Here is a 44728-nt window from a genome sequence, read left to right on the forward strand (position 1 = left end):
CATGGTACGTTGCAACAAATGTGGGCGCTGGCAAGGCGAGTCGTCGCACCGCAGCTACCACATTTGTTGCAACGCGCCATGGTCTGACAGATAGGCGTCGCCAGCCTTGGTGGCCCGGCGAACAATCTGGGTGTAGCCACGACGTGCCAGCTATCAAGCCCCCCGCGAAGCCTCCAGCGCCTGCGCCAGATCCGCCAGGATGTCATCGCTGTGCTCGATACCAATCGACAACCGCACCATGTCACGCGGCACACCCGCCTTTTCCAACTCGTCATCATTCAACTGACGATGCGTAGTAGACGCCGGATGACACGCCAGCGACTTGGCATCACCAATGTTCACCAAACGCACCACCAGCTTCAATGCATCGATGAACCGCGCTCCAGCCTCCTGGCCACCCTTGATCCCGAACGACAGGATCGACGCAGGCTTGCCTTCGGTGTAACGCACCGCCAAGGCATGCTCCGGATGATCCGGCAGGCCGGCATACTTCACCCACGCCACCTGCTCATGCGCCTTGAGGTAGTGGGCCACCTTCAACGCATTCTCGGTGTGCCGCTCCATGCGCAAGGCCAGGGTCTCCAGGCCCTGCAGGATCAGGAACGCATTGAACGGCGACAACGCCGCCCCGGTGTTGCGCAACGGCACCACGCGGCAACGCCCAATGAACGCCGCCGGGCCAAAGGCCTCGGTATAGGTCACGCCGTGGTAGGACGGGTCGGGGGTGTTGAGCAAGGCAAACCGCTGCTTGTGCTCGGCCCACGGGAACGTGCCCGAATCGATCACGATGCCACCAATGCTGGTGCCGTGCCCACCGATGTACTTGGTCAGCGAGTGCACCACCACGTCAGCACCATGCTCGAACGGCCGGCACAGGATCGGCGTGGCCACGGTGTTGTCGACAATCAGCGGCACGCCATGGCGGTGCGCCGCATCGGCCAACGCTCGCAGGTCGACGATGTTGCCGGCCGGGTTGCCGATCGACTCGCAGAACACTGCCTTGGTCTTGTCGTCGATCAGCGCTTCCAGCGCAGCAATGTCGTCATGCGCGGCAAAGCGGGTCTGGATGCCGTAGCGCGGCAAGGTGTGCGCCAGCAGGTTGTAGGTGCCGCCATACAGCTTGGCCACCGAGACGATGTTGTCGCCGGCCTCGGCCACGGTCTGGATCGCGTAGGTGATGGCCGCCATGCCCGATGCCACCGCCAGCGCACCGACACCGCCCTCCAGGGCCGCCATGCGCTGTTCCAGCACGTCGTTGGTGGGGTTCATGATGCGGCTGTAGATATTGCCCGCGACCTTCAGGTCGAACAGGTCGGCCCCATGCTGGGTGTCGTCGAAGGCAAACGAGGTGGTCTGGTAGATCGGCACCGCAACCGCTTTGGTGGTCGGATCGGGGCTGAAGCCCGCGTGGATCGCCAAGGTTTCCAGCTTCATGAGGCAGTCGTTCCTTGAAAGGTCATGGGGAGCCAGAGCATGCGCGGCCAGCGAAGCCAAGGTCAAGCCTTGCACCTTCGGGCGCTCGAACCGAAAATGCCGGTACTTTCGCGCAGCAGATCAGCCAGGCCGCACTGGCACGCGTGCCGCCACCGGACCGCAGCGCCGCCACGCCAGCCACCGGCGATTGAGGTAAGCTGGCCAACCTGTTCACCCTTGTGTTCCCCACGCCCCGGCCCTGCGCCACCGGGCGCCGCCTTGCCGATTGGAATCCCGATGCAACCTACACGCAAACTCCTCCGACTCGCGCCCCTGCGCGCCGATGTCCTGGCCGGCCTGACCACCGCCTTCGCCCTGGTGCCCGAGTGCATCGCCTTTGCCCTGGTCGCGCACCTCAACCCGCTGATGGGCCTGTACGGCGCCTTCATCATCTGCACCCTGACCGCGCTGTTCGGCGGGCGCCCGGGCATGGTCTCCGGCGCCGCCGGCTCGATGGCCGTGGTGATCGTTGCGCTGGTGGTGCAACACGGCGTGCAGTACCTGCTGGCCACGGTGTTGCTGGGCGGGTTGATCATGCTGCTGTTCGGCCTGCTACGCCTGGGCAAGCTGGTGCGCCTGGTGCCGTACCCGGTGATGCTCGGCTTCGTCAATGGCCTGGCGATCGTCATTGCGCTGGCCCAGCTCGAACACTTCAAGGACGGCCAGCTGTGGCTCGCTGGGACGGCGCTGTACCTGATGCTGGGCCTGGTGGCGCTGACCATGGCGATCGTCTACGTGCTGCCGCGCCTGACCCGCAGCGTACCCCCCGCGCTGGTGGCGATCCTGGGTGTGGGCCTGCTGGTGTACCTGTTCGACCTGCCCACCCGCACCCTCGGCGACATGGCGCACATCGCCGGCGGCTTGCCGATGCTGGCGCTGCCGCAACTGCCGTGGAGCCTGCAGACCCTGTATATCATCGCCCCCTACGCGGTGCTGATGGCCATGGTCGGCCTGCTGGAAACCCTGCTGACGCTCAACCTCACCGATGAGATCACCGAAAGCCGCGGCCATCCCGACCGTGAGTGCGTCGCCCTCGGGGCCGCCAACATGGTCTCGGGGCTGTGCGGTGGCATGGGCGGTTGCGCCATGATCGGACAGACCGTGATCAACCTCAGTTCTGGCGGGCGCGGGCGCCTGTCCGGCGTGGTGGCCGGGCTGATGGTGCTGATGTTCGTGCTGTTTCTGGCGCCGCTGATCGAGCGCATCCCGCTGGCGGCGCTGGTGGGGGTGATGTTCGTGGTGGCGCAGCAGACCTTCGCCTGGGCTTCGCTGCGGGTGCTGCACAAGGTCCCGGTCAACGATGTGCTGGCCATCGTGGCGGTCACGCTGGTGACGGTGTTCACCGACCTGGCCATGGCCGTGCTGTTCGGCATCGTCATCGCCGCGCTGAACTTCGCCTGGCAGCAGGCGCGCGAACTGTACGCCGACAGCAGCCTCCAGGCAGACGGCAGCAAGCTCTACCGTGCGCACGGCACCTTGTTCTTTGCCTCGGTCACGACGTTTCTGAACCAGTTCAGCCACGCCGACGACCCGGCCGAGGTCACCCTGGACTGTGCACACCTGCGGGTGGTGGACTATTCGGCGATTGCCGCCATCAAGACCCTGCGCGAGCGCTACGCCAAGGCCGGCAAGCACCTGCGCGTGGTGCACCTCACCGAGCGCTGCAAGCAACTGCTCAAGCGTGCGGGGGTGCCGCACGCTTGATCAGCCCTGCTTCTTGATGATCGCATCGGCAATACTCGCCGGCGCCTCGGCATACTTGGTGAACTCCATCGTGTAGCTGGCCCGGCCCTGGGTCATCGAGCGCATCTGCGTGGAGTAGCCGAACATCTCGCCCAGCGGCACCTCGGCGCGTACCACCTTGCCGGCCGGGGTGTCTTCACCTTCCTGGATCAGCCCGCGGCGCCGGCTCAGGTCGCCAAGGATGTCGCCCTGGTACTCCTCGGGCGTCACCACCTCGACCTTCATCACCGGTTCCAGCAGTACCGCAGCGCCTTTTTGCGCCAGCTGCTTGGTGGCCATCGACGCCGCCACCTTGAACGCCATCTCGTTGGAGTCGACGTCATGGTACGAGCCATCGAATACCGTGGCCTTCAGGCCGATCAATGGGTAGCCGGCCAGCACGCCGTTCTTCATCTGGTCCTCGATGCCTTTCTGGATCGCCGGGATGTACTCGCGGGGTATCACGCCGCCGACCACTTCGTTGACGAACTCCAGGCCTTCCTTGCCCTCGTCGCCGGGGGCGAAGCGGATCCAGCAATGCCCGTATTGCCCGCGCCCACCGGACTGGCGCACGAACTTGCCCTCGATCTCGCAGGTGTTGCGGATCTTCTCGCGGTAGGCCACCTGCGGCTTGCCGACGTTGGCCTCGACGTTGAACTCGCGTTTCATGCGGTCGACGATGATGTCCAGGTGCAGCTCGCCCATGCCGGAAATGATGGTCTGCGCGGTTTCCTCGTCGGTGCGTACCCGGAACGACGGGTCTTCCTGGGCCAGCTTGCTCAGGGCGATGCCCATTTTTTCCTGGTCGGCCTTGGTCTTGGGCTCTACCGCCACCGAGATCACCGGGTCGGGGAAGTCCATGCGTTCGAGGATGATCGGCTTGTTGATGTCGCACAGGGTGTCGCCGGTGGTCACGTCCTTCATGCCGATGAGTGCGGCGATGTCGCCGGCGCACACGGCCTTGATCTCGGCGCGCTGGTTGGCGTGCATCTGCACCATGCGCCCCACGCGCTCCTTCTTGCCCTTGACCGAGTTGAGCACCGCATCGCCCGAGTTCAACACCCCTGAATACACCCGGGCAAAGGTCAGCGTACCGACGAAGGGGTCGGTGGCGATCTTGAACGCCAGGGCCGAGAACGGTTCGTTGTCGTCGGCGTGGCGCTCCAGGTGCTTGTCTTGGTGGTCGGGGTCGGTGCCATTGATCGAGGCGATTTCGGACGGGGCAGGCAGGTAGTCGATCACCGCGTCGAGCATCAGCGGCACGCCTTTGTTCTTGAACGACGAGCCGCAGATGGCGGGCACGATTTCGTTGGCCAGGGTGCGCTTGCGCAGGCCGGCCTTGATTTGCGCGTTGCTCAGCTCCTCGCCGTTCAGGTACAGCTCCATGAACTCGTCGTTGGCTTCGGCGGCTGCCTCGACCATGTGCGCACGCCACTCGTTGGCCAGCTCCTGCAGGTCTGCCGGGATCTGTTCTTCGCGATAACTGGTGCCATTGTCGTCGTCATTCCAGTAGATGGCCTTCATCCGGAGCAGGTCGATCTGCCCGATGAAGTGTTCTTCGGCGCCGATCGCCAGCTGGATCGGTACCGGGTGGTGGCCCAGGCGCTTGTCGATCTGCTTGACCACGCGCAGGAAGTCGGCGCCCTGGCGGTCCATCTTGTTCACGTAGGCCAGGCGCGGCACATGGTATTTGTTGGCCTGGCGCCAGACGGTCTCGGACTGCGGTTCGACCCCGTCGGCGCCGCTGAACACCACCACCGCGCCGTCGAGCACGCGCAGCGAGCGCTCCACCTCGATGGTGAAGTCGACGTGGCCGGGGGTGTCGATGATGTTGAAGCGGTATTTGTCGGGGAACTGCTTGGTCGAGCCTTGCCAGAAGGCGGTGGTAGCGGCGGAGGTGATGGTGATGCCGCGTTCCTGTTCCTGGGCCATCCAGTCCATGGTGGCGGCACCGTCGTGCACTTCGCCCATCTTGTGGTTGACCCCGGTGTAGAACAGGATGCGTTCGGTGGTGGTGGTCTTGCCCGCGTCGACGTGGCGACGATACCGATATTGCGGTACAGCTCGATGGGGGTGGTGCGCGCCATGGTCGTTCACCTGTGCAAGCGGCGGGCAGCCTGTGGCCCGGGTTCTTCCAGTTAAGCAGAAGAATGCGCAGGTGCCGCTACCGGTCGGCGCGCGTGTTCAGACCTCTACGGTGTAGCTCAGGCCCAGCTCGTCGCCGGGTACGCCGCGGATGCCCCAGTTTTCGCGTGGGGTCTCGAACAGGGTGATTTCGATGTCCTGGGGGTGGATGCCGGTATGTTCGCCGATGCGCTGGAACAGCTGACGGATCAGGTCTTTTTTCGCGGCGGTGCTACGGCCTTCGAACAGGCTGATCTCGATGATCAGGTAGTGTTGCGAGCGGTCCTGCGGGTAGAGGAAATCGGCGGGGTCCAGGGCGATGTAGCGCTGGAAGCGTTTTTCCACCGGGTACTGCAGGGCGTTCATGACGGCGCCGTGGATGGCGTCGGCGAGGGCGCCGCGGTGTTGGTCGAGGGTGGTGCGCAATCCGTAGATCTTGATCTGGGCCATGGCAACGATCCGTGTAGGGCGGGGGGAGTGCATCGTGGCGGATGGCCCTTTCGCTGGCAAGCCAGCTCCCACAGGGCCCGTCGTGATCTCGCCATCACCGCTGTGGCTGTGGGAACTGGCTGGCTAGCTCCTTCATGGCCAATTGTGATCTCGCCATCACCGCTGTGGCTGTGGGAACTGGCTGGCTAGCTCCTTCATAGCCAATTGTGATCTCGCCATCACCGCTGTCACTGTGGGAGCTGGCTTGCCAGCGAAGAGGCCCCGGAGGTTACTCAGACCTCGGTCCAGCGCCCATCCCCCGCGTTCGACTGCACGCACGCTTCGATGAAGGCCATGCCGCGCACGCCGTCCTCGGCGGTGGGGCACAGCAGCGACTGGGCACTCGGTGCACGCTGCTCGCGACGCGCCATGATGCGCTCGGCCGCTTCGCTGTAGATGTTGGCGAACGCCTCCAGCAAGCCTTCCGGCTGCCCCGCCTTGATACGTGTCGACAACTTCGCCGACTCGCTCAGCCACGCCTCGCCACGGCGCAGGATCTGGTGCGGCTGGTCCTGATGGCGCAGTTCGAGGCGGTCCGGCTCTTCCTGGTGCCAGTAGATCGAGCCGGTCGAACCGAATACCCGCAGCTGCAGGCCATGGCGGTGGCCGGCGGCGACGAAGCTGGCCCAGAGCATGCCGCGTGCGCCGTTGGTCAAGCGCAGCTTCACGTGCGCGTTGTCGTCCGACTGGCGCCCTGGCACCAGTGTGCTCAGCTCGGCCGAGACCTGGCTGACCTCCTGCCCGCTGACAAAGCGCAGCAACTGGTGCGCATGCACCCCCACATCGGCCAGCACCGACGACGCCCCGGCCTGTGCCGGGTCGGTGCGCCAGGCCAGCGCCTTGACCCCCTGCTGTTCCAGCGGGTGGGTGCCGAATGCACTGGCGTGCTCCACCTGCACCAGGCGCACCTCGCCGATGGCGCCACGGGCGATCAGCTCACGGGCTTCACGCACCAGTGGGTAGCCACTGTAGTTGTGGGTCAGCAGGTGCAGCGCCGGGCCCCTGCGTGCGCGCTCCAGCAACTGGTGCGCCTCGGCCAGGCTGGAGGCCAGCGGCTTGTCGCAGATCACGTCGATGCCCTGGTCGAGAAATGCCAGGCTGGCCGGCACGTGCACGGTATTGGGCGCCATGATCGCAACCGCTTGCACACCGTCAGGGCGTGCCGCTTCGGCACGGCCATGCTCTGGTGGTCGGCATACACCCGATCAGGCGCCACGCCATAGGCCTGGGCGGCCGCGTGATTGCGCGCCGGGTCGCGGGCAAACACGCCGGCCACCAGCTCGAAGTGGCCGTCCAGTTGTGCGGCATAGCGGTGGGTGGCGCCGATCGAGGATTCCAGGCCACCGCCGACAAAGCCCAGGCGCAGACGTTGGCTGGGGTTGGCGACGGTCTTCATGGCAGGTCTCCTTGCGCGGTGCGCTGCAGGTGGGCGAAGTGGCGGATGGCAAGCGCGTAGCCATGGGTGCCGAAACCCGCCAGCACGGCCGTGGCCACCAGCGATACATAGGAGTGATGACGGAACGCTTCGCGGCGGTGCACGTTGGAAATGTGTACCTCGATCACCGGCACTTCGGCGGCGATCAGCGCGTCGTGGATCGCCACCGAGGTGTGGGTCCAGGCGCCGGGGTTGATCACGATGCCGGCCACCCGGCCACGGGCCTGGTGGATCCAGTCGATCATCTGGCCTTCGTGGTTGGTCTGCTGGAACTCGATGCTCAGTTCCAGCTCGGCGCCGGTGCCTCGGCACAGGGTTTCGACATCCGCCAGGGTTTCGCGGCCATAGACTTCGGGCTGGCGCAGGCCCAGCATGTTCAGGTTGGGGCCGTTGAGTACGAGCAGGGTGGGCATGGGCGGGTTTCCGTTCAAGTAAGGTGCGGGGGGGGCGTCGCTGTCAGAGCTGCTGGATGTTCACCGTGTGGCCAGTGCGCGCGGCTTCGCCGATGGCGTCGATGACCTGCAGGTTGCGCAGGCCGTCGCGCACGCTGACCAGTGGCTCGGCGTGGCCGCGTATCACCTGGCAGAAATGCGCCAGCTGGCGTGCCAGCGGGTCGGCCTCCTCGAGGCTGGCGGTGGTGCACTGGAACGGCCGCCACCACGAGCGTTGCTCGTCGCGGGCGTAGTATTTCAGGCGCATGGTCGGGATCGACAGCGAACCCTGGGTACCGGCCAGCACGTAGCAGTCTTCGTCGGCGTAGCTGGGGTAGTCGAGGTTTTCCCGTGCGGTCTGTTCCCAGCTGCGCGCGCAGGCCGCCGTGTCGGAAAGCATGAAGGTGCCCAGTGCACCACTGGCAAAGCGCAGGCTGATGGCAATGCTGTCCTCCACCGCAAAGCCGCGGGTGGCATTGGAGGCCTGGGCTTGCACGGCGACGATCTCGCCGCACAGCGAGCGCAGGTTGCCGATCTCGTGGATCAGGTTGATCAGCACCGGGCCACCCCCGGCCTCGCGGCGCCACGGGGCGGCGTCGAAGTAGTCGTCGGGCTTGTAGAACAGGGCACTGCCCATCACCGCCACCAGGTTGCCGAGCAGCCCCTCGGCGATCACTTCGCGGGCCTTGTGCAGGATCGCGCTGTGGGCGCGGTGGTGGCCGACCAGCAAACGAGCACCGCGCTGCTCGGCGATCGCGAGCAGGCGCTTGCCTTCTTCAAGGGTATGCGCCACCGGCTTTTCGATCAGCGCCGGTACGCCGCGCGCGACGCAGGCCAGCGCACCCTCGACATGCAACTGGTTGGGGGTGGCGAGAATCACGCCGTCAGGCGTTTGCGTGGCGAACAGGCTGGCGAGATCGGGGTACAGCGGCACGTCGCAGGCCTGCGCCAGTTCGGCAGCGGCGGGGCATGGGTCGACGATGGCGGCCAGGGTGCACGCGGCGCTGGCCTGGATCAGTTCGATATGGCGGCGGCCGATCAGGCCGGCACCGGCAACGGCAAGGCGGATTGCAGTCATGGTTCTCACTTTCTTGTTCTTGGACGAAGCAGGTTTGTGAGAGGCTAATAAAAAAGCGCCAGGAGATAATCAGGCCAAATGAAGAATCAGAATGCGCTGATAGCGAATAATGAGCCGCTGCTGCGCGACCTGCAGTTGTTCTGCGAAGTGGCGCGCCGCTCCAGTTTCATCGCGGCGGCGACCGAGACCGGGCTGTCACCGGCGCATGTGAGCAAGCGCATTGCGACCCTTGAGACGATGCTGGGGGTCAAGCTGTTCAACCGCACCACGCGCCGGGTCAACATCACCAGCGATGGCGAGGCGGCGTTCGCCTGGGCGCAGAAGATTCTCGAGGATGTCGGTGCCATGCTCGACGCGCTGTCGGGCGGGCAGAGCGAACCGCAGGGCACCCTGCGCGTGTGTACCAGCCTGCGCCTGGGGCGCGAGCATGTGGCGCCGATCCTGTCGTTGCTGCGTCGCCAGTACCCGGCGCTGGAGGTGTGGGTGGAGCTGCTGGACCGGCGTGTCGACCTGATCGCCGACAACTTCGACATCGACGTGCGGGTCGGCGAGGTACAGGAGAAGCACCTGATCGCGCACCGTATTGCCAGCAGCTCGCGAGTGCTGGCGGCGGCGCCCGACTACCTGGCCCGGCGCGGGCAGCCACGGGTGCCGGCAGACCTGGCGCAGCATGACTGCCTGTTGTTCCGCAGCCGTGACGATCGTTTCGGGGTGTGGCGCCTGGTGGGCCCGAATGGCGCCGAGACGGTCAAAGTCACAGGCCCCATGGCCTCCAACCACAGCGATATCGTGCGCCAGTGGGCGCATGACGGGCACGGCATCATCATGGCGTCGCGCTGGGATGTGGCGGCGAGCCTGAACAGCGGGGCGCTGGTGCAGGTGCTGCCGGGGTACTACCAGCCGGCAGACATCTGGGCGGTCACGGCAGTGCGCTCGTCAAGTTCGGCCAAGGTGCGCAGTTGTGTGGCGTTCTTGCGCGAGCAACTGGCGCAGGGGCCGTATGCATTGGGCGGCATGACGCAGGATTAGCCGGGGCTGGCGCCTGTAGGAGCCAGCCTTGCTGGCGAAGGCAGGCGCCTCAGAACCAGCGGTCGTTACGCTTGCGCCCGCGGCTCAGCGCCGGCAGGATCAGCCCTGCCAGCAGGCCCGCGCCGGCGATGCCGCCGCCGTACACCATATAGCGCATCAGCACCTGCTTGTTCTCGTCGCCCAGGCGCGCCTGGGTATCACGCAGTTGCGACTGCGCGTCGCCCAGCTCTGCGTTCAACGCCTTGCTGCGCGCCTCCAGTTCATCGATCAGCGCCTTGCGCGAGTCCAGCGTCTCCTGCATGCCCTGCACGCGGGCTTTCCAGGTGTCGTCGATGCCCTTGAGCTGCTCGCTCAACTGCGTCACCTGCTCGGTCAGTTGCGGCACGCGCTCGGCTTGCCCGGGCACCGTCTGCAGGTCGCTGTTGCTGATCCATACGGTATCTCCCGACTCGCCGCGTACCTGGCTGTAGTTGCCCTGGCTGGACAGCAGGGTGACCTTTTGCCCGGACTTGAGGTTGCCGACGATGCGATGGCCATCGGTGGGGCCGCTGCGCACGTAGGTGCTCAGGCTGTCGCTGACCCAGCGCTGATTGTCCTCTGCCTGGGCCTGGCCGCACACCAGGATAAGGCCGCCGAGCAGGCCAGGAATAAGAGAGCGCCGTGCGCGAAGCTGAAGAGATGGGGGCATGGTGGTCTTCTTGAAAACAGAAAAAATGAAACACACAGACCGTTTTTTTGGCGTTTGGGTTCACTACAACAGCCAGGCTGCTTTCGGGGTGTGTTAGCGGAAATTTCCGACTCTGAGTGAGGCGCGCTCCGATAGGGCGGCCTTGGGCGCTGGGAATAGTCTTACAGCGCTTGAACACCGGATGTTTCTTCCCACGTTTCTGGAGTCTTCCCATGGTTGCTATTCGCACCGCCAAACCCCTGGCCTCTGGCGCTCTGGTGGTCACCTTGATGGCCGCGCTGGCTGGCTGCGCCGGTGTACCGGTGCCCACCGATCAGGTCGAGCTGAGCCGCAACGCGGTCAGCCGCGCAGTGACTGCCGATGCCACGCAGTTCGCCCCCGCCGAGATGAAGTCTGCCCAGGACAAGTTGTATGGCGTCGAGCGCGCCCTGGGCGAGAAGAACTATACCGCGGCCCGCACCCTGGCCGAACAGGCCGAGGCCGATGCCAACCTGGCCGAACGCAAGGCTCGGGCAGTCAAGGCGCAGCAGCAGTTGCAGAGCGCCCACCAAGGTATCGAAGTGCTGAAGCAGGAAATGCTCCAGGCCCCCGACACCCTCATCAACACGATCACTCCATGAGAATCCCTGTCATGCGTATCAAACCCCTGTTGCCTGTTCTGTCCGTACTGGCTGTGTTTGTCGTCGGTTGCACCAGCACGGCTGAACACCCCGGCCTGGTCGAGGCCCGCGAAGATTTCAGCGTGCTGCAGAGCAAACCGGAATCCAGCCGGCTGGCCGCACTGGAAACCAAGGACGCCTTCAACGCGCTGGGCAAGGCCGAGCTGCTGTCGATCAAGGACCGCAAGGCACCGCAACTCGACCAGCTGAGCTACCTGGCCCGCCAGAAAATTGCCGTGGCCGAACAGACCATCGCCTTGCGCCAGGCCGAGGCCGGCCTGCAAGGCATCGAAGCGCAGCGTACCCAGGCCCGCCTGGATGTGCGTACTGCCCAGCTCAAGGCATTGCAGCAACTCAAGGCCAAGCAGACCGACCGCGGCACCGTGGTCACCTTTGGCGACGTGCTGTTCGATACCGGCCGTGCCGAGCTCAAGGGCGGCAGCCAGCGCAACATCGAGCAACTGGCCGAGTACCTGCGGGCCAACCCGGAGCGCAAGGTGCGGGTCGAAGGCTTCACCGATTCGACCGGCGCCGATGCCTTCAACCAGCAGTTGTCGGAGCAGCGTGCTGCGGCGGTGGCCAATGCCTTGCGCCGTCAAGGGATACAGGCCCAGCGTGTGATCAGTGCCGGCTATGGCAAGGCGTACCCGGTGGCATCCAATGCCAGCGCGCAGTCGCGCCAGCTCAACCGACGCGTTGAAGTGATCATCTCCCACGGCGACACTGCTGTCGGCGGCCGCTGAGCGCTACAGCAACCCACTGAGTAACCAGTACAGCCCGCCCGACAGCAGCATTGCTGCGGGCAGGGTCAGCACCCAGGCCATCGCCAGGTTGGCGATGGTCCGCATCTGCAGGCCCGATCCGTTGGCCACCATGCTCCCGGCCACCCCGGATGAGAGTACATGGGTGGTCGAGACGGGCAAGCCGTACATGTCTGCGGCACCGATGGTGCACATTGCCACCAACTCGGCCGAGGCACCCTGGGCGTAGGTGAGGTGGGTCTTGCCGATCTTTTCGCCGACGGTCACCACGATCCGCCGCCAGCCCACCATGGTGCCCAGGCCCAGGGCGATGGCCACGGCGATCTTGACCCACAGCGGGATGAAGCGCGTGGCATCGTCGATGCGCCCCTTGAACACCTGTACCTGGCTGGCCGTGGCTGCGTCGAACCCGCCATGCTGATGGCGTTGCATCAGGCGGATGGCTTCGCTGGTCAGGTACATGTCGTTGCGCACGTTGGCCATGGCCTCGGCCGGCACCCGTGTCAGCGAGCCGTAGCCTTGCACTTCGTCACCGATCAGGCCGGCCAGTGCACCCAGCGCCGGCACCAGCTCGGCGCTGGGTTGCTGTTCGCGCAGGTACAGGGTGAGGGTGGCGCGCGGGTCCAACGGGGCGGGGTGCGACGAGTGGCGCTGCAGTGCCTGCTGGGTGACCTGCGCCACCTCGGCGAATTGCAGCGATTGTTCGGCCGGCATGGTGCGGTTCAGTGCGTAGGCCATGGGCAGGGTGCCGACCAGGATCAGCATGATCAGGCCCATGCCTTTCTGGCCATCGTTGGAGCCGTGGGCGAACGACACGCCGGTGCAGGTCAGGATCAGCAGGCCGCGAATCCACCAGGGCGGTGGCGTCTCGCCGACTGGGGCCTGGTACAGGTCGCGCCGTTTGACCAGCATGCGCAGGGCCACCAGCAACAGCGCGGCGCAGGCAAACCCGACCAGTGGCGAGAGCAGCAGCGAGTAACCGACCTTGCTCGCCTGCGACCAGTCCACGCCACTGCTGCCGTCGCGTCCATGCATCAGCGCGTTGGCCACGCCCACGCCGATGATCGAGCCGATCAGGGTGTGCGAGGACGAAGCCGCAGCCCCAGCCACCAGGTGCCCAGGTTCCAGATGATGGCTGCCAGCAGCAGGGCGAAGACCATCGCGAAGCCGGCTGCTGAGCCCACCTGCAGGATCAGCTCCACCGGCAGCAGCGCAATGATGCCGAATGCCACCGCGCCGCTGGAAAGCAGCACCCCGAGGAAATTCCAGCACCCCGACCACACCACGGCGAACTGTGCCGGCAGCGAGTGGGTGTAGATCACCGTGGCCACGGCGTTGGCGGTGTCGTGAAAGCCGTTGACGAACTCGAAGCCCAGCGCAATCAGCAATGCCACGCCCAGCAGCACGAAGGGCGTCCAGGTGGTGACCACGGTGCCGGCCGCGTCGATGTCGCGAAACAGGCTCCAGGCGGTGTACACCAGGCCGCCGAGCAGCAGGCTGACAAACAGGGTGATCGTGGCGCGGCCCGAGCGGGCAGCCGGTTGGGATAGCGCGTCGCGCGCACCCGCTGGGGCGAGGGTGGCGCTGGTCGGGGTGGTCATGCTGACGGGTCCGGTAGGTTGAATTCGTGCCTGGCGCAGTCAGCATAAAAACCCTGGGTGATGGCATAGTGATTTCGGTCAACGAAAACGGCGGTTGGGCGACTAAGCTGATAAAAGACCGGGAAGGAGAAGACGCATGATTCGCTGCAAGCGTGCTTATGAGCCGGCGGCGCCGGAGGATGGCCAGCGCGTGCTGGTGGACCGGTTGTGGCCGCGCAACCGGCGCAAGGATCAGCTGGCGTTGCTGGCGTGGTTGCCGCAGGTGGCGCCGTCTGCGCAGCTGCGCCAGGCATTTCATGCGCACGCGATGGCGTTCGACGAGTTTGCCCAGCACTATCGCGCGCAGCTTGCGGCGCAGCCGCAGCACTGGTGGGGGTTGCTGGACAAGGCGCGCAGCGGCACGCTGACGCTGGTGTATGCGGCCAGGGATGAGCGGCACAATAACGCCCAGGTGCTGGCCGGGTGGCTGGAGGATGAGCTGGAGCGCCACGGGCCGGGGAGTTCGCCGGTTTGCTATGCGGACCTGCCCGGCCCTACAGTGTGAGGCAACACCGCCAACCTTGTCGCAGCGGGCTTGAGCCGCGATGGCCGGCGCAGCAGGCGCCTCTCACCGAATGCTTGAAATGAACCTTGACCTGATCCCCGCCACCGAGCAGCACCTGACCTTCGCCCGTGACCTCACGCGCCGCGCCATGCTGGGGTATTACCGCGAGTTCGACCTGCTGTGGATGGAAGAAGCCTTCAACCAGGCCTGGGGCTGGCGCGAGCAATGGCTGGTGGTCGATGGCGAACGAGTGCTGGGCTTCTGCAGCCTCAGCCAGGACAGCCGCGCACTGTACATCCGCGAACTGCACCTGATCGAAACTGCACGCGGCCACGGTGTCGGCAGCTGGGTCCTGGAGCAATTGCCGGCCTGGGCCCGCACGCGCCGGCTGGGGCTGCTGCGCCTGACCGTGTTCAAGAGCAACCCGGCCCAGGCCCTGTACCAGCGCCACGGCTTTGTGGCCCAGGGCGAGGACGAGTGCTTCGTGCGCATGCAGCGGGCTAGCGACCTGCACGCTGCAGGCACAGCTGGCCCGGCAGCGCAGCGCCCACTGCCACGCGCTTGACCTGCACTGCACAGCCCTGGCGCAACGTGGCATCGAGCAACACACCTTGCAGGGGCAGCAGATCACCGATCAGCAGGTTTTGCAGCAACGGCTTGCCCTCGAAGCGGTTACTGCCCAGTAACACCTGCTCCAGCCCCTCGACGCGTACCACCGCCTTGCCCGCCCGGCCCAGGGTATTGCCGCCCAGGATCAACGGGCCCGCCAGCGGCTGTGCGTTGCGCAGGCTGATGGCGTACTCCGGGGTATTGCCAATGCGGTTGTTGACCAGCACCACGCGGGACACTTCGCTGGCATCCACCGCGCTGCCCTGGCTGTTGCCGATCAGGTTGTCCTCGATCAGCAGTGCCTGCGCGCCCTTGAGGTTGCGCAGCAGTACGCCGTTGCCGCGGCTGTCGCCGATACGGTTGCCGGCCAGCAACAGCGCGCCTTGCTGGTCGCTGATTTCGATGGCGGCCTTCTGCGTGCCCAGGATCAGGTTGTGCTCCAGCAGTGCACGGGTGTGGCCGCGCAGGCGGATGCCACTGTTGTTGTCGACCCCGCGTAGCTGGTTGTGGGCGATGTGCACCTGGCTGTCACGTACGTCGATAGCGTATTGCTGCGAGCCCTCGAAGCGGCTGCGCTCGACCCGCCCCTGGCTGTGCTGCAGCTCCACCGCCGAAAGCTCGCTGATGTGGCTGTCGCGGATCAGCACGCTGGCCGGGCGCGTGGTTGCCGGCTGCTGGCTGCTCAGGGCGGTGCTCAGGCCGCGCGACAGGTTGGCGTTGTAGCCCAGGCGGTTGAGGCTCGAGCCGATCACCTGGGTGTGGCTGCCGGCCCAGGCCACCACGAACGGCCGCCAGGCACGCTCGGTATTGCCCGCCTGGGCGCCGGCCACGCTTTCCAGGCGCGACTGGTTCAGGCCCAGCCAACCCTGGTTGATCACGGCCGTGCCTGAATAGCTGTACAGGTAGAGGCTGGTGCCTTCGAGCACCAGGCCACCATCGCTGGCAATCATCAACGGGTAGCTGAGCAGGTAGCCGTCCTTGTAGCGCTTGAGCACCCGTGCATCGCCGAGAGTATCGGCCAATTGCGCCAGGGTAATGCTGCCGCCGCGGATCAGCACCGCCTGCGGGTGGTGCGCCTGGTAGCCGGCCACCGCACGGAACAGGCCATTGTTGACGAACGGCTCGAACGGCCAACTGCCCCCCTGGGCCGAGAACATTGGCTGCAGGCTGACGCTGGCCCGCCCGGCTGGGCGCGACCGCGGGGCCAGGCTCAGCGCCACTGCCGCACGGGTATCGGCCTGCAGTTGATGCAGTTGCGCCTGGTACTCGCTGTCGGCCACCGCCGTCAGGGCCTGTTGCAGTGGCAGGCTCTGGCTGGCGGCCTGCACCACGCCGGCGAGGCTTGCCAGGAGCAGGCCGGCAAGGCAGTTGAAGGGCGAAAGACAGGTTCGATGGGCCATGACGGGCATCCTTGGTTACGGCAATGGGGGATAGAAGGGCTTGAGCGGCCCGCCGATCTGGCTGTAGTTGTCGACCTCGCCGTGCTCGCTGTCGTACAGCTGGCGGGCCAGGCGATTGCCCGGCGCGCGCTGCAGGAACGGGATCAGCCAGGCCAGCTTGTAGGGCGCGACCTCGGCCTGCGCCTGGCCCTTGAGTTCGGGCAGTTGCGCGGGGGCCAGCAGGCTGCGCGCAGCAAAGTTGCCGAGCAGTTCCAGGGTGTGCTGATCGTCGCTGTTCCACCCCAGGCCATTGGCGCGCGCCGACTCCGCCAGCAGCACCAGTGGCACCAGCGCGTACTGGCTGTAGCTGGCGGCCAATTTGCCCCGCGCCACTTCCAGCGGCAGGTAGGCATAGCTGCCGTCTGCGCTGCGTACCGCCTGTTGCAGGCCACGGCGCAGGTTGCCGTCGGCCCAGCGGATGAAGTCGTCGCGTTGCACCAGCATGCCACTGGCGGCCACCGCCCAGGCGGCCCAGTAGTCGTGGTTGTTGAACCAGCTAAAGCCGGGCGCCTGGCGCGGCTGGTATTCGCGCATGATCAGTTCGCCCAGGCGTTCGAACCAGGCGTGTTGCGCCGCTGACAACTGCACCTGGCCATTGCTCGCAGCCTGGGTCAGCAGCAGGGTCGAGGCCATGGCCGCCACCGCCCATTTGCGCGCGGCCATGCCGGTGCTGCTGGCGTCGGGGTTGAGCAACGCGCCGGCGTGCGCCCACTGTTGCAGCCACTGGTCCTGGCAGGCCAGGGCCATGTTGGCCTCCTGCGGGGTCTTGGCGCGCTGGAAGCGCTTGCTGGCAAAGATCAGCCCGCCGATGAACTGCTTGACCTGCTTGCCGGCCGTCTCGCTGTCGGCATCGGGGCGGCTGCGCAGGGTCGACTTGCTGGCGTCGCGCTGGTCGTACTTGCTTTGCAGTTGCAGGCTGGCGGTGTAGGGCGCCGGTGCTTGCTGGGTGCACTTGAGCGTGCGGTAGTCGGCGATCATCGATGCCTGCGCGGTGGCGCGTGGCGGCCAGAGCGGCTGTACGGCCAGGGCACTGCCCAGTTGCAGGGCGGCGCATGCGCCAAGGGTGGCGACAAGCCAGGGCTTCAGAGGCATATGCGCGTGTCCACCTGGGTGGCGGCCTGGCTCGGCCTGGTTGGCTCAAGGAATACCGAGAGCAGGTTGGCCCCGGCAAATTCCCTGGCCTTGCTCAGCTCCAGGTAATACTGGCCGCCACTGACCGCTGCTTCACGGCGGAACCACACCTTGTCGCGGGCACCGTTGTCGTAATACACGATCACGTAGAAATCCTTGACGTTCTTGTCGCTGATGCGGATGTCGAGAAAACCCTGGCCGCTGCTGAGCGTCTTGCGTTGCTCGCCCGCGTTGCTGAGCAGTTCGATGCGGTCGTTGACCCGTAGTGCCGGGCGTTCCAGACGGTTGCCCAGGACGGTGGTGGCGGTGCTGCAGCCGCCGCGGATTGCCGGGATCAACTGGCGGTACATCGGTGCGGACTCCAGCTGATAGTTGGCCGGCAGTTCCCAGATGATCAGCTTGGGCGGCGCCTTGGGCTTGTAGTTCTCCGACAGCAGGTACTCCAGCAACGAGCCGTCCTGGCCGACGCCGGGCAGGGCGTAGTTGAGGATGTCGACCTCCAGGTACTGCTTGAGGTAACCATCGAAGTTGAACTGCTTGCTTTCGTCCTCGCGGGCCGCGGCATTGCTGTCGCCCACCAGGATCACCTCGGGGTCGGGGGCTTCGTCGAACAGTGCGCCGGCATCGTCGGCCACCGGGATGGTCTGGTAGCCACGCACGTACTGGAACCCGTAGTTGTTGCCGCACAGATAGGTCATGGCCAGGTTCAGGGTGCCGTCCTTGGGCACCATCACGCCTGGCTCGGTGCGGTAGTGCTTCTTGCTCAGGCCGGCATAGAACGGCTGGCGACGCACCTCGTCGGCCACCAGGCGGGCGGTGGCCTCGGCGCCAGTGGGCGTCCAGTGGTGGTCGCGGCGAAAGAAGTACTCGCCGGCCGGCGGCGTACGCACCAGTTGCATCAGGTCAGGTACCACCGCGCCGCCGTTGCGCAGTTGCTGCAGGTAGCCGGACAGGTTGCCGCTGGCGCGGCTGAAGTCGAAACCGTGCAACTGCTCGGCGTACAGCTTGTCGCGGTGCATCAGCCCGCGTGTCGGCTGGATGGCCATCGCCACATGAATGCCTTGCTGGCGAAACGCGTCCATCAGGCGGGCAAACTCCGGGCGCATGGGCGAGGGGATGCCGAATTCGTTGGTCAGGTCGACCGCCGAGCGGAACAGCCAGCGGTCCTTGCCGGGGACGATCTCGCGCATCAGCTTCATGCGCCCTTCGGCGTATTTGTGCGGGTCGCTCAAGGCCGGGCACACCATGCACTCAAGGCTGGTACAGCCGGGCCTGGCGGCCTCGCCCGCCTGGCCGGCAGGGCTGATGGCGGCGAGCAGGGCCACGAGGCCGAGGGAGATAAACGTCTTCATGCGCGGTTCCTGTGGTCAAGGCCAGCCCGGTTACTCGGTAGGGTCGATGCTGTTGGCCAGGCTCATGCTCTTGTAGCCACTGCCCTGGGGCAGCAGCACGTAGCTGTAGGAGCGGCCTTTTTTCAGAAACAGCTCGTCGAAGCGCGCCACGTTCTGCTGGTCGACGTAGGCGGCGAAGCCAATCTTGATTTCGTTGACCAGGCGGCTGCCGGTCTGGTCCTTGCCCAGGGGGTCGATCACCGAGGTCTTGCCGTCGACGGTCTTGAGCGTCACCTGGGCCGGGGTCAGGTTGTAGAACGCGATCTGGGCCTTTTTCGGTTCGTTGACGTACTTGTCGGCGATCAGCGTCAGGCCCTGGCCGTCATACACCACGGTACTGGCCGCGTTGGCCTTGAGTTGGGGCTCGATGGCCTGGCTGCCGATGGCGATCCTGTGCGCGCCGGCCGGCGTGAAGCGATAGCCGCTGAGCTGGCCGGCGGCGACTTTCTGCGGGTTGACCTTACCGCTCAAGGTCACGTCGATGCTGCGCTCGCTCAGGTTGAGCACACGCACGAAGGCCGAGTCGGCCGGGGCCACGGCGTCGTAGAGGTCGGCGTTGCTGTCGGCAGCCAGGGCGTGGGCGTGCCCAGCAGTACGGCGGTGGCGGCAATCAGGTGGCGTGGCGAACGGTTCATGGTGAGGCTCCTTAGAAGTGTTGGGTGTGGTTGAGCTGGCGCTGGCCGCTGACCCGATGGGCCAGCAGCGTGCGCAGCGGGAATTCCCACACCACGGTGTCGATTTCGGGGTTGGCCAGCTGATCGCTGGCCAGGAACTGGCCCATGGCCTCGAAGGGGCCGCGGGCCTCGACCGCGATGCTGAGCAGGTCACGGTTAAGGGCTTCCTTGAGAAACCCGACGAAGTTCCAGTCGTCGATCTTGCTGTAGCTGGTGCCCACCAGCAGCAGGCTCTGGGCCTGGTCGGCGAACAGCTCGTCGGCGCGCTGCTCGGCCTTCAGGGTCTCGTACACGCTGATGCGGCTGGCGCCGAAGCCGGGCATCAGGCGGCTCTGGTCGAACTGGATGTAGTTCATCAGGTCGCCGGTGATGGTTTTTTCCGCCACCTTGTGCGACACGTAACGCTCGTCACCCAGCAGCTCCGGGCGTTGTCGTGCCAGCTCGTAGGCGGCCAGGCGCGCGCCGTCCGGGCTCCAGTGGGTGTCGGCCTTGAGGAACAGCGCCGGCCCGCCGAGGTTGTCGAGAAATGCCGTGCGCAGGGGGGTTACCGCGATCTGACGCGCCTGCAGTTGCGCGACGAAGCGGTCATACAGGCTGATCGCGCGCGGGTCGAACGGGTGCTGGGTGTGCGCAGCGTAGATGTCCAGCTTCATGGGCAGTGGCAGCAGCACCAGGCGCTTGTGGTGCTGGCCCAACTGCGCCTGGATGGCCGCGATCTGTTCCAGCTGGCCTTGCAGGTTGGCGTCCAGGTCGTTGGGCACCCGGTATTCCTGGGCGGTATAGAGCCAGCCGTCGTTGCCCAGCACCACGCCCTTGGTGCCCTCCTGGAACAGCAGGTACTGGGCGTCGGCCCAGCCCTTTACCGATGGCTCGCGCAGGAAGAAGCGCTTGTCGTAGAGCTGCTCGAACTTGCGCAGCAGCTTGCCGTCGACAAACAGCGTCCAGGCATCGCCCTGGTTTTTCGCGAAGCTGAACACTGGCGGCAGCGAGTACACGAACATCCCTGCCAGCACCAGGCAGAACAGAATGCCGTTGACCTTGCTGGCCGAACTCATCACTGGGTACATGGCAGCCTCCTAGAACTGGAAATACAGGAAAGGGGAGAACGAATGCGCCGCCAGGCTGCTCAGCGCCAGGGCAAAGCCTGCCCACAGCAGCACCGCCTTGAGCCCGCCGACGTGGGCCATGAAGTAGTGGTCCTTGTTGCCGGCGTAGTAGCGCACGTTGTTGCGCCCGGCCAGGACCAGCCAGCACAGCGCCACGGCGACGAACGACATGGCCATTCTCGATGCACCCAGCACGTACAGTTCCAGCGAGCCCAGGCCGTTCAGGCCCAGCAACGCCTGATAGATGTCCAGGCTGTGGCGCAGGTCGTTGGTGAAGAACAGCGGCATGCTGAGGATGATCAGCAGGGCGGTGCGCAGGTTGCGGCCCAGGTGGTAGGGCGTGGTGATCTTGGTGGCCAGGTCGAATTTGCGTTCGAGCACCATGCCCAGGCCGAAGAACAGCCCCCAACAGATGAAGGCGAAGCTGGCGCCGTGCCACAGCCCCGACAGCAGCATGGTGTACACCAGCGCCGGCAGGGCACCGGCGATACGCTTGCGCACCAGCGGCAGGTAGACGTAGTCGCGCAGAAAGTGCGCCAGGGTCATGTGCCAGCGTGACCAGAATTCGGTGATGCTCTGCGACACATACGGCTGGTTGAAGTTTTCGGGGAAACGAAAGCCCATCATCAGGGCCAGGCCCAGGGCCATGTGGCTGTAGCCGGCGAAGTCGAAGTACAGCTGCAGCGTGGATACCACCAGGCCGAACCAGGCATCGCTGAACTGCAGGCTGCCTTCGCTGACGAACAGCACGTTGATGGGGGCCAGTTGGTCGGCGATCAGCACCTTCATGATGAAGCCGAGCATGAACCGGCACACCCCCAGCGAGAACAGTTCCAGCGAATGGGTGCGCTGACGCAGCTGCGGCGCCAGTTGGCTGTAGCGCAGGATGGGGCCCGCCACCAGGTGGGGAAACAGCGCGACAAAGGCCGCAAAATCAATGAAGTTGTTGGTTGGTGTGGCGTCCTTGCGGTAGATGTCGACGATGTAGCTCAAGGCATGGAACACATAGAACGAGATGCCCAGCGGCAGGAAGATCGTTTCCAGGGTGAAGGTGTTGATGCCCAGCGGCGCGAGCAGCGCCCCCAGCACCTGGGCGCCGAAGTTGGCGTACTTGAAGTAGCCCAGGGTCGACAGGTTGCCGATGATGCCGATCCACAGCAGGCGAAATGCCCAGGGTTTGTCGCCGGCGTCCAGGCGCGCCTTGATACGCAGGCCGAACCAGTAGTTCCAGTAGGTGATGCCGACGAACAGCAGCAGGAAGTCCGGGCGCCACCAGGCGTAGAAGATGTAGCTGGCGGCGACGATCACCGTCGAGCGCCACGGTGCCCGCGCCAGGAAGTACACCGCCAGGAACAGCGGCAGGTAGAGGAACAGGAACACGTTGGAGGCGAAGATCATGGCGAGGCCCGTCCTTAGTAGCTGATCACGACGCCGAAGGTCAGCTGATAGTCGTCACCGGTGTCCAGCGCATTGCCGGCATTCAGGTAACTGGCGCTGACCAGTGCGTTGACGTCCAGGTGCTTGCCGTCGATGGCCACTGGAAACATCTTCCAGTAGTAGTTGAGGTCGAGCATCTGCCCGACATGCTTGCCAGCGCTGTTGCTGCCCCGGGCGATCGCCTGGTTGCGGGTGCTGCGCTGGTCGCCATCGACACGAATCGGCAGGGTGCCGTCGGCATCGCGCAGCGTGAGTTGGGTAAGGCGAACGTCCAGGGCACTGCGGGGGGTGGGCCGGGTTTCCACGGCGAACCCGTAGTAGCTCAGGTTGCGCAGGTCGAGGCTGACGAATGAGCTGGCCAGGCGCGTGCTGTAGGACCCCTGCCGGGTAATGCGGTCGGACTGGATGCTGTTGAGGCGAAAGCCGTCGTTTTCGTCGCTCGGGGTATCGGTCAGGCCGCCACGCAGCGCCAGGCGCGGGGCCCATGGCAGGTCGTCGAAACGCTTGCCGATTTCGCCCAGGGCGGCCCAGCCGCTGGAGTCATGCCCGGTGCTGGTCAGGCCGTTGGCGTCGGTGTTGTCGACCTTGCCATCGAGCGCGGCCAGCTCCAGGTGATAGTCGCTGAACAATGGGCTGAGCTGCAGCGCGTCGCCCTTGAAGTACAGCCCGTAGCGCACGCCCTTGAAGTCGTAGCGGTCTTCGGGGGCGTGGCCGCTGTGATCATTCTCGACCATCAGGCGTGTGCCGACCCAGTTGCGCTCGCTCCAGCGGTAGGCGTATTCGCCCATCAGGTAGGTGGTGCGCTGTTCACTGTCGGCCAGGCGGTTGACGTCGCTGTTGTAGTTGTAGAACTTCTGCGCCACGGCAAAGAAGCCCTTGGCGAAGGTGTCTTTGTAGTCCAAGCGCAGCGACTCGAGGCTATCGTCCCACCAGATGCCGTAGTCGTCGGCAAAGCGCTGGCGGCCGGCCGACAGCGAGAACCGTGGGTCATCACCCAGCAGGTTGCGCTTGACGTACAGTTCGCGCAGCTCGGCGTACCAGCCTTCTGGCTGTTCGCGTTCGCGGGCGTTGGTGCTTTCGTTCTGGCTGCTGAGCGCCTGGCTGGAGTCGTAGTTGAGCCACAGGCGCCCGTACACCAGCCACTTGGCCCAGCGTTTCTGCGGTGAATACCAGGCGAACGAGGGCTCGTAGCGCAGGCTGTAGAAGCCTTCGTGGCTGCGCCCGACCTGGGAGTCTTCAGGGCCGTAGCCGGTCTGCACGGTGAGCTTGTTGAAGAACTCGGAGGTGATCAGCGGTTCGCTGCCATCGGCGCCGACGCGCACCGGCTCGTTGCTGTCGGCCTCGGAGCCGGTGACTTCTTCGGCGGCGACGGCTGTGCAAAGCGGCGCGAGTAGGAGCAGGGCGCCAAACAGGGACGGATGCGCTTTCACAGGGTGATCTCCTTGAGCAGGTCGTCGCGGGCCGCCATGGCGCGCTCGATGTCAGCCGATTTCAGGGTTTTTTCCAGGCGCTTGAGCAGCCCGCGGGCGCGGCTCTCGCCAAGGTCCAGGGCAATGCGGGCATAGGTGTAGGCCTTGACCGGGTCGTGGCACACGGCGCGGCCGCGGGAATGAATGGTGGCCATGCGGTACCAGGCGGCGGTGGCACCGCGTTCGGCCTGCTCGCGGTAGATCGCCAGGGCGCGCTCCTGGTCGGGCTGGTCGAGGCCGCCCTTGCTGTACAGCTCGCCCAGCAGCAGGTGGGCATCGCGGTAGTTGCTGGCAATCAGTTGGTTGATCAGCACCTGGGCCTTGGGCGGGTCCAGGGTCAGCCAGTTGCTGACCATGTACAGCGAGGCATTGAGGGCCTTGGCCCGGAGCGGGTCCTTGGCCTGTACCTGGGCGATCAGTGCCTGCACTTCCTCGGCGTTGTGTTCGACCGGGTTGGACATCATGAAGTTGGCCTTGGACACCAGTGCCGGTACGAAGCCGCGCTGCGCCGCATTGTCGAACCAGCGCTGTACCTCGGCCATGGCGGCGGCCTGGGCATCGGCGATGGCCTTGTCGCGGGCCTGCTGTTCGGGGCTGGGCGGCAGCTTGACGGGGGCCGGGCCCATGCCGCTGGCCAGGCGCTCATCCTGCTCGACGTCCTGGTCAGCGCGCTGCACGGCATTGATGTTGTCCAGCAGCACGCCGATGCGCTGCACGATCTCCACCGGCAGTTGCGCCATCTGCGGCTCCAGGGTGCGGGCGAACGCCGGGAACGCGCTGTCCTGGCGCTCGCCGAGGAAGCGGTAATAGCGGTCGACGCCGCGCGGGTCGACGCGCACCGCCTGCTGGTACCCGCGTTCGGCCGTGCTCCGGTCGCCCTGGCGTTCGGCGACCACCGCCTGGTACAGCTCGGGGCGGCAGTCGAGCAGGCAGCTCTGGGTGTACAGCGCCAGCAGCTGTGCGGCCTCGGCGCCTGGCACCAGGTCGGGGTATGCCAGGAACACTTCCAGTGTGGTGCTGGCATTGCGCGGGTCGAGGTTGGCCGGGTAGCGCCTCAGCGCCTGGGCCACCCAGGCCCGTTGCGACTGGCGCAGGCTGGGGTTGCGGTCGAGCAGACGCGCCAGCGAGGCCAGGGCCTGGATCTGCCCGCGGCCGTCGGCGAAGGCCTCCTGGTACAGCCGGATCACCTCCTGGCTGTTGGCGTTGTCAGTGCTGGCCAGGACATCGCCGAGCAGTTGCTTGGAGGCCAGGTCGCCGCGCGCGGCCAATGCCCGCAGGTCGTTGCTGACATCGGCGCCGGGGTCCTTGTACAGCGCATAGCGGATCTGCTCCAGGCTCTGCCCGGCAAGGGCCGGCGTACTGCAGGCGAGGGCGGTCAACAGCAGCCAGGCGGGCGTCGTCGGTTTCATCTCGGGACCCTTCAGCGCGACAGCGATGGCAAGGCCGGCAGGCCGAGGAACAGGTCCACCGCTACCGGTTTCTGGTACGCCGTCACGGGCAGCGGGCGATCCGGGCGGATGGTCAGCGCCAGGTTCTTGTTCAGCGTGTCCACGTGCGAGTCCACTACGGTGCCGCTGAAGCGTTCATCCAGGCCGAACACCTGCAGGTCCACCGAGCGGACCCGGCCGATATCAGCCAGCTTGTCGAACGGCACGTTGGCGCTGACATACAGCGGCTGGTCCTTGGGCAGCAGGTGCAGCAGCGCTGCCTGCTTGTAGCCATAGCCATCCATCGGGGCGCTGGGGAAGTACACCTGGCAGTCACATGGGCTGTTGATCACGGTTTCGATGGTGGCGCGCCCGAGCAGCGTCTGCAGGTCGCCGGGTGACAGGTCGGCAACGGCCTTCATGTCGGCCGGGCTGGTGAAGCTGGTGGCCAGCTGGGTGGAGATGCTGGCCAGCGGCTCACCGGCCTTGACCTCGGTTTGCCCCGGCTGCAGCAGGAATTTCACATAGCCGTTGTCGGGCATGCTGATGACCTGCGCGTCGCTGCTCACCTGGGCCTGCAGGGCGGGTATGCGAAAGAACAGCAGGTAGCTCTTGTAGGCCACAAACCCCAGTGCGGCCAGGCCCACGGCGCTGAACAGCAGGGTGCCGGTGAGCGCACGCAGGCGCTCGCCGCCACTGCGGGCGGTGGCGTACTTGTGCTTGCGCTCCTTGATGTAGTTTTCACGCTGCATCACGTTGAACAGGCCATTGATGTCGGCGATTTCGCCCGACAGGTAGGCACTGATGATGTAGCGCAGGATGTCGCGCTTCTGCGCATCGAGGTCGACGAACTGTGCACCGACTTCGGCACCGCGTTGCGAGACGATGCGGATCTGGCTGTCGATGCTCAGGTCGAGCTGGTTCAGGCGCAACTGGATCGAGGCGTTGTAGAGGCTGCCGATTTTCAGCGGGGCACTGTGCACCAGGCCCAGGCCACCCAGGGAAATGTCCTGCAGTGTGGTGTCAATCGGCGCCTGGCCGGCGGCGCTGAGCTTGACCCGTGCATTGAGCTTGGTACGCACGTACTGGCGCTCGTCGATCGCTTCATGGACCACGTTGGCGGCGGTCGCGCCGGGGGCTGCGGGAATGTTTGAGCTACTCATGGCAGGCGCCTTTTCCTTATCGTTGCGTGAGTTCGAGAAGTACCGAAATGGCACCGAAGAAAATCGCGATGGAAGAGCACAGCATCGCTTTCGATGACCAGCGGTTCAGGGCCTTGTCAAAGTCGACACTGCCATTGCTTAGCGTGGTTTTCTGTCGGGTCCAGCTTTGCTGTCCATGTGGAACAGTGCGTACACCTTCATCAGCGAGCCGACGATCTGGTTGTAATAGAGAACGAACGGGTACACCGGGCTGACCGGGTGCCCGGCAAACAGGAACAGCAGTGTCACCAGGCTGCGCGACAGCAGCACCCAGAACAGGTACACCAGCAGGTACTGGATACCGAACACCACGCCGGCCACCACCGAGGCGCTCAGGCCCATCAGGCAGGTCCACATCGACACGCGCTGATCAAGCAGCACGTACAGCGTGAACAGGCCCAGGCGGGCGCGGCCGAGCAGGTGGGTGGCGCGAAAGTTCTGGCGCAGCGAGTTGCCATACCAGCGAAACATCAGTTGGCGGGTGGCGCGCCAGAAGCTGTTGTCCGGCGGATGCTCCACGGTCAGGGTGTTGCTGTCGGGCACGTAGAAGGTGTCCCAGCCCGCACGCATCAGGCTCAGCCATGACGACTTGTCATCGCCGGTCAGGAACTGGAAGCGGCCCAGGCGCCAGTGTTCGAGAAAGTCGGCTTCGACATCGCGGATGAAGTCCGGGTCGGTCATCACGCTGGCGCGAAAGAACGACAGGCGCCCGGTGAGCGTCAGTACCCGGTGCGACAGCGCCATCGAGCACATGTTGATGTGCCGCTGCACGAAGCGCATCGAGTGCCACTGGCGCATCAACGGGCTGCCTTCGACTGCGCAGAATTCGTTGGTGGTCAGGCCGCCGACATTCGGCAGGTAGGCGAACAGCTTGACCGCGCGTTCGACGCAGCCGGGCAGCATCATGGTGTCGCCATCGACCACGCCGACCACCGCATCCTGCATCGGCATCTGTCGCGACAGGGCACGGAAGGCATGGGCCAGGCCGTCGCGCTTGCCGGTGCCACGGGCACGTACGATCACCAGCTTGATGTCGTCGCGGCCCACCACCTCGTTGCGCATGATGGCCTTGATGAACTGTTCGTCGCCTTTCTCCACGATCGAGGCGATCACGGTGCAGGGCACGTTCAGCCGCTGCACTTCCTGGAACACGGACTGGTAGACCTTGAACGTGGTGTGGGTGGGGATGCGAAAACTGGTGACCACCATGAACATGTGCGAGGGCAGCGCTGCGTCACCCAGCCGTTCGACCGCCCTGCGAATACGCGGAAACTTCCAGTGCAGGAAATACATGCCACGCAGGTAGTGGGCCATGGCATTACCATAGCGCCACAGGCCCAGGGCCCCGATGATGAAGATGAACTGATGGTGGCCGGGGTCCAGGTACTGCGGGGCGATCATCTGCGATGCCAGCGCGACCAGGCCGAACAGGCAGGCCCAGGCGCAGAAACTCGCGCTTGCCTGCAGGTAGCTCGGTCGACCCTGGGGTCGCGGTTGCTGTCGTTTCATGGTGCCGCTTCTCCTGTGTTCGGGCAGCGCTCGCCCGGCCGCTCACGCACATGCGCATCGCCGGCGCTGTGGGAAGCGGCGGCAAGCGGGCAGGTGAAAAACCGGGTAAACGTCTGGAGTGAAACGCCGGGGGCTCTCTTGATGGAGCCTGTGGCCTTACCAGCAGATTCCTTCGCGGGTGGCGTCGCTGGCGTGTGGCATGAAGCCGACCAGGTCGACGACCTGCTTGTCGTCATTGCCCTGCAGGGCCTGGGCGAAACGCGGGTCGTTGTTGCCCAGCACGATGATCTCGGCGCCGTTGATGACCTGGTCGAGGTCGTTGCACAGCAGTGACGAGACGTGCGGGATCTTTGACTCGATGTACTCGCGGTTGGCGCCAAACACCCGGGCGTACTCCACGTTGGCATCGAAGATGCGCAGCTCGAAGCCCTTGCCGATGAGCATCTCGGCCAGTTCCACCAGCGGGCTTTCGCGCAGATCGTCGCTGCCGGCCTTGAAACTCAGGCCCAGCAGGCCGATGCGGCGCTTGTTGAAACCGCTCACCAGGTCAAAGGCGTTCTGCACCTGGCTGCGGTTGCTGGCCATGATCGAGGCCAGCAGCGGGTGCTCGACCTCCAGCTGGCTGGCGCGGTAGGTGAGGGCGCGTACGTCCTTGGGCAGGCACGAGCCACCAAAGGCAAAGCCTGGGCGCAGGTAGTAGCGCGACAGGTTGAGCTTGTGATCCTGGCAGACCACGTCCATCACCTCGCGCCCGTCTACCCCGGACGCCTTGGCGATATTGCCGATCTCGTTGGCAAAGCTGACCTTGGTGGCATGCCAGATGTTGCAGGTGTACTTGATCATCTCTGCCACTTCGATCGACTTGCGGATCACCGGTGCATCCAGGCCCTCGTAGAGTGATTGCAGAAGATCCCCCGACAGGCTGTCGAGTTCGCCGATCACGGTCATGGCCGGGCAGTCGTAATCTTTGATGGCGGTACTTTCGCGCAGAAACTCCGGGTTGACCGCGACACCGAAATCGACGCCGGCCTTTTTCCCCGAGGCTTTCTCCAGCAGCGGGATCACCACGTTGTTCACGGTACCGGGCAGCACCGTGCTGCGCACCACCACGGTGTGCCGGCTGGCCTTGTCGCGCAGGGCGAGGCCGATCTGACGGCATACGGCTTCCATGTACACCAGGTCGAGGTCACCATTTTTCTTGCTGGGGGTGCCGACACACAGCAGTGACAGCTCGGTGTCCATCACGGCGCGTTGCACATCGGTGGTGCCGAACAGGTGGCCCTGGGTTATGGCGTCCTGCAGCAACTGTTCGAGGCCAGGTTCGACAATCGGCGATTTGCCCTGGTTGATCATGTCTATCTTGGCCGGCGAAATGTCGACACCAATGACGCGATGCCCTCGTGCCGACAGGCACCCGGCACACACTGCCCCCACGTACCCAAGCCCGAAAATACTGATGTTCATAGAGATCCCTTTTGCACTGTTCGCCTGGGCGAACCCTTGTGTAGTTGATAAATGTTCAGGCGGCAGGCGCAAACTGAAACGCGGCGAACGTTGCTGTTCGTCGGCGGCTTATCTCTCTTTTTTTCATCCTATAGGACTTATTTTTCGCTCGGCAACCGTTGCTTCTGAATTAACTTGAAAAACATAAAAATTGTTTTATGTAAGTTTAAAAATTGTTTAAAAACAATGACTTAAAGTTTATGAAAGTTGGGCGTCAAAAAATTGATATCTGTATTTTGTGAGTTTTAATGGCGCCAAAAAACGGCGATCAATTGTCTTTTTATTGTTTTCAAATAGTGGCTTATTGCCTTCAATTTGTGTGCTTAAACCTTTCCGCGTGGCGTTCGTTCTTGTTCAGGGGCGCTGCGCAACGGTGCGTGGCCTGCAATTGTCGAGGGTGGGTCATTCAAATGGACGGTATGGGTTCGCGTCTGCGCGAAGAACGGGAGCGGCTTGGGTTGACTCAGCGGGCGTTCGGCGACATCGGTGGTGTGGAGGCCAACGCGCAGGGCAAGTATGAAAGCGGCGAGCGCACGCCCAAGGCCGACTACCTGGCGGCGGTGGCAGCGTGCGGGGTGGATGCCCTGTATGTACTGCGCGGGGTGGGCACGCCCTGCGCAGCGGCTGGCCTGAGCGCCGCCGAACAGCGGCTGCTCAGTGGTTTCAGGCACCTCTCGTCGGCCGACCAGCAGGCAATCGAGCAGGTGGTGCGCAGCCTCGCCGGTGACGCTGCGGCCAAAGCGCGCGGCGCGCAGGGGCAGGCCGTGTCGCCAGCGCTGCGGGCTGAAAATTGACGTCATTGAGACGGCGTTTACCGTTAGGTGCCAAGGCAATTTTTTGCTAAGGTGGCCGGATCCAATTTCACACCGTAACGCGAGGTGGTTGCTTGATTAGGGTGCTGGTGGTCGATGACCACGATCTGGTGCGTACGGGCATTACCCGCATGCTGGCCGATATCGACGGCCTGCAAGTGGTGGGAGAAGCCGATTCCGGCGAAGCGGCACTCAAGTCGACCCGCGACCTCAAGCCCGACGTGGTCCTGATGGACGTCAAGATGCCTGGCATCGGCGGCCTGGAGGCAACCCGCAAGCTGTTGCGCAGCCATCCCGATATCAAGGTGGTGGCGGTGACCGTGTGTGAAGAAGACCCGTTCCCTACCCGGCTGTTGCAGGCCGGTGCGGCGGGCTACCTGACCAAGGGCGCAGGCCTTGGCGAAATGGTCCAGGCCATTCGCCTGGTATTTGCCGGCCAGCGCTACATCAGCCCGCAGATTGCCCAGCAGCTGGCGCTCAAGTCGTTCGAGCCACAGAACGCGTCACCGTTCGACAGCCTGTCGGAGCGCGAGATCCAGATCGCCCTGATGATCGTGGGTTGCCAGAAGGTGCAGATCATTTCCGACAAGCTGTGCTTGTCGCCGAAGACCGTTAATACGTACCGTTACCGCATCTTCGAGAAACTTTCCGTTACCAGCGATGTGGAGCTCACCTTGCTGGCCGTGCGCCACGGTATGGTCGACGCCAACCTCTGATCATGACCCCAGCGTTTGATTCAAGTGCCTTTCTGGCAACCTGCAGCGGGCGCCGGGTGTATACCGGATGTTCGACGAGGGCGCGCGCCTGCTGTACGTGGGTAAAGCGAAAAACCTGAAGAAGCGCCTGGCGAGCTACTTTCGCAAGGCCGGGCTGGCGCCCAAGACCGCCGCCCTGGTGGCGCGCATCGCGCAAGTCGAAACCACCATCACCGCCAACGAGACCGAGGCGCTGCTGCTCGAGCAGACCCTGATCAAGGAATGGCGCCCGCCGTACAACATCCTGCTGCGCGACGACAAATCCTATCCGTATGTCTTTCTCAGTGATGGCGACTACCCGCGCCTGGGCATTCATCGCGGTGCCAAGAAGGCCAAGGGCAAGTATTTCGGGCCGTACCCCAGTGCTGGCGCGATCCGCGAAAGCCTGAGCCTGCTGCAAAAGACCTTTTTTGTGCGCCAATGCGAAGACAGCTACTACGCCAATCGCACGCGGCCGTGCCTGCAGTACCAGATCAAGCGCTGCAAGGCGCCCTGTGTCGGCCTGGTCGAGCCCCAGGAGTACGCCGATGACGTGCGCCACTCGGTAATGTTCCTGGAGGGGCGCAGCCATCAGTTGACCAACGAGCTGAATGCCGACATGGAGCGCGCCGCGATGGCGCTGGAGTTCGAACGGGCTGCCGAGTTGCGAGACCAGATCGCCTTGCTGCGTCGTGTGCAGGACCAGCAGAGCATGGAGGGCGGTAGCGGCGATGTGGATGTGGTGGCTGCGTTCATCAACCCGGGCGGCGCGTGTGTGCACTTGATCAGCGTGCGCGGCGGGCGCGTGCTGGGCAGCAAGAACTTTTTTCCGCAGGTGGGTATCGAGGAAGACGTGGCCGAGGTCATGTCGGCGTTCCTTGCCCAGTACTACGTGGGCAACGCCGAGCGCGAGCTGCCCGCCGAGCTGATCGTGAACGTGGTGCATGAAGATTTCGAGGCATTGTGCGCGGCCATTGAAACCGTGCGCGGGCGCGAGCTCGCCATCAGTCATCGCGTGCGCGGCACACGCGCGCGCTGGCAACAGTTGGCGGTGACCAATGCCGAGCAGGCGCTGATGGCGCGCCTGGCCAACCGTCAGCACATGGCCGCGCGTTTCGATGCACTGGCCCAGGTGCTTAACCTGGATGAAACGCCGCAGCGCCTTGAGTGCTACGACATCAGCCATTCCAGTGGCGAGGCCACTGTGGCGTCCTGCGTGGTGTTCGGGCCCGAGGGCCCGATCAAGTCCGACTACCGGCGCTACAACATCGAGGGCGTCACCGCGGGTGATGACTATGCCGCCATGCACCAGGCGCTGACCCGGCGCTTCTCGCGCATCAAGGACGGCGAGGGCAAGCTGCCGGATGTGTTGCTGGTGGACGGTGGCAAAGGCCAGTTGAACATGGCCCGCGAAGTGATGCAGGAACTGGCGGTGCCCGACCTGATCCTGCTGGGCGTGGCCAAGGGCGCCACGCGCAAGGCCGGCTTTGAAACCCTGTACCTCAATGATGTGGCGCACGAATTCACCCTCAAGGGCGACTCGCCGGCCTTGCACCTGATCCAGCAGATCCGTGACGAGGCGCATCGGTTTGCCATTACCGGGCACCGTGCCCGGCGTGGCAAGACGCGGCGCACCTCGACGCTCGAGGGCGTGGCCGGGGTCGGCCCCAAGCGTCGTCGCGACCTGCTCAAGCACTTCGGTGGCTTGCAGGAACTGAGCCGTGCGAGCGTTGAAGAAATCGCCAAGGCGCCGGGAATTAGTAAAAAGCTTGCCGAGTCGATTTATGACAGCCTGCATAGCGAGTAGAATGCCCGCTCACCTCGCAGCCAGTTGTGCCGATGAATATCCCTAATCTGCTTACCGTATTACGTGTTCTGCTCATTCCGATCTTCATACTGTTGTTCTATGTGCCGTATCACTGGAGCTACATAGCCGCCAGCAGTGTGTTTGCCGTTGCCGCCGCCACCGACTGGCTGGACGGTTACCTTGCTCGGCGCTGGCAGCAGAGTACGCCGTTTGGCGCGTTCCTCGACCCGGTCGCGGACAAATTGATGGTGGCCGTGGCGTTGGTGCTGCTGGTGCAGGTGCATGCCAACCTGTGGCTGACATTGCCGGCAGCGGTGATCATCGGTCGTGAGATCGTGGTGTCGGCGTTGCGCGAGTGGATGGCCGAGATGGGCGCGCGTGCGCATGTGGCGGTGTCCAACCTGGGCAAGTGGAAGACCGCAGCGCAGATGCTGGCGCTGGTGATCCTGCTGGGCAACCCGCCGGTGTGGGGCTTGTGGGTCGGTTTGGGTTACGCGCTGTTGCTGGTGGCTGCCGGGTTGACCTTGTGGTCGATGGTGCACTACCTGAGGGCTGCCTGGCCGCACCTGCGTGAAGGTTCTGAAATAAAATAAACTTTTTTGAATCAAGGGGTTGACGGGGTTTTTTAATTCGCTAGAATGGCACCCATCAACACGACGCGGGAATAGCTCAGTTGGTAGAGCACGACCTTGCCAAGGTCGGGGTCGCGAGTTCGAGTCTCGTTTCCCGCTCCAAATTTGGAGCTGCAGATCGAAAGATCTGTAATTCGTCAGAGAGAAGGGCCCCTTTAAGGGGCCCTTTTTTCGTTGCGGCGACAACCTCCCACGGGGGGCCATGTCCTGGTCGCCCCCTTAATGCTGGTGGGCTTGGCCGACAAAGCTCAATGAGGTGAAGAGGTTCCTCTGCGAAACTGCAGCACCTGTCACGGGTACATCGGCCTGTGCTGCGATGATGTTCAGCCCGGCGTTGCGCACGACCACATTCGCGCGCCCACGTGCGTCAGTCTTGACGCTCTGTGCGTCGGGTAAGCCGCGGTAGTCATCAAAAAGCGCAACATCGGCGGCGGGTTTTCCATCGATGATGACCTCTACCGGCAGAAGGTTGCCAACTCCTACCTCGGTCGGATCCTTCAAAGGGCGGATGAGCATTGCCAGCTTGAGACGCTCGGGTACATGGGCATGCGGTTTCAGGATAGCCAGGCTGTACTTGTAGCTATGGCTGGAGCTGACCGCGCCAGGCACTTCAGCCATTGGCGCATTGACATACGTACCGGCTGTATCCTGGCTCCATATCCCGTTGTCGAACGCCACTGTCACCACGGCAGGCGCTGCACTCGGTTGCAACCGAGCGTGGTCATCGAGCCGCTTTACCGTGACCGGCACCGCCCCCCCTTTTTGATCGTAGGCCCACACGCCTTTGATCTTGTCGGGTGCGTAGCCCTCATCCTCGGCGCCATGCCCGTATACAACCTCAAGATGGCCGTAGCGTTGCTCTGTCCAGATTCCATGAGCGCTGGCGGATTGAACCGTCAGCGCACTGATTGCTGCTGCTAGCGAGAGTGCGAGTTTCATCGGTATTCCTGACGTGACAAGAGGCTATGCCTGGCTGATTGCGCAGGCTGTATTTTGTTAGGTTATAACATTTTTTTTGGAGCGGCAGCACGCAGAACGTTGCGTCCCACGCATCACTGCGTTGCCGTCACGCTGCATTCTCCCAGGCAAGGATCACGCATAGCCTTGACGAACTTATCTCCAGGCGAACGAGGTTTCACCATGCCGACCGACAACGTTGCACCGCCAATCACTACAACTGCACAGGGCAAGCAGCCCGCGGTCCTCTCTGGTGCGCTGGTGGCCTTGCTGGCTTTCTGCTGTGGCGCGGTGGTCGCCAACCTCTACTACGCTCAGCCGATCATCGAGCTGATCGCCCCGCACATCGGCCTGTCGAGCGCCCATGCCAGCCTTATCGTCGCGCTGACCCAACTCGGCTATGCGGCCGGCCTGCTGTTACTGGTGCCTCTGGCCGACCTCATGGAAAACCGCCGACTTGTGGTGTGCTTCACCCTCGCGGCAAGCGTGTGCCTGCTTGCGGCGGGCTTCGCCCAGTCGCCATCGCTGTTCCTGACGCTGTCACTGCTCATCGGCCTGACGTGTGTGGCGGTGCAGATCCTCGTACCACTGGCAGCACACATGGCGCCTGAAGCAAGCCGAGGACGGGTGGTCGGCAATGTCATGAGCGGCCTGCTGCTGGGTATTCTGCTGTCGCGCCCGCTTTCTAGCCTGCTGGCCCAGGCGTTCGGCTGGCGCGGCGTGTTCTTCAGTGCCGCAGGCCTGATGGCGATAATCGCCTGCGTCATGGCCGTTGCCCTGCCACGCCGCATGCCGACCCATCAGTCCTCCTATGGCGCGCTGATCCGTTCGGTGTTCAGCCTGATGCGACGTCACCCGAGCCTGCGTGAGCGCTCCTTGTTTCAAGGCTTGCTGTTCGCCAGCTTCAGCCTGTTCTGGACGATTGCGCCCATCGAGCTGATTCGCCAGCGCGGTTTCAGCCAGACACAGGTCGCCCTGTTTGCTCTGGTCGGCGCCGTGGGTGCGCTAGCGGCGCCGATTGCCGGCCGGCTGGCCGACGCCGGGCATGGCCAGCGCGGTACGCTGGTGGCGTTGCTGCTGGCGCCTGCATCCCTGCTGATAGGTGCGCTGCCAGGCAGGGGCTACCTGGGGCTGGTGGTGTGCGCGGTGCTGCTGGACTTTGCCGTGCAGCTCAACATGGTGCTCGGCCAGCGCGAGGTCTATGCCATCGATGCGCACAGCCGGGCGCGCCTGAACGCCGTGTACATGACCAGCATTTTTATCGGCGGGGCGCTGGGCTCGCTGGTGGCCAGCCCGCTGTATGAGCAGTTGGGCTGGAGCCTGTCGGCGCCTCGATGGTATCGGTTCCCGGCCTGGCGCTGGTGCTGTTTGTGGTCCGCCGCTATCGCTAGGCCTGAGTAGCCAGACCTGCAAGACAGCGGGTTTGCCCTCAGGCATAGTGGCCGGATTGATTAAGCCTGGAGTCGGCCCGTGGACAAGTTGCTGGCGCTGCAGATGTTTGTCGAGACCGTGCGCTGTGGCGGCTATTCAGCGGCAGCGCGCAAGCTTGGCCTGTCCACCTCGTCGGTGACGCGGCAGGTGGCGGGGCTGGAAAGCGAGCTGGGCGCCAGCCTGCTCAATCGCACCACGCGCAACATCAGTGTCACGCTCGCCGGGCAAGGTTACTTCGACAGGGCCGTGGCCATTATCGAGGCCATCGACGCCGCGGATGCCAGCGTTGCCGACCGTGGCGCCGAGGCGCACGGGCATCTGCGTGTCAGCGTGCCGGTGGAGTTCGGCCGACGCATCATGCCCCGCACCTGGGGCGATTGCTTGCACGTCATCCGGGCCTGCAGATCAGCCTGACGTTGAGCGACCGGGTCAGTGACTTGATCAGCGAGCGCATCGATGTCTCTGTGCGTCTCGGCTCTTCAGTGGTCAGCGATGACATCGTCGTCAGGCGGGTCGGTGGTTTTCAGCGGTGGCTGGTCGCCAGTCCCGAGTACCTGGCACGCGCCGGTACACCAGGGCGCCCGAGTGATCTGCGGGCGCATGAGTGCCTGCGGTTCGAGTATGACGCGGTGGGCCAGCACTGGACGTTTCGCCATGCTGAGCAGACCCAGCGCGTGGATGTGCAAGGGCGGCTGCAGAGCAACAACGCCGACATCCTGCGCGAGGCGGCGCTGGCTGGCGGCGGTGTGGCGCTACTGGCCGACTGGTTGGTACGCGAGGATGTGGAGCAGGGCGCGCTGACCCGCATGCTGGCGCCGTATGAGATCAATCCCGGCACCGCCAGCAGCTGTATCAACGCGCTGTACCTGCCCAACCATCGCGGCTCCAGCCGCATCAACGTGTTCATCGCGTTGCTTGAGGACATTCTCGCCCCGTCATAGGTGAAGGCACCACAACGCTCCAATCAACGCGGGTGGCATGACCAGTATTCCAAGGCGCAGAAAGTCCAGGGCCGCGACGTGTTCGCCTTCACGGCGAATGGCAACCAGCCAGAGCAACGTGGCCAGGGAGCCGGTAATCGACAGGTTGGGCCCCAGGTCGACGCCAATCATCAGCGCCGCCGTGGTGCGCGCCGGCAACTCGACAATGTGCCCGACGGAGCCTGCGATCAGGCCGGTCGGCAGATTGTTCATCAGGTTGCCGGCGATGGCCGCGACGATGCCTGCGCTCCAGCTCGCCTGGACTTCGGAGCTACGTACCAGCGTGGCCAGGCCATGCGCAAGGTGGTCGATCACCCCTGTCTGTGCCACCGCTTCGACCAGCACGAACAGCCCGGCCACCAGCGGCAGCACCCCCCAGGCCACGCCCTTGAGCACCGGCATCGGACTGCGTCGCTGGCGCAGATGGATCAACCCGGCGGTGGCAATACCGGCGCAGAAGGTGGGCAGGCCCAATGGCCTGTCCAGGGCAGACGTGGCCAGTAACAAGGCGCCGGTCAGCACGATGCCCAGTGCGCACAGGCGTGCCCCGGGCTGCAACGGTTGTACCGCGATGACCGTCGTCAGCGGCTGGCGCAGCTGCTTGCGCTGTGCCAGGCGCAGTACCAGGTAGGTCAGGCCGATGGCCGCCACTGATGGCAAGGTGAATTGTCGCAGCCACTCCAGTAACGGCGGCATCTGGCTGCCGAACACCACCAGGTTGGCCGGGTTGGAAATGGGCAGCACAAAACTTGCCGCATTGGCGATGAAGGCACAGATGAACAGGTAAGGCAGTGGCTCAGCCTTGGCTGCCTTGCACGCGGCGTACACTGCCGGGGTCAGCACCACGGCGGTGGCATCGTTGGACAGGAACACCGTGACCAGTGTCCCCACCAAAAAAACCAGGTCGAACAAGCGCTGGCCCGAGCCCCGCGCGTGTTGCACCGCATACATGGCCAGCCAGTCGAACAGCCCTTGCTGGCGTGCCAGTTCGGCCAGCACCATCATGCCGATCAGAAACAGGTACACATCGCCGCCCTTGGCGATGGCGGCCAGTGCAGTGTGCAGGGGCATGAGGCCGAGCACCGTCAGCAGTACTGCTGCGCAGACCGCCCAGACATATTCCGGTACCCGCCAGGGGCGCAGGATGACTCCGGCGGTTGCGACGGCGGCAATGCCCCAGATCAGCGAGGGTGAATCAAATGCAGGCATGCAAGGCATCCATGGGGGCGGTGTCGAAAAGCGCTCAGGTCAAACCCTGGGGCTCGATGCCTGGCATTCAATCAATCACGCGGCCACTGCTCAAGCAGAATCGAGACGAATTTCTCTGCTGCTGGCGACAGCGAAGCGCCGAGGAAATCCCGCTGACCCCCAGCGCCTCAAGCGTGCACCCGATTGCAGGGGCTGCCACGGATTTCGGGCGCTAGTGCATGCTGTGTGCGCGGAGTCTGATTTGACAGGCGTCAGCCCAAGACCGGCGTGCCGTTCACCCGAAAGCTGTCTGCGCCCGAGGTGACGGTGCCGGTTCCGTGGGCATGGGTGGCTGTGGCCTAGCAGTACAATGGGTTGCATGAAAGTGTTCCGTTGAGTGTCTGAATAGGCGGCTGCACGTCGTCAGATCGCGCAGGGTCGTGACAGGAGCCTGAGGGCATTCACGGCGCTGAATCGGCATCAACGCGGCGCTTGCGTTTTCTTTGCCTTGGCTTTTCGGGGCGGCTACCGGGGTGTACGTGCCACAGGTGAGCGTTTTCACGCAGGCGTTGCTGAATATGCGGTGGATAGTCAGCGAGGGTGGTCTGGGCTGGCACTGGTTTGCCGGGCAGTCCGGCTTGGCGAATCACTTTCGGCCAGCGTGGTTTCCAGCACAGCATCAGGCTAAGCCAATGGCCCAGGCCGAAGATCAGGAAGGCCGGAGAGATCAGTACCAATCCGATTTTTATTGTGATCGATGAGTCACGAAAGTACTTTTCGAGCCCCTCGAACTGCGGTGTAAAGGCTTGCCAGGGCCACGGAAAGTGGGAGGTTATGCGTGGACGTGGCAAACCTTGCGGGCCTTCGTCCATGAAGCGGCGGATGAACTCCCATTCATCGCGTATTTCCGATTGCAGGAGGGTGGGTTTGCCCACGCAGACGAGTTCAGTCTGCAGGGTGCCGGTCACTCGCGATGTCCAGGACAGCATAAGTGGCACTTCGATCTGACTGACGCGTGGGAGATTCAGTGCTGTCCCTGAGGAGGTGATGCCGTCCCATGGCAATGTGACAATACCGCCGCAACAGGGCGGCCGATGCAGGTAGACCTGTTGAGTCTTGCGGTTGAAACGGATCAGCAGGTGGCGTGAGGTAAACATTTCCAAGCGTGTGAATCGAAAACCGTACTTCAGATAAAACCAGGTTGTGACACTGGCGATGCTCGAAAAAAGCAAAATGGGAACCAGCGCACCACCATATGGCGCAGCAGGGTCTCTTGAGAGATGCTCTGCCATCGTGAGTGAAAACATAACGGCTTCGTAAGTGAGTTTTGATACGTAGAGAATGATCGTTAGTGAAACAATGCTAACCAGCCCGCGCTTCGATTCCCAGATTCCACAGCGCATTTCCAAAACGTCATTATTGTAGAGATAGACCGGCCCACGCAATTTTGGCGTCTGGCTTATGCTCAGTTTTGCGGCTGCCTGCTCCTTATTGTCATCTTCTTCGTACAGGATCTCTCGCTTGGGGTCATTTCTGCGAGCTTGCGCAGGCTCGAGTTTCGCTTGCCAGCATCCCCACTCGAAGAAATACATCATGCAATCCCTCCAATAGCGTTGAACAGTGCACCGAGTTCATCCTCGTTGTCTGCGTAACGCTTGTTGCTTGCACTCAAGCTGTAGCAACAGCGATCGCACCACTGTGCTAGATCGTCTTCGTAAAGAATGAGTAGTACAACGGTTGACACCAGCACTATCGCACCACCCACCCATGTCATGCGGCCAAGTAAAAGCATCGCGGCTTGGTTAGCGGCAATTCGAGTCGACCACTGTGACAAGGTCAAAAAAATAATTTTTTGTGCGGTGGTGTTTACTCGTGCGGCCAACCAACTGAAGTAAGCACCAGCCTGGGAAAGGGCGATGCCGCCTTGTCCACTCAACAGTGCCAGCGTCGCCAAACTGCGAATTGTGTAGGCACTTCCTAATGCAGTTTTTCGGGTGAGTGCGAAACCTGGTTCTTCCTGGAATGAATCTTTTGCGTCCTTTACATCCCACCACATACTCACCAGTCCGGCTGCTGATGCCAACCCCGCCCCCCACAACCGATAGCGCCCCAGGCTGATACTCGCGCCACGTGCTGTCACGCTGTTTGGCCCTACCTGGCTCAACGCCTGTTCCGTCCCCACCGCCAGCAGTTCTATGCCTGCCGCCGCACTGGTCAATCCGGCTGCCAGCACTTCGCTCCAGAAGCGCTGGTCTTTGGTTTCGCGATGCCCCTGCAGCAGCAACAAGGAGGCTTCCAGCAACAACAGTCCGCTGGCGACTCGCAGCCGGTAGAAGTCGTTGCTGTGCGCATCGCGCAGGCTGTTCACATAGGCCTGGTCCAGGCGCCGAATGATTGGCGCAGCGGTTCTGCCAGGGGACGCCGTGGTGCCGGCCTGGGCATGCTCCATCATGCGCAAGTCGACCGCCTGTGCACCCAGCGAAGCGACAAGGTAGGCGCTCAAGCGCCTGTGGAGTGCACGGTCCAAGCTATTGGGTGCACCGGCCCGCAAGGCTTCGCGGCCCAGTTGACCTAGCCAGGCCAATGCACCGGCGGCATTGACGTGGCCATGCTGGGCGATCAGATCCAGCTGGCCGTCCACGCGGCTGAATTCAGCGGCCAGCTCCTTGCTTTGTTTAAGGGCTGTGTCCAGCAACTGCCAGTCGTCACCGCGCGCCGACGGGTTGGCCAGATGACTGCGGGTGCGCTCCAGCACATCGGCAATCGCACGCTGATTGAACACGAATGAACGCAATGCCAGGTTGCCGGCGTGCACGCTGTCGGCCTTCCACCACTGGGCGATCAGTTGCGCACCGCGTGCTACACCCTCCATGCCGATCACGCAGAGCCCGGCCTGGTGGGCAAAGCACACGCCGCTGCGCAGGTCCTCGGGATCATAGGCCGCCAATGCGTTAAGCAGGTTCGGATGCTGCAACCAGGCCAGGTGGTCCGCTGCGCGGGCTTCGGCCATGGCCTGGGCGACCTGGCTCTCGCTGTCGAACTGGGCCAACTGGGTGTGCATGGCGTCAAGGTCGACACGGGGCAGGTAGCGTTCGTTGAATAGCTGGTCGAACTCGCCAGCGTGCGCACGGGCCTGCAACTCGTCGCGCTTGAGCTGGCTGTTGGCCTCCAGAATGCTTTCGCGAGTGTGTTCCCACCAGTCCTGCATGCCAGGCTGTACAGCCTGCTCGCTCCCCTGGAGGTACGTGCGCATGGCCTGGGTATGCTGGCGCACCTGTGCTGCCACTTTGCGTTTGCTGAAGTTCGTGTGCAACTCGGTGAACGCTTGCGCCACCAGCACCTTGCGCTCGTTGCTGGGGCCGGGCTTGCCCTGCGCACCGGCTGCCTCGGTAGTTTCCAGCCAGCATTTCAAGTGCTCCAGCGCAGCGTTGCGCCAGGCGTTGAGCTCCTGGGTGATGCCAATGGCGTCCTCCACCACGATGGCCACGCCGCGAGGATTGAGCGTGCCATCGGCAGGTTTGAGCTGCTGGTAAGTACCTGCCCGGGAGATGATTTGTGGCGCACTGAGCGCTTGTTCGGCGAGCATTGCCCTGAGCCTTGGCTGGCCCTCGGCCGCGAAGTCGGCTACGTAGTCGAGGTCGGCATGGGTCAGCACGTTGGGCTCGGGTGAAGCACAGGAGGGGCCCGCCAAGCGCGCAATGTCGACGGCAGGCATCACCGCGCGGTCGCGTTTAAGTTTGCCCATGGCCGCCAGGGTCAGTGGGTCGGGGCTGTAGAAAAGGCGCAATTCCTGCAGGTCATCCAGGTCGTGTACGGCAAACGTCCAGGCCATCGCGCGGATGAAGTCCTGCGGGTTGCTTGACGGCGGGGCTGGCGTCCAGGGCACGCCCGGAGCAGTGAGCGAGAGGGCGCCATTGGCATCGACGCGGTAGGGTGTGTGCCAGGTATGAAGGCCCGTGCTGGCGCGTTTTTCCAGCACGTACAGAAAGCCTTCGCGCAAGGTGCGGATGGCATACCCGGCATGTGTCAGCGCACTGACTGCATGGGGCGCACGCAGATGCTCGGGCAGCTCAGGCAACAGCCTGATTGCAGTGCTGTTGCCCCCGACGGCAGCGTAGCGCAGCGGCAGGATGGTGAAGGTTCGGGTGCAGCTAACGGCCGGGCCGCTGGCAAACGGCTCGCTCAAAAGCGCGGCGTTCTTTTTGCAGAGGTCGAAGAGGTAGTCCAGGTTGCTCATTGAACGTCCTTAAAAGCTGTTCTGGTACTGGTATGCCTGGAATGCAACGAGAAGACGTCGCCCCTCGGTGCGGGCTTCCAGCAATGCCTCCTGCCAAGCTGGGAGGTTGACCAGAACATCGCCCTCCAGCGCCATGCAGGTGACGTAGTCGATGAGGTCCGCCTGGCGTTTCAGGCCCAGTTCTCGAGCCTTTGCCAAGTGCCGCTGTACCACGCCGAGTCGTACGCCATGACAGCTTTGCTGACCCGCCGCGCTCAAGGGGGCTTGAAGCTGATCGGCCAAGCGATGGCTCAGCGGGTCGCCTGCCAGGGCCTCCCAGCATGCCTGGTCCAGCTCTATGCCGAGGGCGGGCGTGAGTGGTGAACGGTCGTAACCCGTTAATCGCTGCCAGGTTTTGCGTGAAGGATTCGCCGCAGGGAACCACCAGTCCTTGATGGGTGCCAGCCACTGCGCAACACCCGGCAGGTCTCGGCACGCGTGCAGGCACGTGAGGGAATGTTCGGTGTGATAACGCAGCAGGTAACGCTCGCCATCGGGAGCACTGATGGTGTTGGCGTGGCTCAGATGCTGTGCCAACTCAGCTGGCGGCAGGGCGCTGACGATCCACCCACAAACCGCATCACCTGCCATTCGATTGAGGTTGGCGAAAAAATCATGCTGGCCGGCCAGTGACGCGCCCGGCCGTGGCGCGAACAGCCAGGGGCCGACCTCGCGCAGATTGCTGAATTGGGCTTGCTGAAGCAGCGGCCACCGTTGCGGGTCAACCGCGTTGGTCACGACCCTGCGCTCAGTTACCGACAAGCGTGCCATCTCGACAATGCCCGTGAGCTGGTAGCGTTGCGCCTCCTGCAGCGGGCGGAACAATTCCGTTGCGAACGAAGCGCTCATGCGTTGCTCGCCTCCAGGCGGACTACACTGCGGCCTTCCTGAATGGCCTTGAGCAGGCAACTGAGGCATACCGGCTCTCCGGGCTCGGGTGCGCCACCGATGTTCAATGCGTTGCCCATACCTGTAGCTCCGTGGCTGACCGGGCCCTTGATGTGAATGGCCACACCTTCGAGTGTGATCCCCGCGCCATCAATGCGCAGCGTGCCACCGGCACTACGCAGTACGAGGCTGTTGGACGCCTGTATTTCATAGACCTGGGTCCGCTGTTCAATGGCTTCCCCGGCTTGCACGGTGATGTGTCCGGCAATGGCCTGCTCAAGGTGCCCACCGATTTCCACCCTGTGGTTGGCAACCGTCTTGTCGGTCCGGTGGTTGCCTACTTCTTCGGTGCGGTCCTTGCCCGTGCTGATGGTGTGGTTGCGCACGATGTTCAGCGTGTCGTCGCGGGCCACTTCGTGAAAGCGGTCCTGGCCAATGCTGACATGCTCGTTGTTATCGACTTTTTCATCACGGTTACGGCCAATGCCGGTGTATTCGTCCTGGCCGATACGCTTGGCGCGGTCGACACCCACACTGAGGGTCTGGTTGTTCTTGACCACACTGTTCTGGTCCCTCTGCGCATGGATGAACACCTCTTCCTGCCCCAGCTCATCCTCGAAGCGCAGCTCGTTGAAGCCATTGCCCTTGTGGCTCTGGCTCTTGATGGTCATGCGGGTCTTGTGCCGCGGCAGCTTGTAGGGCGGCAGGTTGGCGGCCCTGAAGGTGCGGCCGATGACCAGCGGCTGGTCCGCGTCGCCGTCCAGATAGGAAACGATTACCTCCTGGCCGATACGCGGGATTGCCATGGCGCCCCAAGTGGTGCCGGCCCAGCCTTGGGATACACGCACCCAGCAGGAGCTGGTGTCGTTGTGCTGGCTCTCGCGATCCCACGGGAAGCTGAGCTTCACCCGGCCCCATTCATCACAGTAGATCTCTTCGCCAGGTGGCCCGACCACGGTGGCGGTCTGCGGGCCGTCGATACGCGGCTTGTCCAGCAAGTCGCTCTTCCAGTCGGCGCGCCCGTCGATCAACTGGGCGGTCTGGGTGTAGCGCGTGCCGAGGGTGCTCTCGCCGGCTTCCTCTTCCTGGCTGCTGTGTTGAACACCGTGGTGCTCGATGCTGATCGTGCGCCAGTGGGTGTTGAAGGCCTCGCGCGGGTGTTCGTACAGATTGAAGCCCAGGCCAGGCTGCAGGTGTGCGTTGTCCCCAATGGCGACTGCGATGCGCGCATCGTTGCGCAGCGCCAGCAGGCGAGTTTGAGTGAAGGGCTTGCCGGCCGCGTCACGCTTGTAGCGGCCGGGAAAATCGTAGCGCTCGTAGGTACCGCTCTGGCGCTGCAGGTCGCGCCCAACCACCTCATGTTGCTGGTTGTAGCGCGGGTGGGTGAAGGTGTAGTCGCGCTGCACCTGGCGCGCGGTGCGTACCTGCTCGGTGTAGTCGAAGCGAGTGATGGCGGGCAGGGCCTGGTCGCCACCGGCGCTGCCTGCGTAGATCACCGCGCAGTCGTGGTCCGGTCCGATCTGGCCCAGGCCCAGCACGCGGTCGGTATGGATCAGGCGATGGCCCTTGGCGCTGTGCTGGAAGGTGTAGAGCAAACCTTCTTCGGCGGCCAGGCGGGCAATGAAGTGCAGGTCGGTTTCGCCGGCCTGCACGCAGTATTCGCGGGGTTGATGCGTTGCGGTGATGACCTGCTCGCGGTCGAACAGGTGATGCAGGCCCAGCACCTTGTCGATGATCTGCGGCACGCTGAGTTGCTGGAAGATGCGCCAGTTCGAACACAGCGCCAGGCGTGCCAACTGCGGTTCGAGCACCACGCGGTAGCGCGTCCGGCGAAAGCCGCTCTGGCCCACGGTGATGCTGCTGACCAGCCCGTGCACATAGCGCACCGGCTGTTGATGGCGCCACAGGGTGAACACCGCGGGGTTGTCGAGCAGGCCGGCGAAATCGACGTTGGCGTCGTGGCTGGAGAGTTCCAGGGTCAGCTTGAAGGGCGTCGACAGGCCTTCTGCCAGCGTGAATTCGATCACATCGAACTGTGCCGGGCTGCTCTCGGTGCAAAGGTAAAGCGCAGGTCTGACTGGCGTGGCATGGG

The 44728-nt window shown here is 64.0% G+C and carries 33 protein-coding genes, 1 tRNA gene and 6 pseudogenes; 13 read left to right on the forward strand and 27 right to left on the reverse strand.

Annotation, left to right across the window (positions count from 1 at the left end; all coding sequences use genetic code 11):
• Positions 1-153: 153 nt before the first annotated feature.
• Positions 154-1434 (reverse strand): bifunctional O-acetylhomoserine aminocarboxypropyltransferase/cysteine synthase, encoded by a 1281-nt coding sequence (locus G3436_RS04780; RefSeq protein WP_163941890.1) that lies wholly within the window; start codon positions 1432-1434, stop codon positions 154-156.
• Between the two features lie 276 nt (positions 1435-1710).
• Between G3436_RS04780 and G3436_RS04785 the strand changes: the two genes are divergently transcribed.
• Positions 1711-3177, forward strand: a complete 1467-nt coding sequence (locus G3436_RS04785; RefSeq protein ID WP_163941893.1) for a SulP family inorganic anion transporter — start codon at positions 1711-1713, stop codon at positions 3175-3177.
• Here the strand turns inward: G3436_RS04785 and fusA are convergent.
• From fusA to G3436_RS04810, 6 genes and pseudogenes are all read right to left on the reverse strand, one after another.
• Positions 3178-5282 (reverse strand): annotated as a pseudogene (gene fusA / locus G3436_RS04790) (elongation factor G). It abuts the gene before it with no gap.
• A 97-nt stretch (positions 5283-5379) separates the two neighbouring features.
• On the reverse strand, positions 5380-5769 hold the full coding sequence (locus tag G3436_RS04795; protein WP_163941896.1) for a tautomerase family protein: 390 nt from the start codon (positions 5767-5769) through the stop codon (positions 5380-5382).
• A 272-nt stretch (positions 5770-6041) separates the two neighbouring features.
• On the reverse strand, positions 6042-6938 hold the full coding sequence (locus G3436_RS04800) for a Gfo/Idh/MocA family protein (protein WP_243667013.1): 897 nt from the start codon (positions 6936-6938) through the stop codon (positions 6042-6044).
• Positions 6875-7204 carry a hypothetical protein gene (locus tag G3436_RS27335; RefSeq protein WP_243667014.1) on the reverse strand — a complete coding sequence of 110 codons (330 nt, stop codon included), beginning with the start codon at positions 7202-7204 and terminating at the stop codon, positions 6875-6877. The genes G3436_RS04800 and G3436_RS27335 overlap by 64 nt, the downstream gene beginning before the upstream one ends.
• Positions 7201-7656 (reverse strand): type II 3-dehydroquinate dehydratase, encoded by a 456-nt coding sequence (aroQ, locus tag G3436_RS04805; RefSeq protein WP_163941899.1) that lies wholly within the window; start codon positions 7654-7656, stop codon positions 7201-7203. The genes G3436_RS27335 and aroQ overlap by 4 nt, the downstream gene beginning before the upstream one ends.
• Before the next feature lie 43 nt (positions 7657-7699).
• Entirely contained in the window at positions 7700-8752 is a 1053-nt protein-coding gene (locus G3436_RS04810) for a Gfo/Idh/MocA family protein (RefSeq protein ID WP_163941902.1), read from the reverse strand.
• Between the two features lie 78 nt (positions 8753-8830).
• Here G3436_RS04810 and G3436_RS04815 point away from each other — a divergent pair, with 78 nt between their 5' ends.
• Positions 8831-9781, forward strand: coding sequence for a LysR family transcriptional regulator (locus G3436_RS04815; RefSeq protein ID WP_163941904.1), 951 nt, complete (start codon positions 8831-8833; stop codon positions 9779-9781).
• Between the two features lie 49 nt (positions 9782-9830).
• Here the strand turns inward: G3436_RS04815 and G3436_RS04820 are convergent, their stop codons facing one another.
• Entirely contained in the window at positions 9831-10469 is a 639-nt protein-coding gene (locus G3436_RS04820) for a TIGR04211 family SH3 domain-containing protein (protein WP_163941907.1), read from the reverse strand.
• Between the two features lie 212 nt (positions 10470-10681).
• Between G3436_RS04820 and G3436_RS04825 the strand changes: the two genes are divergently transcribed.
• Together G3436_RS04825 and G3436_RS04830 are read left to right on the forward strand one after the other, a co-directional pair.
• A complete protein-coding gene (locus tag G3436_RS04825; RefSeq protein ID WP_163941910.1) occupies positions 10682-11089 on the forward strand; it encodes a DUF4398 domain-containing protein in 408 nt (135 codons plus the stop codon).
• Positions 11090-11100: 11 nt separating this feature from the next.
• Positions 11101-11871 (forward strand): OmpA family protein, encoded by a 771-nt coding sequence (locus G3436_RS04830; RefSeq protein WP_163941913.1) that lies wholly within the window; start codon positions 11101-11103, stop codon positions 11869-11871.
• A gap of 3 nt (positions 11872-11874) precedes the next feature.
• Here G3436_RS04830 and G3436_RS04835 read toward each other — a convergent pair.
• A pseudogene (locus G3436_RS04835) lies at positions 11875-13490 on the reverse strand (inorganic phosphate transporter).
• Positions 13491-13626: 136 nt separating this feature from the next.
• Here G3436_RS04835 and G3436_RS04840 point away from each other — a divergent pair.
• Complete coding sequence (locus tag G3436_RS04840) at positions 13627-14034, forward strand: DUF488 domain-containing protein (protein WP_163941917.1); 408 nt, start codon at positions 13627-13629, stop codon at positions 14032-14034.
• 79 nt (positions 14035-14113) lie between these two features.
• Positions 14114-14599, forward strand: coding sequence for a GNAT family N-acetyltransferase (locus G3436_RS04845; protein WP_163941920.1), 486 nt, complete (start codon positions 14114-14116; stop codon positions 14597-14599).
• Here G3436_RS04845 and G3436_RS04850 read toward each other — a convergent pair.
• The 12 genes and pseudogenes from G3436_RS04850 to G3436_RS04900 all read right to left on the reverse strand — a co-directional run bounded on the left by G3436_RS04850 (position 14535) and on the right by G3436_RS04900 (position 28892).
• Positions 14535-16043 carry a right-handed parallel beta-helix repeat-containing protein gene (locus G3436_RS04850; protein WP_163941924.1) on the reverse strand — a complete coding sequence of 503 codons (1509 nt, stop codon included), beginning with the start codon at positions 16041-16043 and terminating at the stop codon, positions 14535-14537. The genes G3436_RS04845 and G3436_RS04850 overlap by 65 nt on opposite strands.
• 15 nt (positions 16044-16058) lie before the next feature.
• Entirely contained in the window at positions 16059-17174 is a 1116-nt protein-coding gene (locus G3436_RS04855; RefSeq protein WP_163941928.1) for a polysaccharide lyase, read from the reverse strand.
• Complete coding sequence (locus G3436_RS04860) at positions 17165-18565, reverse strand: alginate O-acetyltransferase AlgX-related protein (protein ID WP_163941931.1); 1401 nt, start codon at positions 18563-18565, stop codon at positions 17165-17167. The genes G3436_RS04855 and G3436_RS04860 overlap by 10 nt, the downstream gene beginning before the upstream one ends.
• A 30-nt stretch (positions 18566-18595) precedes the next feature.
• Positions 18596-19141, reverse strand: a complete 546-nt coding sequence (locus G3436_RS04865) for an alginate O-acetyltransferase AlgF (protein ID WP_338001205.1) — start codon at positions 19139-19141, stop codon at positions 18596-18598.
• A complete protein-coding gene (locus G3436_RS28465; protein WP_338001206.1) occupies positions 19099-19239 on the reverse strand; it encodes a hypothetical protein in 141 nt (46 codons plus the stop codon). The genes G3436_RS04865 and G3436_RS28465 overlap by 43 nt, the downstream gene beginning before the upstream one ends.
• 11 nt (positions 19240-19250) lie before the next feature.
• Entirely contained in the window at positions 19251-20345 is a 1095-nt protein-coding gene (locus G3436_RS04870) for an alginate O-acetyltransferase (RefSeq protein WP_163941934.1), read from the reverse strand.
• A 9-nt stretch (positions 20346-20354) separates the two neighbouring features.
• The gene (locus tag G3436_RS04875) at positions 20355-21782 is read right to left on the reverse strand and encodes an MBOAT family O-acyltransferase (RefSeq protein ID WP_163941937.1); all 1428 of its coding nucleotides are present in this window, start codon (positions 21780-21782) and stop codon (positions 20355-20357) included.
• A gap of 14 nt (positions 21783-21796) precedes the next feature.
• Complete coding sequence (locus G3436_RS04880) at positions 21797-23251, reverse strand: alginate export family protein (protein ID WP_163941940.1); 1455 nt, start codon at positions 23249-23251, stop codon at positions 21797-21799.
• On the reverse strand, positions 23248-24699 hold the full coding sequence (locus G3436_RS04885) for a sel1 repeat family protein (RefSeq protein ID WP_163941943.1): 1452 nt from the start codon (positions 24697-24699) through the stop codon (positions 23248-23250). Before G3436_RS04885 ends, G3436_RS04880 begins: the two co-directional genes overlap by 4 nt.
• An 11-nt stretch (positions 24700-24710) precedes the next feature.
• Positions 24711-25880 carry a PilZ domain-containing protein gene (locus G3436_RS04890; RefSeq protein WP_163941946.1) on the reverse strand — a complete coding sequence of 390 codons (1170 nt, stop codon included), beginning with the start codon at positions 25878-25880 and terminating at the stop codon, positions 24711-24713.
• A 16-nt stretch (positions 25881-25896) separates the two neighbouring features.
• Positions 25897-27428, reverse strand: a pseudogene (locus G3436_RS04895) (glycosyltransferase).
• 156 nt (positions 27429-27584) lie between these two features.
• On the reverse strand, positions 27585-28892 hold the full coding sequence (locus G3436_RS04900; RefSeq protein WP_163941951.1) for a nucleotide sugar dehydrogenase: 1308 nt from the start codon (positions 28890-28892) through the stop codon (positions 27585-27587).
• Between the two features lie 449 nt (positions 28893-29341).
• Here G3436_RS04900 and G3436_RS04905 point away from each other — a divergent pair, with 449 nt between their 5' ends.
• The 5 genes and pseudogenes from G3436_RS04905 to G3436_RS04925 all read left to right on the forward strand — a co-directional run bounded on the left by G3436_RS04905 (position 29342) and on the right by G3436_RS04925 (position 33018).
• Complete coding sequence (locus tag G3436_RS04905) at positions 29342-29725, forward strand: helix-turn-helix domain-containing protein (RefSeq protein WP_163941954.1); 384 nt, start codon at positions 29342-29344, stop codon at positions 29723-29725.
• A gap of 92 nt (positions 29726-29817) precedes the next feature.
• Positions 29818-30459: a response regulator transcription factor GacA gene (gacA, locus tag G3436_RS04910; protein ID WP_163941957.1), complete on the forward strand. Its 642-nt coding sequence runs from the start codon at positions 29818-29820 to the stop codon at positions 30457-30459.
• 2 nt (positions 30460-30461) lie between these two features.
• A pseudogene (uvrC, locus tag G3436_RS04915) lies at positions 30462-32284 on the forward strand (excinuclease ABC subunit UvrC).
• Between the two features lie 32 nt (positions 32285-32316).
• Positions 32317-32877, forward strand: a complete 561-nt coding sequence (gene pgsA, locus G3436_RS04920; protein ID WP_163941961.1) for a CDP-diacylglycerol--glycerol-3-phosphate 3-phosphatidyltransferase — start codon at positions 32317-32319, stop codon at positions 32875-32877.
• Positions 32878-32942: 65 nt separating this feature from the next.
• Positions 32943-33018, forward strand: a tRNA-Gly gene (locus G3436_RS04925).
• Positions 33019-33135: 117 nt separating this feature from the next.
• Here the strand turns inward: G3436_RS04925 and G3436_RS04930 are convergent.
• A complete protein-coding gene (locus G3436_RS04930; protein ID WP_163941965.1) occupies positions 33136-33855 on the reverse strand; it encodes a DUF4198 domain-containing protein in 720 nt (239 codons plus the stop codon).
• 201 nt (positions 33856-34056) lie between these two features.
• Between G3436_RS04930 and G3436_RS04935 the strand changes: the two are divergent.
• Together G3436_RS04935 and G3436_RS04940 are read left to right on the forward strand one after the other, a co-directional pair.
• A pseudogene (locus tag G3436_RS04935) lies at positions 34057-35264 on the forward strand (MFS transporter).
• 79 nt (positions 35265-35343) lie between these two features.
• Positions 35344-36245 (forward strand): annotated as a pseudogene (locus G3436_RS04940) (LysR family transcriptional regulator).
• Here the strand turns inward: G3436_RS04940 and G3436_RS04945 are convergent.
• The 5 genes from G3436_RS04945 to G3436_RS04965 form a co-directional block, all read right to left on the reverse strand.
• Complete coding sequence (locus G3436_RS04945; protein ID WP_163941968.1) at positions 36240-37493, reverse strand: arsenic transporter; 1254 nt, start codon at positions 37491-37493, stop codon at positions 36240-36242. The pseudogene G3436_RS04940 and the gene G3436_RS04945 overlap by 6 nt on opposite strands.
• A 440-nt stretch (positions 37494-37933) precedes the next feature.
• On the reverse strand, positions 37934-39067 hold the full coding sequence (locus G3436_RS04950) for a DUF6708 domain-containing protein (RefSeq protein WP_243667016.1): 1134 nt from the start codon (positions 39065-39067) through the stop codon (positions 37934-37936).
• Positions 39064-41709, reverse strand: a complete 2646-nt coding sequence (locus tag G3436_RS04955; protein ID WP_163941971.1) for a T6SS effector BTH_I2691 family protein — start codon at positions 41707-41709, stop codon at positions 39064-39066. Before G3436_RS04955 ends, G3436_RS04950 begins: the two co-directional genes overlap by 4 nt.
• Before the next feature lie 9 nt (positions 41710-41718).
• Positions 41719-42597, reverse strand: coding sequence for a DUF4123 domain-containing protein (locus G3436_RS04960; protein ID WP_163941974.1), 879 nt, complete (start codon positions 42595-42597; stop codon positions 41719-41721).
• On the reverse strand, positions 42594-44728 hold a 2135-nt coding region (locus G3436_RS04965; RefSeq protein ID WP_243667017.1), incomplete at its 5' end, for a type VI secretion system Vgr family protein. The genes G3436_RS04965 and G3436_RS04960, both read right to left, overlap by 4 nt.

This window comes from Pseudomonas brassicae, assembly GCF_010671725.1.
Classification (GTDB): Bacteria; Pseudomonadota; Gammaproteobacteria; order Pseudomonadales; family Pseudomonadaceae; genus Aquipseudomonas; species Aquipseudomonas brassicae.

Coding starts and splice junctions, on each gene's coding strand:
- G3436_RS04860 (WP_163941931.1), bottom strand. CDS start 18,565: ATGAAGACGTTTATCTCCCTCGGCCTCGTGGCCCTGCTCGCCGCCATC.
- G3436_RS04890 (WP_163941946.1), bottom strand. CDS start 25,880: ATGAGTAGCTCAAACATTCCCGCAGCCCCCGGCGCGACCGCCGCCAAC.
- G3436_RS04905 (WP_163941954.1), top strand. CDS start 29,342: ATGGACGGTATGGGTTCGCGTCTGCGCGAAGAACGGGAGCGGCTTGGG.
- G3436_RS28465 (WP_338001206.1), bottom strand. CDS start 19,239: ATGAACCGTTCGCCACGCCACCTGATTGCCGCCACCGCCGTACTGCTG.
- G3436_RS04875 (WP_163941937.1), bottom strand. CDS start 21,782: ATGATCTTCGCCTCCAACGTGTTCCTGTTCCTCTACCTGCCGCTGTTC.
- G3436_RS04960 (WP_163941974.1), bottom strand. CDS start 42,597: ATGAGCGCTTCGTTCGCAACGGAATTGTTCCGCCCGCTGCAGGAGGCG.
- G3436_RS04950 (WP_243667016.1), bottom strand. CDS start 39,067: ATGATGTATTTCTTCGAGTGGGGATGCTGGCAAGCGAAACTCGAGCCT.
- G3436_RS04930 (WP_163941965.1), bottom strand. CDS start 33,855: ATGAAACTCGCACTCTCGCTAGCAGCAGCAATCAGTGCGCTGACGGTT.
- G3436_RS04840 (WP_163941917.1), top strand. CDS start 13,627: ATGATTCGCTGCAAGCGTGCTTATGAGCCGGCGGCGCCGGAGGATGGC.
- G3436_RS27335 (WP_243667014.1), bottom strand. CDS start 7,204: ATGAAGACCGTCGCCAACCCCAGCCAACGTCTGCGCCTGGGCTTTGTC.
- G3436_RS04855 (WP_163941928.1), bottom strand. CDS start 17,174: ATGCCTCTGAAGCCCTGGCTTGTCGCCACCCTTGGCGCATGCGCCGCC.
- pgsA (WP_163941961.1), top strand. CDS start 32,317: ATGAATATCCCTAATCTGCTTACCGTATTACGTGTTCTGCTCATTCCG.
- G3436_RS04870 (WP_163941934.1), bottom strand. CDS start 20,345: ATGTACCCAGTGATGAGTTCGGCCAGCAAGGTCAACGGCATTCTGTTC.
- G3436_RS04820 (WP_163941907.1), bottom strand. CDS start 10,469: ATGCCCCCATCTCTTCAGCTTCGCGCACGGCGCTCTCTTATTCCTGGC.
- G3436_RS04945 (WP_163941968.1), bottom strand. CDS start 37,493: ATGCCTGCATTTGATTCACCCTCGCTGATCTGGGGCATTGCCGCCGTC.
- G3436_RS04800 (WP_243667013.1), bottom strand. CDS start 6,938: ATGGCGCCCAATACCGTGCACGTGCCGGCCAGCCTGGCATTTCTCGAC.
- aroQ (WP_163941899.1), bottom strand. CDS start 7,656: ATGCCCACCCTGCTCGTACTCAACGGCCCCAACCTGAACATGCTGGGC.
- G3436_RS04810 (WP_163941902.1), bottom strand. CDS start 8,752: ATGACTGCAATCCGCCTTGCCGTTGCCGGTGCCGGCCTGATCGGCCGC.
- G3436_RS04785 (WP_163941893.1), top strand. CDS start 1,711: ATGCAACCTACACGCAAACTCCTCCGACTCGCGCCCCTGCGCGCCGAT.
- G3436_RS04955 (WP_163941971.1), bottom strand. CDS start 41,709: ATGAGCAACCTGGACTACCTCTTCGACCTCTGCAAAAAGAACGCCGCG.
- G3436_RS04780 (WP_163941890.1), bottom strand. CDS start 1,434: ATGAAGCTGGAAACCTTGGCGATCCACGCGGGCTTCAGCCCCGATCCG.
- G3436_RS04885 (WP_163941943.1), bottom strand. CDS start 24,699: ATGAAACCGACGACGCCCGCCTGGCTGCTGTTGACCGCCCTCGCCTGC.
- G3436_RS04815 (WP_163941904.1), top strand. CDS start 8,831: ATGAAGAATCAGAATGCGCTGATAGCGAATAATGAGCCGCTGCTGCGC.
- G3436_RS04850 (WP_163941924.1), bottom strand. CDS start 16,043: ATGGCCCATCGAACCTGTCTTTCGCCCTTCAACTGCCTTGCCGGCCTG.
- G3436_RS04845 (WP_163941920.1), top strand. CDS start 14,114: ATGAACCTTGACCTGATCCCCGCCACCGAGCAGCACCTGACCTTCGCC.
- G3436_RS04795 (WP_163941896.1), bottom strand. CDS start 5,769: ATGGCCCAGATCAAGATCTACGGATTGCGCACCACCCTCGACCAACAC.
- G3436_RS04830 (WP_163941913.1), top strand. CDS start 11,101: ATGCGTATCAAACCCCTGTTGCCTGTTCTGTCCGTACTGGCTGTGTTT.
- G3436_RS04825 (WP_163941910.1), top strand. CDS start 10,682: ATGGTTGCTATTCGCACCGCCAAACCCCTGGCCTCTGGCGCTCTGGTG.
- G3436_RS04900 (WP_163941951.1), bottom strand. CDS start 28,892: ATGAACATCAGTATTTTCGGGCTTGGGTACGTGGGGGCAGTGTGTGCC.